The sequence below is a fragment of the Nonomuraea sp. H19 genome (assembly GCF_052068215.1).
Classification (GTDB): domain Bacteria; phylum Actinomycetota; class Actinomycetes; order Streptosporangiales; family Streptosporangiaceae; genus Nonomuraea.
Genome location: NZ_JBQHCV010000018.1, coordinates 111,642 through 168,355, shown reverse-complemented (window position 1 = coordinate 168,355; position 56,714 = coordinate 111,642). Strand labels below are relative to the sequence as shown.

The 56,714-nt window shown below is 70.2% G+C and carries 49 protein-coding genes and 1 pseudogene (2 of these 50 cut by a window edge); 21 read left to right on the top strand and 29 right to left on the bottom strand.

The window, feature by feature from the left end; translation table 11 throughout:
- On the bottom strand, positions 1-259 hold the start of the coding sequence (locus tag ACTMTI_RS34835; protein WP_441124919.1) for a glycoside hydrolase family 97 catalytic domain-containing protein. It extends 1,496 nt beyond the left edge of the window; 259 of the gene's 1,755 nt are visible here — the first part of the coding sequence; it begins with the start codon at positions 257-259; its stop codon lies off the left edge, out of view.
- Positions 260-438: 179 nt separating this feature from the next.
- Here ACTMTI_RS34835 and ACTMTI_RS34830 point away from each other — a divergent pair, with 179 nt between their 5' ends.
- The 7 genes from ACTMTI_RS34830 to ACTMTI_RS34800 are packed head-to-tail and all read left to right on the top strand — an operon-like array spanning position 439 to position 7,137.
- The gene (locus ACTMTI_RS34830; protein WP_441124918.1) at positions 439-1,746 is read left to right on the top strand and encodes an alpha-L-fucosidase; all 1,308 of its coding nucleotides are present in this window, start codon (positions 439-441) and stop codon (positions 1,744-1,746) included.
- Positions 1,747-1,765: 19 nt separating this feature from the next.
- Positions 1,766-3,187, top strand: a complete 1,422-nt coding sequence (locus ACTMTI_RS34825; protein ID WP_441124917.1) for an ABC transporter substrate-binding protein — start codon at positions 1,766-1,768, stop codon at positions 3,185-3,187.
- Positions 3,184-4,083 (top strand): carbohydrate ABC transporter permease, encoded by a 900-nt coding sequence (locus ACTMTI_RS34820; RefSeq protein ID WP_441124916.1) that lies wholly within the window; start codon positions 3,184-3,186, stop codon positions 4,081-4,083. The genes ACTMTI_RS34825 and ACTMTI_RS34820 overlap by 4 nt, the downstream gene beginning before the upstream one ends.
- 9 nt (positions 4,084-4,092) lie before the next feature.
- Positions 4,093-4,995, top strand: a complete 903-nt coding sequence (locus tag ACTMTI_RS34815; RefSeq protein WP_441124915.1) for a carbohydrate ABC transporter permease — start codon at positions 4,093-4,095, stop codon at positions 4,993-4,995.
- A 3-nt stretch (positions 4,996-4,998) separates the two neighbouring features.
- Positions 4,999-5,973 (top strand): aldo/keto reductase, encoded by a 975-nt coding sequence (locus ACTMTI_RS34810; protein WP_441124914.1) that lies wholly within the window; start codon positions 4,999-5,001, stop codon positions 5,971-5,973.
- Positions 5,966-6,262 carry an AraC family ligand binding domain-containing protein gene (locus tag ACTMTI_RS34805; protein ID WP_441124913.1) on the top strand — a complete coding sequence of 99 codons (297 nt, stop codon included), beginning with the start codon at positions 5,966-5,968 and terminating at the stop codon, positions 6,260-6,262. The genes ACTMTI_RS34810 and ACTMTI_RS34805 overlap by 8 nt, the downstream gene beginning before the upstream one ends.
- Positions 6,259-7,137: an aldo/keto reductase gene (locus tag ACTMTI_RS34800; protein WP_441124912.1), complete on the top strand. Its 879-nt coding sequence runs from the start codon at positions 6,259-6,261 to the stop codon at positions 7,135-7,137. The genes ACTMTI_RS34805 and ACTMTI_RS34800 overlap by 4 nt, the downstream gene beginning before the upstream one ends.
- A gap of 72 nt (positions 7,138-7,209) precedes the next feature.
- Here ACTMTI_RS34800 and ACTMTI_RS34795 read toward each other — a convergent pair whose 3' ends face one another.
- Together ACTMTI_RS34795 and ACTMTI_RS34790 are read right to left on the bottom strand one after the other, a co-directional pair.
- Positions 7,210-8,664 (bottom strand): N-acetylmuramoyl-L-alanine amidase, encoded by a 1,455-nt coding sequence (locus tag ACTMTI_RS34795; RefSeq protein WP_441124911.1) that lies wholly within the window; start codon positions 8,662-8,664, stop codon positions 7,210-7,212.
- Between the two features lie 82 nt (positions 8,665-8,746).
- A complete protein-coding gene (locus tag ACTMTI_RS34790) occupies positions 8,747-9,763 on the bottom strand; it encodes a M23 family metallopeptidase (RefSeq protein ID WP_441124910.1) in 1,017 nt (338 codons plus the stop codon).
- A gap of 197 nt (positions 9,764-9,960) precedes the next feature.
- Between ACTMTI_RS34790 and ACTMTI_RS34785 the strand changes: the two genes are divergently transcribed.
- Entirely contained in the window at positions 9,961-12,906 is a 2,946-nt protein-coding gene (locus ACTMTI_RS34785) for an AfsR/SARP family transcriptional regulator (protein ID WP_441124909.1), read from the top strand.
- Positions 12,907-13,029: 123 nt separating this feature from the next.
- Here ACTMTI_RS34785 and ACTMTI_RS34780 read toward each other — a convergent pair whose 3' ends face one another.
- From ACTMTI_RS34780 to ACTMTI_RS34755, 6 genes are all read right to left on the bottom strand, one after another.
- Positions 13,030-14,172 carry an MFS transporter gene (locus ACTMTI_RS34780; protein WP_441124908.1) on the bottom strand — a complete coding sequence of 381 codons (1,143 nt, stop codon included), beginning with the start codon at positions 14,170-14,172 and terminating at the stop codon, positions 13,030-13,032.
- Positions 14,173-14,222: 50 nt separating this feature from the next.
- Positions 14,223-14,780 carry a Chromate resistance protein ChrB gene (locus ACTMTI_RS34775; RefSeq protein WP_441124907.1) on the bottom strand — a complete coding sequence of 186 codons (558 nt, stop codon included), beginning with the start codon at positions 14,778-14,780 and terminating at the stop codon, positions 14,223-14,225.
- A gap of 88 nt (positions 14,781-14,868) precedes the next feature.
- Positions 14,869-16,653 (bottom strand): 3-oxosteroid 1-dehydrogenase, encoded by a 1,785-nt coding sequence (gene kstD, locus ACTMTI_RS34770; protein WP_441124906.1) that lies wholly within the window; start codon positions 16,651-16,653, stop codon positions 14,869-14,871.
- Between the two features lie 166 nt (positions 16,654-16,819).
- A complete protein-coding gene (locus ACTMTI_RS34765) occupies positions 16,820-17,356 on the bottom strand; it encodes a dihydrofolate reductase family protein (RefSeq protein WP_441124905.1) in 537 nt (178 codons plus the stop codon).
- A 226-nt stretch (positions 17,357-17,582) separates the two neighbouring features.
- Entirely contained in the window at positions 17,583-18,839 is a 1,257-nt protein-coding gene (locus ACTMTI_RS34760; RefSeq protein ID WP_441124904.1) for an ABC transporter substrate-binding protein, read from the bottom strand.
- A 121-nt stretch (positions 18,840-18,960) separates the two neighbouring features.
- A complete protein-coding gene (locus ACTMTI_RS34755; RefSeq protein WP_441124903.1) occupies positions 18,961-19,830 on the bottom strand; it encodes an AraC family transcriptional regulator in 870 nt (289 codons plus the stop codon).
- 107 nt (positions 19,831-19,937) lie between these two features.
- Here ACTMTI_RS34755 and ACTMTI_RS34750 point away from each other — a divergent pair, with 107 nt between their 5' ends.
- Positions 19,938-20,717 (top strand): phytanoyl-CoA dioxygenase family protein, encoded by a 780-nt coding sequence (locus ACTMTI_RS34750; RefSeq protein ID WP_441124902.1) that lies wholly within the window; start codon positions 19,938-19,940, stop codon positions 20,715-20,717.
- A 4-nt stretch (positions 20,718-20,721) separates the two neighbouring features.
- Here ACTMTI_RS34750 and ACTMTI_RS34745 read toward each other — a convergent pair whose 3' ends face one another.
- Complete coding sequence (locus ACTMTI_RS34745; protein ID WP_441124901.1) at positions 20,722-22,005, bottom strand: serine hydrolase domain-containing protein; 1,284 nt, start codon at positions 22,003-22,005, stop codon at positions 20,722-20,724.
- A gap of 226 nt (positions 22,006-22,231) precedes the next feature.
- Between ACTMTI_RS34745 and wrbA the strand changes: the two genes are divergently transcribed.
- Positions 22,232-22,840, top strand: a complete 609-nt coding sequence (gene wrbA, locus ACTMTI_RS34740; RefSeq protein WP_441124900.1) for an NAD(P)H:quinone oxidoreductase — start codon at positions 22,232-22,234, stop codon at positions 22,838-22,840.
- A gap of 42 nt (positions 22,841-22,882) precedes the next feature.
- Here the strand turns inward: wrbA and ACTMTI_RS34735 are convergent, their stop codons facing one another.
- From ACTMTI_RS34735 to ACTMTI_RS34715, 5 genes are all read right to left on the bottom strand, one after another.
- Complete coding sequence (locus tag ACTMTI_RS34735; RefSeq protein WP_441124899.1) at positions 22,883-24,589, bottom strand: ABC transporter ATP-binding protein; 1,707 nt, start codon at positions 24,587-24,589, stop codon at positions 22,883-22,885.
- A 5-nt stretch (positions 24,590-24,594) separates the two neighbouring features.
- Positions 24,595-26,433, bottom strand: a complete 1,839-nt coding sequence (locus ACTMTI_RS34730; protein WP_441124898.1) for an ABC transporter ATP-binding protein — start codon at positions 26,431-26,433, stop codon at positions 24,595-24,597.
- Positions 26,434-26,569: 136 nt separating this feature from the next.
- Positions 26,570-26,959 (bottom strand): cupin, encoded by a 390-nt coding sequence (locus ACTMTI_RS34725; RefSeq protein WP_441124897.1) that lies wholly within the window; start codon positions 26,957-26,959, stop codon positions 26,570-26,572.
- A gap of 64 nt (positions 26,960-27,023) precedes the next feature.
- Entirely contained in the window at positions 27,024-27,323 is a 300-nt protein-coding gene (locus tag ACTMTI_RS34720; RefSeq protein ID WP_441124896.1) for a hypothetical protein, read from the bottom strand.
- A gap of 404 nt (positions 27,324-27,727) precedes the next feature.
- Positions 27,728-28,114 carry a VOC family protein gene (locus ACTMTI_RS34715; RefSeq protein ID WP_441124992.1) on the bottom strand — a complete coding sequence of 129 codons (387 nt, stop codon included), beginning with the start codon at positions 28,112-28,114 and terminating at the stop codon, positions 27,728-27,730.
- Between the two features lie 78 nt (positions 28,115-28,192).
- On the opposite strand from ACTMTI_RS34715, the gene ACTMTI_RS34710 reads away from it, so the two are divergent.
- The gene (locus tag ACTMTI_RS34710) at positions 28,193-28,837 is read left to right on the top strand and encodes a dihydrofolate reductase family protein (protein ID WP_441124895.1); all 645 of its coding nucleotides are present in this window, start codon (positions 28,193-28,195) and stop codon (positions 28,835-28,837) included.
- 117 nt (positions 28,838-28,954) lie between these two features.
- Here the strand turns inward: ACTMTI_RS34710 and ACTMTI_RS34705 are convergent, their stop codons facing one another.
- Entirely contained in the window at positions 28,955-30,142 is a 1,188-nt protein-coding gene (locus ACTMTI_RS34705; RefSeq protein ID WP_441124894.1) for a TIGR03086 family metal-binding protein, read from the bottom strand.
- Positions 30,143-30,193: 51 nt separating this feature from the next.
- Here ACTMTI_RS34705 and ACTMTI_RS34700 point away from each other — a divergent pair, with 51 nt between their 5' ends.
- The 3 genes and pseudogenes from ACTMTI_RS34700 (at position 30,194) to ACTMTI_RS34690 (ending at position 33,022) form a co-directional block, all read left to right on the top strand.
- Positions 30,194-30,661, top strand: a complete 468-nt coding sequence (locus ACTMTI_RS34700; RefSeq protein ID WP_441124893.1) for a MarR family winged helix-turn-helix transcriptional regulator — start codon at positions 30,194-30,196, stop codon at positions 30,659-30,661.
- Positions 30,662-30,936: 275 nt separating this feature from the next.
- A pseudogene (locus tag ACTMTI_RS34695) lies at positions 30,937-31,383 on the top strand (IS607 family transposase); the annotation flags it as partial.
- Positions 31,361-33,022 carry an IS200/IS605 family accessory protein TnpB-related protein gene (locus ACTMTI_RS34690; protein WP_441124892.1) on the top strand — a complete coding sequence of 554 codons (1,662 nt, stop codon included), beginning with the start codon at positions 31,361-31,363 and terminating at the stop codon, positions 33,020-33,022. The pseudogene ACTMTI_RS34695 and the gene ACTMTI_RS34690, both read left to right, overlap by 23 nt.
- Here ACTMTI_RS34690 and ACTMTI_RS34685 read toward each other — a convergent pair.
- From ACTMTI_RS34685 to ACTMTI_RS34650, 8 genes are all read right to left on the bottom strand, one after another.
- Complete coding sequence (locus ACTMTI_RS34685) at positions 33,019-33,531, bottom strand: DUF6789 family protein (RefSeq protein WP_441124891.1); 513 nt, start codon at positions 33,529-33,531, stop codon at positions 33,019-33,021. The genes ACTMTI_RS34690 and ACTMTI_RS34685 overlap by 4 nt on opposite strands.
- Before the next feature lie 52 nt (positions 33,532-33,583).
- Entirely contained in the window at positions 33,584-33,832 is a 249-nt protein-coding gene (locus tag ACTMTI_RS34680; protein ID WP_441124890.1) for a hypothetical protein, read from the bottom strand.
- Between the two features lie 72 nt (positions 33,833-33,904).
- Positions 33,905-35,602: a CBM35 domain-containing protein gene (locus tag ACTMTI_RS34675; protein WP_441124889.1), complete on the bottom strand. Its 1,698-nt coding sequence runs from the start codon at positions 35,600-35,602 to the stop codon at positions 33,905-33,907.
- Positions 35,595-37,505: a glycoside hydrolase family 127 protein gene (locus ACTMTI_RS34670; RefSeq protein WP_441124888.1), complete on the bottom strand. Its 1,911-nt coding sequence runs from the start codon at positions 37,503-37,505 to the stop codon at positions 35,595-35,597. The genes ACTMTI_RS34675 and ACTMTI_RS34670 overlap by 8 nt, the downstream gene beginning before the upstream one ends.
- Before the next feature lie 16 nt (positions 37,506-37,521).
- A complete protein-coding gene (locus tag ACTMTI_RS34665) occupies positions 37,522-38,340 on the bottom strand; it encodes a carbohydrate ABC transporter permease (protein WP_441124887.1) in 819 nt (272 codons plus the stop codon).
- Between the two features lie 361 nt (positions 38,341-38,701).
- The gene (locus ACTMTI_RS34660) at positions 38,702-39,664 is read right to left on the bottom strand and encodes a carbohydrate ABC transporter permease (RefSeq protein ID WP_441124886.1); all 963 of its coding nucleotides are present in this window, start codon (positions 39,662-39,664) and stop codon (positions 38,702-38,704) included.
- Positions 39,665-39,667: 3 nt separating this feature from the next.
- Positions 39,668-40,927 carry a sugar ABC transporter substrate-binding protein gene (locus ACTMTI_RS34655; RefSeq protein ID WP_441124885.1) on the bottom strand — a complete coding sequence of 420 codons (1,260 nt, stop codon included), beginning with the start codon at positions 40,925-40,927 and terminating at the stop codon, positions 39,668-39,670.
- A gap of 68 nt (positions 40,928-40,995) precedes the next feature.
- Complete coding sequence (locus ACTMTI_RS34650) at positions 40,996-42,027, bottom strand: LacI family DNA-binding transcriptional regulator (protein WP_441124884.1); 1,032 nt, start codon at positions 42,025-42,027, stop codon at positions 40,996-40,998.
- 432 nt (positions 42,028-42,459) lie between these two features.
- Here ACTMTI_RS34650 and ACTMTI_RS34645 point away from each other — a divergent pair, with 432 nt between their 5' ends.
- Entirely contained in the window at positions 42,460-46,104 is a 3,645-nt protein-coding gene (locus tag ACTMTI_RS34645; RefSeq protein WP_441124883.1) for a LamG-like jellyroll fold domain-containing protein, read from the top strand.
- 73 nt (positions 46,105-46,177) lie between these two features.
- On the opposite strand, the gene ACTMTI_RS34640 is transcribed toward ACTMTI_RS34645, so the two are convergent.
- Positions 46,178-46,324, bottom strand: a complete 147-nt coding sequence (locus ACTMTI_RS34640; protein ID WP_441124991.1) for a transcriptional regulator — start codon at positions 46,322-46,324, stop codon at positions 46,178-46,180.
- A 221-nt stretch (positions 46,325-46,545) separates the two neighbouring features.
- The gene (locus ACTMTI_RS34635) at positions 46,546-46,917 is read right to left on the bottom strand and encodes a winged helix-turn-helix transcriptional regulator (RefSeq protein ID WP_441124882.1); all 372 of its coding nucleotides are present in this window, start codon (positions 46,915-46,917) and stop codon (positions 46,546-46,548) included.
- A gap of 76 nt (positions 46,918-46,993) precedes the next feature.
- Here ACTMTI_RS34635 and ACTMTI_RS34630 point away from each other — a divergent pair, with 76 nt between their 5' ends.
- The 3 genes from ACTMTI_RS34630 to ACTMTI_RS34620 all read left to right on the top strand — a co-directional run bounded on the left by ACTMTI_RS34630 (position 46,994) and on the right by ACTMTI_RS34620 (position 50,926).
- On the top strand, positions 46,994-47,830 hold the full coding sequence (locus ACTMTI_RS34630; protein ID WP_441124881.1) for an SDR family oxidoreductase: 837 nt from the start codon (positions 46,994-46,996) through the stop codon (positions 47,828-47,830).
- Positions 47,831-48,107: 277 nt separating this feature from the next.
- A complete protein-coding gene (locus tag ACTMTI_RS34625; protein ID WP_441124880.1) occupies positions 48,108-49,721 on the top strand; it encodes a VanW family protein in 1,614 nt (537 codons plus the stop codon).
- An 83-nt stretch (positions 49,722-49,804) separates the two neighbouring features.
- Entirely contained in the window at positions 49,805-50,926 is a 1,122-nt protein-coding gene (locus ACTMTI_RS34620) for an acyltransferase family protein (RefSeq protein WP_441124879.1), read from the top strand.
- 7 nt (positions 50,927-50,933) lie between these two features.
- On the opposite strand, the gene ACTMTI_RS34615 is transcribed toward ACTMTI_RS34620, so the two are convergent.
- Positions 50,934-51,932: a DUF5937 family protein gene (locus ACTMTI_RS34615; protein WP_441124878.1), complete on the bottom strand. Its 999-nt coding sequence runs from the start codon at positions 51,930-51,932 to the stop codon at positions 50,934-50,936.
- Between the two features lie 70 nt (positions 51,933-52,002).
- Between ACTMTI_RS34615 and ACTMTI_RS34610 the strand changes: the two genes are divergently transcribed.
- On the top strand, positions 52,003-53,286 hold the full coding sequence (locus ACTMTI_RS34610) for an MFS transporter (RefSeq protein WP_441124877.1): 1,284 nt from the start codon (positions 52,003-52,005) through the stop codon (positions 53,284-53,286).
- Here ACTMTI_RS34610 and ACTMTI_RS34605 read toward each other — a convergent pair.
- On the bottom strand, positions 53,267-53,626 hold the full coding sequence (locus tag ACTMTI_RS34605) for an MmcQ/YjbR family DNA-binding protein (RefSeq protein WP_441124876.1): 360 nt from the start codon (positions 53,624-53,626) through the stop codon (positions 53,267-53,269). The genes ACTMTI_RS34610 and ACTMTI_RS34605 overlap by 20 nt on opposite strands.
- Positions 53,627-53,724: 98 nt before the next feature.
- Between ACTMTI_RS34605 and ACTMTI_RS34600 the strand changes: the two genes are divergently transcribed.
- Positions 53,725-54,471 carry a GntR family transcriptional regulator gene (locus ACTMTI_RS34600; protein ID WP_441124875.1) on the top strand — a complete coding sequence of 249 codons (747 nt, stop codon included), beginning with the start codon at positions 53,725-53,727 and terminating at the stop codon, positions 54,469-54,471.
- Positions 54,472-54,478: 7 nt separating this feature from the next.
- Here the strand turns inward: ACTMTI_RS34600 and hglS are convergent, their stop codons facing one another.
- Positions 54,479-55,894 (bottom strand): 2-oxoadipate dioxygenase/decarboxylase, encoded by a 1,416-nt coding sequence (gene hglS, locus ACTMTI_RS34595; protein WP_441124874.1) that lies wholly within the window; start codon positions 55,892-55,894, stop codon positions 54,479-54,481.
- Between the two features lie 81 nt (positions 55,895-55,975).
- Between hglS and ACTMTI_RS34590 the strand changes: the two genes are divergently transcribed.
- On the top strand, positions 55,976-56,714 hold the 5' end (the start) of the coding sequence (locus tag ACTMTI_RS34590) for an FAD-binding and (Fe-S)-binding domain-containing protein (RefSeq protein ID WP_441124873.1). Its footprint extends 2,039 nt past the window's final position; 739 of the gene's 2,778 nt are visible here — the first part of the coding sequence; its start codon is at positions 55,976-55,978; its stop codon lies off the right edge, out of view.

Sequence of the window (56,714 nt, the reverse complement as noted above, 5' to 3'; positions counted from 1 at the left end):
ACAGCGTCCACTCCCTGGCCACGTACCGGTGCTCGCGCCGCTTGCCGGTCACCGTCTGGTAGGACTCCTCGACCCGCCGCTCGGACAGCCCGGCGAACTCCAGTCCCTCCCCCAGGTCCTCGTGCGCGGCGCGGAGGCCGAGCCGGGACGGCTCCACCACGACCCGATCGGCGTGCCGCAGTTCCAGCGTGAGCTCTCCCGTCGCGGAGAGGGCGAGCGCCGCCTCCAGGTCCCCGTCACTGAGCGTCCAGTTCGGCACTTGGCCCTCCAGGAGTCAAGAGATAGGAGGAGTCGATCTCGGCCCGCCGGCCGGGCAGCGCCACCGGGGCGACGGCCTCTCGAGCCGCACGGCTCCCCTCACAGTGGACTAGAGCCTAGGTTGAGCCCAGTTGCAATTCAATTCTTGACGAAGTTAATTAGCGGGTCTACGGTACGGCCATGCCTCACGGACATCCGCAAGACGAGCGCAGGCACCCGGCGATTCATCCGACCTCTCCATCCAGGCTGGCGGAGTTCCGTGAGCAGCGGTTCGGGTTGTTCGTGCACTGGGGCCTGTACGCGCTCGCCGCCCGCCACGAGTGGGTCAAGCAGCGCGAACGGCTCACCGACGAGCAGTACCAGCCCTACTTCGACCACTTCGACCCGGATCTGTTCGACCCGGACGCCTGGGCCGAGGCGGCGGCTGGGGCGGGGATGCGTTATCTGGTGCTGACCACCAAGCATCACGACGGATTCTGCCTGTGGGACTCGGCGCAGACCGATTACACCGTGGCGAACACGCCGTACGGCAAGGATCTCGTCGGCCCGATCGTCGAGGCGTTCCGCGGCCGCGGGCTCGGGGTGGGGTTCTACCACTCACTGATCGATTGGCACCACCCGCACTTCCCGATCGACGGCCTGCATCCGGCGTACAGCGAGGGCGTGAGCAACGCTGACCGAAATATCGAGATATACCAGTCCTATTTGCACAGCCAGGTCGAAGAGCTGCTTACCCGCTATGGCCGAATCGACACCATGTGGTTTGACTTCTCGTACTCGAAGAGGGTCAGAAACGGCCGGCTCACGCCCGGCGCCAAGGGTGCGGCGGACTGGCGCTCGCAGGAGCTGGCGGCCCTGGTCCGCAGGCTGCAGCCGGACTGCCTGATCAACGACCGCCTGGAGATCCCCGGCGACTTCAGCACGCCCGAGCAGTTCCAGCCACCCGCCCCGCCGGCCCAGGTCTGGGAGGCGTGCCAGACGCTCAACGGAAGCTGGGGCTACGACCGCGACAACCTCGACTACAAGCCCGTCGATCTGCTCGTGCGGATGCTGGTCGACACCGTCTCCAAGGACGGCAACCTGCTGCTCAACGTCGGCCCCGACGGGCGCGGCTCATTCGATCCCCGGGCGCTGGAGACCCTGCGCGGCATCGGGGAGTGGACGCGGCTGCACGGCCGCTCCATCTACGGCGCCGGGGCGAGCGCGTACGAGGCTCCCCTGGACTGCCGCTACACCCAGCGCGGCGACCGGCTCTACGTGCACATGTTCGCCTGGCCGTTCCGGCACCTGCACCTGCCGGGGCTGGCCGGGAAGGTGCGCTACGCGCAGCTGCTCAACGACGCCTCGCAGATCCGCACGCTGGTCCCCGACCCGGCCGTGGACAGCGGCCACACCAGGCTGGGCGCGCTGCCACCCGGCACCCTGACCCTGCAGCTCCCGGTGCGGCGCCCCGACGTGGCGGTGCCGGTGATCGAGCTCTTCCTGTGAAAGGCCCACCCCCATGGAGATGAACCGTCGGCAGATGCTGGCCCTGGCGGTGGCGGCCGCGGCCGTGCCCGCGTTGGCCGCCTGCGGCGACAGCCGCCAGCAGAAGCAGGCCGCGGCCCCGGTCAAGTCGGGCGCGCAAGTGATCGACCCGAACCGGCCCAGCAGCGACGACTGGCCGTTCGAGGAGGCCGAACAGCTCAACAACTCGCTGACCTGGCCGAAGACGGACGTGCCCGACCCGGCGTCCAAGGTCGTGATCACGCTGGCGTTCACCACGGACGCCGTCACCGAGGTACGCAACGCCCAGTTCGACTTCTTCTTCAAGAAGCGCCACCCGAACATCGAGATCAAGCGCGAGTCGGCGACGTTCGACCAGTTCCTGACCAAGTACATGGCGCAGGCCGCCGGCGGCACGCTGCCCGACGTGCTCTACAACCACTACTCCTGGACGCAGAACCTCATCGCCAACAAGGTCCTGCAGCCGCTGGACGACTTCATCGCCAAGACGCCCGAGTTCGACATGGACGACATCCCGCAGCGCGGGCTCGGCTACTTCAAGCGCGACGGCGGCCTGTACGGGCTGCCCACCGACATGGCGCCCAAGCTGCTCTTCTACAACAAGGACCTGTTCGACAAGGCCGGTCTGGAGTACCCGGACGAGAGCTGGACGTGGGACAAGCTCTTCGAGACGGCCAAGAAGATGACCAGCGGGTCGGGCGTGGAGAAGATCTACGGCATCTCGCCGATGCCGAAGCCGTCGCCGGACCTGAGCTCCGTGTACCTGATGCCGTACGGCGGGCGGTTCCTGGACGCGGCCGAGTCCAAGGTGATGATCAACGAGCCGAACGCCAGGGACGTCATGTCCCGCTGGCTGGACCTGCTGGTCAAGGACAAGGCGGTGCCGAGCCTCGCCGAGCTGCAGCTGCTGGAGAAGGTCGATCCGTTCAAGTCCGGGCACGCGGCCCTGTTCGTCAACGGCGCCTGGGTCATGTTGGAGCTGGCCAAGCAGAAGGCGTTCAAGTGGGGCGCCACGCAGGTGCCCAAGGGGCCGGAGGGCCGCACCACCCCGGCCGTCGGCAGCGCGCTGGTGATGCCCGCCTCGTCGCAGAACAAGGACGCCGCCTGGATCTACATGCACGAGTACCTGTCGGCCTCCGGCTACAAGTTCCGCCGGATCTCCGCGCCGGCCCGCCAGTCCGCGTGGGAGGACAACGCCAAGGCGCTCGGCATCCCGGTGGAGACGGCGGAGCTGGTCAAGAAGATCATGGCCGACTACGCCTCCGACGACGGCGTGCTGCGGCTGCCGGCCAACAAGAAGGTCGTCGACACCGCCTTGCCGGTCTGGGAGCGGGCGCAGCTCGGCAAGATCAGCCTGGACGACGCACTGAAGGAGATCGCCGACAAGGTCACACCGGTCCTGGCCGAGAACAAGATCGCATGACTGCCGTAAGCGCCGGCAACACCCTGGCCCGCCGCGAGGCCCGGCGTTTCCACCTGTTCGTCTCACCGTGGCTGATCGGGTTCGTGCTCTTCAGCGCGGGCCCGATCCTGGCCGCGGTGGTGCTCAGCTTCATGAAGTGGAACCTGCTCCAGCCGCCGACCTGGGTGGGCCTGGCCAACTACGAGCGCATGTTCACCGATCCCGAATTCTGGGAGTCGGTCGGCAACACCGTGGAGTACGGCCTGGGCGCGGTGACGCTCGGCGTGACGTTCACGTTCCTGCTGGCGCTGCTGCTCAACCAGCCGCTGCGGTTCCAGGGCCTGTTCCGCACCGTGATGTACCTGCCGTCGGTGGTGTCGGGCCTGGCAACGGCGCTGCTGTGGCTGAACATCCTGCACCCCGACTACGGGCTGATCAACAAGATGCTGGCCTCGTTCGGCATCCAGGGCCCCGGCTGGCTGGCCTCCCAGGAGTGGGCCATCCCCGGGCTGGTGCTGATGAGCGTGTGGGGCGCGGGCAACACGATCGTCATCTACCTGGCGGGCCTGCAGGGCATCCCGAAGACGCTCTACGAGGCGGCCGAGATCGACGGCGCCGGGTGGTGGCGCCGGTTCTGGAGCGTGACGGTGCCGATGATGTCGCCGGTCATCTTCTTCAACGTGGTGACCGGCTTCATCGCCGCGCTGCAGAGCTACGTGCTCATCCTGGTCATGACCGAAGGCGGCCCCGGCAACGCCACGATGGTGCTGGGTCTCTACATCTACCGGCACGCCTTCGTCTACTTCGACATGGGGTACGCGGCGACGCTGTCATGGGCCATGTTCGTGCTGGTCATCGCCGTGACCGCGATCCAGTTCAGCCTGGCCAGGCGCTGGGTGCACTACGAGTTCAAGTGAGGTACGCCGATGCTCGTCGAGACCGCGGCCAGGCCCGCGCGCACCAGGCCGGGCACGTCCCTGTCCGCGGAGCAGGCCGAGCGGATCAGGCGGATCCGGCGCTCCGGCGCCTACGTCCTGCTGATCGTCAGCTCGGCGGTGTTCCTGCTGCCGTTCCTGTGGATGCTGACGACCTCGCTGAAGTCCGACGCCGACAACCTGGCCTTCCCGCCGCAGTGGCTGCCCGACTCCTTCCACTTCGACAACTACGTCAAGGGCTGGACGGGCTCGTTGCCGTTCACGAGGTTCCTGCTGAACACCATCGTGATCACCGCGCTGTCCATGGCCGGCAACCTGATCTCCTGCGTGCTGCCCGCCTACGCCTTCGCCAGGATGCGGGCGCGGGCGGCCGGCATCATGTTCGGGGCTCTGATGGCGACTATGATGATCCCACGTGAGATCACCTTGGTGCCGAAGTTCATCATGTTCTCGGAGCTCGGCTGGGTGGACACCTATCTGCCGCTGGTCGTGCCGGAGTTCTTCGGCGTGGCCCTCTACATCTTCCTGTTGCGGCAGTTCTTCACCACGATCCCGCAGGAGCTCATCGACGCCGCCCGCATCGACGGCGCCTCGGAGCTGCGCATCCTGTGGAGCGTCATGCTGCCGCTGGCCAAGCCGGCCATCGCGGCGATCTGCCTGTTCTCCTTCGTCGGCAACTGGAACCAGTATCTGGAGAACTCCATCTACCTCCGGTCGATGGACAAGATCACCCTGGCTCAGGGCCTGGGCATGTTCAGCGGGCAGTATGTCACCCAGTACAACCAGATGATGGCAGTGTCGATCCTGTCCATGATGCCCATCCTCATCGTCTTTTTCCTGGCACAGAAAACGTTCATCCGGGGCGTCACGCTCACCGGAATCGCTGGAAGGTAAGTCTTGGATTACGACCGTCAGCCCTACAGAAGGTGTGGCCGCAGCGGCCTGCTGCTCCCCGCCGTGTCGCTGGGTCTCTGGCACAACTTCGGCGAGGGCAAGCCGCTCGACAGCCAGCGCGCGATCCTGCACAAGGCGCTCGACCTCGGCATCACCCACTTCGACATCGCCGACCGGTACGGCCCGCCCATCGGCGCGGCCGAGGCCGCGTTCGGCAGGATCTTCCCCGCGTCGCTGCGGGACGAGGCCGTGGTCACCACCAAGGGCAGCAACCCCATGTGGGACGGGCCCTATGGCAAGGGCAACTCGCGCAAGCACCTGCTGGCCACCCTCGACCGCTCGCTGGCCCGGCTCGGCCTCGACTACGTCGACATCTTCTACCTCCACCGCGACGACGCCGAGACGCCGCTGGAGGAGCAGGTCGCCACGCTCGACCACATAGTGCGCACCGGCCGCGCCCTCTACGTCGGGGTCTCCAACTTCTCCCCCGAGCGCACCGCGGAGGCCGCCCGGCTGCTGCGTGGGCTCGGCACGCCGCTCGTGGTCCACCAGCCGCAATACTCGCTGCTCAACCGGAGCATCGAGGAGTCGCTGCTGGGCGTGCTGGAGCGGGAGGGGGTCGGCTGCGTCGTCTACTCGCCGCTGGCGCAGGGGCTGCTGACCGACCGCTACCTCGACGGCATCCCCGCCGACTCGCGGGCCGCCGAAGGCCGCTTCCTGACCGCGGACCGGGTGACGCCGGAGGTGCTGACGTTCGTGCGGACGCTGGCCGAGCTCGCCGGGTCGCGGGGGCAGACGGTCGCGCAGCTCGCGCTCGCCTGGGCGCTGCGCGATCCGCGGATCACGTCGGTGCTGGTCGGCGCGTCCAGCCCGGAGCAGCTCGAGGCGAACGTGGCGGCCGTGGACCGGCTGGACTTCACCGGCGACGAGCTGGTGGCCATCGACCAGGCCGCCAAGGAAGCGGGCATTCATGCGTAGGAGCACGCTGGCGGAGATGGGAGCCGGGGTTTCGCTGCCCGGCTTCCGGGTGGAGTCGGGCGGGGTCTCGAGGCTCCAGCCCGGCGAGATCAGCCATGCGCGGGGCCCTCACACGCACGCGGACCCGGAGGTCTTCCTGATCCTGTCGGGCGCCGGAAAAGTCCACATAAATGGGAACATTTCACTATTTTCCGGGGGTGATGTGCTCATTGTGGAGCCCGGCGAGGACCACCATCTGGAGGCGGTCTCCGAGGTGGTCACCACCTGGCTGCACCTGGAGCCCGCATGACGCTGCCGCTCCCCCGCGTGGGGCTGGGCGGCGGGCCGCTGGGCAACTACCTGCACGCGATCTCGGACGCCCGGGCCGCGGAGGTGGTGGAGGCCGCCTGGGAGTCCGGCATCCGCTACTTCGACACCGCCCCCTTCTACGGGCTCGGCCTGTCGGAGCGGCGCATGGGCCGCGCGCTGCGCGAGCGTCCGCGGTCGGAGTTCATCCTGTCGAGCAAGGTCGGCCGGCTCGTACGCCCCGGACCCGGTGACGACGGCGGGTTCGCCGTGCCGGGCGACCACCACGTCGAGTGGGACTTCAGCCGCGACGGGGTGCTGCGCAGCGTCACGGAGTCCCTGGACCGGCTGGGCCTCGACCACGTGGACATCCTGTTCATCCACGACCCGGACCGCCATTGGCCGCAGGCGCTCGACGAGGCCTACGCGGCGCTGGCGGACCTGCGTGCCCAGGGGGTCGTGCGGGCCATCGGCGTGGGCATGAACCAGTCCCCCATGCTGGTGGACTTCGTCAAGCACACCGACCTGGATCTGCTGCTGGCCGCCAACCAGGTCACGCTGCTGCGCCGGACGGCCTTCGACGAGTTGCTCCCGCTCTGCCTGGATCGCGGCATCCCGATCATCGCGGCCAGCCTGCTGCACCGCGGGTGGCTGGCCGGCTCCCAGCCGCCGCCGGACGCGCCTGCCGAGGCGCACGCGCTCGCCGCGGCGTGCGCCCGGCACGGGGTCCCGCTACCGGCGGCGGCCCTGCAGTTCCCGTTGCGCCACCCGGCCGTGCACACCGTCCTCATCGGTGCCCACGACCCGTCCCACGTGGCTGTCAACCTGCAGGCTCTGGACCATCCCATCCCCGCTGCCCTGTGGGACGAGCTCGGCTGAGCGCCCCCGAGTGCTCAGCGCGCGAAGGCCCCCGGCGGGTTGCGGGCCGGGGGCTCAGCGGTGGTGCCGGGACTAGCCGCAGTGTTCGAGGGGGCTGTTGTAGGCCGACGTGCCGACCTTTCCGCCCCACTTGACGCACTTGTCGGCCGCGGAGGCACGTACCGGCCCCGCGTAATAATCGAAGTTGCCGCTGTCGGTGACGCGGGCCTTGCCCTCCACCTCCAGATAGGCACTGGTCGCCGTGGCCTTGCCGAGCGACGTCTTCTTGATCGTGGCCACGCAGTTGCTGCCGTTGGCCGAGTTGTACAGCAGGTGAACGGTGCCCGCCGTGCCGAGCGCCGCGGAGTCGATCACCTTGTAACCGCTGCCGCACACCGACTCGGGCGTGTGCGGGTTCGTGCCCCCGCCGCCGCCGCTCCCGCCGGTTACGTACTGCATGTACTTGGTCCAGTTCCAGTGCGGGCCGGGGTCGGTGTGGTCGGCGCCGGGGACGGCGTGGTGGCCGACGATGTGGGTGCGGTCCTTCGGAATGCCGTACCGGTCGGCGATGTTGCGGGTCAGCGCGGCCGAGGCCCGGTACATCGCGTCGGTGAACCACGTCGCGTTGTTCACGAAGCCCTCGTGCTCGATGCCGACCGACCGCCGGTTGTAGGAGCCCGCGTGGAAGGCCCTGTTCTTCTCCCTGACCATCTGCGTGATGGCGCCGTCCGCTGAGCGGATGACGTAGTGGGCGGAGGTCGGGTTCGCCCGCGGCCCGTTCTGGAACCAGGAGATCGTGCCCGCGTAGGAGCCCTGTGTCACGTGGATGACGATGCGGTCGATCTTGTCGCTGGTCGGGCGGTTGGAGACCGCGTAGTTGCTGCTGTGGGCAGCCACCCACCGGGCCCCGGCGTAGTCGGTGTTCGCCGCGAACGTGCTGGGCTCGTCCAGCTCCTTCGCCTTTTCGTAGGGGCCGCGCTCGGGCTCCACGGCGCGCGGCGGCACCGTGACGTCCTCGCCGCCGGGCGTGGTGGCGCTGATGCCCTTGGCCATCAGGTCGTAGACGGTGTCGGCGTACAGGCGGGCCACGTCCGGTGAGGACGCGTTGCCGTACTTGGCGATGGCCTGGTACCACTTGCCCGCGTCCTTGCGGGCGGCGGCGCTCAGCCCCAGGCCGTCGGCGTAGTCGCGGAGCACGGCGGCACCGCCGGTGATGTTGGCCGCGTCGTCGCTCTTCAGCGCCGAGACGGGCTGCTTCGTCAGCGTGGCCGCGCGTTCGAGCGTCTTCGTGGTGGGGTTGCTGACCAGGTGCATGACACCATAGCCACCGCTCGCGCTGGGTTCGCCGGCGTGCCCGTCCAGGTGGGTCTCGGCGTAGGCGAGCGACACCAGCAGGTCGCGGGGCACCTCGTACGTGGTGGCGGCGCGGGCGAACGCGTCGGTCATGGGATCGGCGGAGGCGTTCGCGGCGGGCTGTCCCATGAGAAGCGAGAGGGGGATCAGCGCGCCGGTCAGAAGCGCGGCCGAGCGACGCAATCGGGCGTGCACAGGTTTCTCCTCAGGAAGTTCGGGGTTGGCACGAATGGAGCGGCCGCCGTACACGGAGGAAAGACGGCGGCCGCTCCCGCTTTTAGCCGCAGTGCTCGAGGGGGCTGTTGTAGGCCGACGTGCCGACCTTTCCGCCCCACTTGACGCACTTGTCGGCCGCGGAGGCACGCACCGGCCCCGCGAAGTAGGTGAAGTTGCCGCTGTCGGTGACGCGGGCCTTGCCCTCCACCTCCAGATAGGCACTGGTCGCCGTGGCCTTGCCGAGCGACGTCTTCTTGATCGTGGCCACGCAGTTGCTGCCGTTGGCCGAGTTGTACAGCAGGTGAACGGTGCCCGCCGTGCCGAGCGCCGCGGAGTCGATCACCTTGTAACCGCTGCCGCACACCGACTGGGGCGTGTGCGGGTTCGTGCCCCCGCCGCCGCCGCTGCCGCACTTGTTCCTGGAGGTCAGCGTCTGGTTCGGGTAGCCGAAGGTGGCGCCGTTGAAGGTCGCCTTGCGGATGTTGCCGGGATAGCCCTCGCCCTGGCGCACCTCGTAGTGCAGGTGCGGGCTGATGTTGTTGCCCGGCTTGCTGGTCTTGCCCAGCGTGCCGATCTTCTGGCCCTGGGAGACACGGGCGCCGGCGCTGACGGAACGCGCGTTCAGATGCGCGTAGAACGTCGTCCAGCCGCCTCCGTGGTCGATCTTGACCAGGTTCCCGTAGCCGTTCGTGGAGCCCTGGTGGGCCGAGATGACCACGGTGCCGGCCGCGGCGGCGACGACGGTGTCACCGAGGTCGGCGCTCGCCGTGCTGCCCCGGTTGAAGTCGATCTCCCATGCCCGGTGGGCACTGCTGTTGCTGGAGTTGCCCGTCCAGCTCTGGCCGCAGGGGAAGGGCAGCTGGAAGCTCGGGGCCGCGAGGGTCGTCGCCAGCGGGACGTCGACGGTGTTGGGCGGGTCGTTGTTGTCCCCGGTCGGACTCGACGTGGGAGCAGGCGTCGGCGTGGCCGCCGTGGCCGCGGGCTGTGCGGCCACGATCGGGCCGGCCATCGCGGCCTGGCCCGACACGAGCCCGGCAAGCAGGGCGAACCCCACCGTAAGCACCCCTCTGGGTCTCATACGGATCCTTTCTGCACGCACCAAGAAACAAGCGCACGCATGGTCTGTTGGATCTCTGGAAGCGCTATTGCTGCGGACCAAGATTGGGCGTACGACCTACAAAGAACATCCAAAATCGGTATAAAGGCTCAGCCGGCTTGAACGATAAGCCTGACAAATCGCTGCAACGCCTCCACTGAGGAGTAGGTGCGTTCATAGTGGTTGACCAGCCTAATTTCGGTGTTCTTGGCCCTTTACAGGTTCGGACGCCGAACCAGACCCTGCGCATCGCCGGCAGGAAGCCCCGGCTCCTGCTGGCCTCGCTGTTACTCGAGGCCGGTCACGTGGTCAGCGCGGACCTGCTCATCGAGGTGCTGTGGCCGGCGAACCCGCCGTCGTCCGCGCTGGCCAACGTGCGCACGTACGTGAGCTCCCTGCGCGGCGCCCTGGTCGCGGCCGGGGCTCAGATCGTGGCCCAGCCCTCCGGGTACGCGGTGGAGCTGCCGGCGGAGCAGCTCGACCTGCTGCTGTTCGAGGACCTGGTGGGCAGGGCACGGGCGGCGGGACGTACCCAGGAGGGCTTCGAACTGCTGCGCAGGGCGCTGGCGTTGTGGCGCGGCGACCCCCTGAGCGACCTGCCCGCCAGCCCGCTGTGGGACGGGCGGCTGCGCTCGCTCGGCCTGGCGCGGCTCGGCGCGGCCGAGGAGCTGGTGGCGATGCGGATGGCGCGCGAGGAGTACACCGCCGCCATCGACGACCTGCGCGGGCTGATCGGCGAGCACCCCTACCGGGAGGATCTGTGGCGGCAGCTGATCGTCGCCCTGCACCGCAGCGGCAGGCGGGCCGAGGCGCTGCACGAGTACACGACGGTACGGCGGCAGCTCGTCGACGAATTGGGCATCGAGCCGGGGCAGGACCTGCGTGACGTGCACGCGGCCGTGCTGGCCGACGACGCCCCGCCGCCGCACGCCGGACCCACCCCTGCCCCGGAGGCCGGTACGCCGGCGACGGCCGCCGGGATCGTTCCAGCCCCGGGCGTGAGCGCGCCCGCGCCACACCAGTTGCCGGCCGACGTGCCCGACTTCACCGGCCGGGACGACGCGGTCGCGGCACTGACGCGGGCGCTGTCGCCGCGCGACCGGCGGCCGGACGGGCCGCCGTCGATCGCCGTGGTGGTGGGACCGCCGGGGGTGGGCAAGTCGGCGCTGGCGGTGCACTGCGCGCACGCCGTGCGGGCCGACTATCCCGAGGGGCAGCTCCACCTGTGCCTCGGCGGCACCGAGCCCTCCCCCGCCGATCCCGCCGACCTGCTGGCCGAGGCGCTGCGCGCGCTCGGGGTCGGCGAGGCGGCCCTGCCCGCCTCGGTGCACGAGCGGGCCACGCTGTACCGGTCGTTGCTGGCCGAGCGGCCCATGCTCGTCTTTCTCGACGACGCGGCCGACGCCGCGCAGGTACGGGCCCTGCTGCCCGGCAACGGTTGCGCGGTGCTCGTGACGAGCCGGCGGCGCATCACCGAGCTGCCCGGCGCGTTGCTGCTCGAACTGGACGTGCTGTCACCGGTGGAGGCCGAGGAGCTGCTGAGCCGGATCGTGGGCGCCGAGCGGCTGAGCCGGGAGCGGGAGGCCGCCCAGGCGATCCTGCATTCGTGCGGGTACCTGCCGCTGGCCATCAGGATCGCGGGAGCGCGCCTGGCCGGGCGGCCCGGCTGGTCGCTGCAGGTGCTCCAGCAGCGGCTGGCCGACGAGGCGAGCAGGCTCGACGAGCTGCGCGCCGGCGACCTCGAGGTACGCGGCTCGTTCGACCTCAGCTACCGGGGGCTGCCCGGCGACGCGGCCCGGACGTTCCGCGCGCTGGGCCTGCTCGGCCCGGCGTCCGTGCCCGGCTGGGTGGCCGACGCCGTGCTGGACCGGCATCGTGCCGACGCCGTCGTGGACACCCTGGTGGACGTCAACCTCCTGCGCCTGATCGGCACCGACCCCATCGGCCAGCCCCGCTACCTGCTGCACGACCTGATCCGCTGCACCGCCAGGGAGAAGGCCGGCGGCCCGGCGGAGCGGCATGCGCTCACGCGCGTGCTCGGAGGCTGGATGACCGCCGCCGAGCACGCCACGTCCCGGCTGCCGACCACGCTGTTCAGCACGACGTCGGAGACGGCGCCCCGGTGGAGCCTGGAGCGGGAGACGCTCGGCCGCCTGACCGCCGACCCGATGTCGTGGTTCGAGGCCGAGCGGGAGTCCCTGGTGGAGGCGGTACGGCTGGCCGCCCACACCGGGCTGACGCAGTCGGCGTGGGGGCTCGCCGCGACCCTCGTACCGTATTTCGACCTGCACTGCCGCTTCGACGAGTGGCAGCTCACCCACCGCATCGCGCTCGACAGCGCCCGCGCGGCCGGGGACCGGCGCGGCGAGGCGGCCATGCTGCGCGGTCTTGGCCAGGTGTGCCTCTACCAGGATCGCTACGCCGAGGCCGAGGAGATGATCCGGCGAGCCCGCGTGATCTTCCGCGAGCTGGGCGACACGCGGGGCGAGGCGATCTCGATCTGCGGGCTGGGGGCGGTCAACCAGTTCTCCGGCCGGCACTTCCGGGCGCTCGGGTATTTCCGGCACGCTCTGGCCATGTTCCTCGCGGTGAGCGACACGAGCGGGGAGGCGTACGCGCGGCAGGCGATCGGGCGGGTGCACCTGTCCATGCAGGACCTCGGCCAGGCCTCCAGGTGGCTCGGGGAGGCGCTGCGACTGGCCGGGGAGCTCGGCGACGCCCACCGGGAGGGATGCGTGTCCATGCAGCTGGGCCGCCTGCACGACCTGGTGGCGGACTCGGACGAGGCGATGCGCCTCCAGGGGCGGGCGCTGGAGATCTTCGAGTCGCTCGGCGACCGGCACTGCGGCGCGTACGCCATGCACAACCTGGGCGGGCTGCAGGTGGCGCGGGGCGATCGGGTGTACGGGACCGACCAGTTGCAGCGGTCTCTGGTGATCTTCCAGCAGCTCGGGGATCGCAGCGGGGCGGCGGACTCGTTCCAGACGCTCGGGGAGCTGTATCGTTCCTCCGGGCGTGCCGCTCTGGCCTCCCATTACTTCCACCGTGCGGTGGAGCTGCGGCGCGAGCTCCGCGAGAACGCGCACCCGCACGCCGCGGCCGCACCCTCCGCGAGCGTCGGCTGACCGTCTCCTCCGTCCGCGGAGCCGGAACGCGGGGCACCGATTGGCCCGTCGCGGCGCGCGCCGCCTCGGAAGCACACCGAGCCACGGCGGCGCGCATCGCCCCGGCCCGGAGACCCGTCGCGTTCAGCTCCGGAGGCGGAGGGCGAGGCGCGTGGTCAGCATGGCGGCGGGGGCGAGCATGAGCAGGAGGGCCAGGGCGGCGAAGCCGTGGGCGAGGGTGGCCGCGGTGGCGATGCCGGCGACCAGCAGCGGGCCGCCCGCGTCGCCCAGCTCGCGGCCGAGCTCGGCGGCCCCCATGGTCTGCCCGAGCCGTTCCTGGGGAGTGGCCGCGGCCAGGGCCGCGAAGCCGAGAGGGGTGATCAGGCCCGTGCCCGCCCCGATCAGCACCGCCGACGCCAGCACGCCCGCGAGCCCCGGCAGCATGGCGCAGGCCAGCCCGGCGGCGGTGACCACGAGGCCGGCAGCCAGCCCGGAAGGGGCGGTGATCCGGCCGGTGTCCAGGGCGCGTCCGGCGAACGGTTGGACGACCGCGGCGCAGGCGGCCAGGACCGACACGGCAGCACCGGTGGCGACCGGGCCCAGACCGGCTGCGGCGCCGGAAACCGGGAGGAAGCCGACACCGACCGACAGCGCGGCGGTGGCGGCGGCCAGCGCGGCGGTCGGCTGCCAGAAGGACCGTTCGGCCAGGCGGCGCGCGAGGTCCAGCACGGTCTGCCGGGTCCTGGGCAGCGGCGGCACGTGCGGCACCGCCAGCGCGGCCCACACCGCGACGGCCACCGCCAGCACCGCCATCACCGCGAACAGCAGCCGCAGCCCGCCGGCCCACACCAGCACACCACCGAGCAGCGGGCCCAGGGTGTAGCCGATGCTCTTGTAGAAGCCATAGCCGCCGAACGCGCGGCCGTGCTTCGCCGCCGGGTTGAGCCGGGCGACCAGGGCGGAGGCCGACGGGGAGAACGCGGAGGCGGCCGCTCCCTGCCCGAGGCGGGCCGCCCAGAGCCAGCCCGGGCTGTCGGCGAGCGCGTACAGGGCCGAGGCGCAGGCGAAGGCCACCAGCCCGCCGAGGAGCACGGGGCGGGCGCCGATCCGGTCGGCCAGGGTGCCGAAGAGCGGCTTGAGCAGCACTTCGGCGCCGTCGTACAGCGCCAGCAGCCCGCCCAGGACCAGGAGCGACGTGACGGCGTCCGCCGAGAGGCCGCCGAGGCTGGCCGCGACGCCGTGCGCCCCGAACGCGGTGGTGAACCCGGCCGCGTACAACGGCCACATCCGCCCCCTCGACGCCACCTGCTCAGGCCCTGGGGCGCGCGACGCGGTCATCAGGGGCCCGCCGGTGACTGGTGGAGGGCGGCGAAGACGCGTTCGGCGTAGTCCTCGCAGGCCGCCGTACATTCCGCCAGCCGTTTGGCCGCCTGCTCCGCAGACGGGGTGCCGAACACGTCGCGGGCCGTCAGCGCGCGGTGCCAGCGCCGCAGCCGCTCCAGCGACTGCTCCTCCTCTTCCAGCTCCGCCAGCGTGAACTTGGCCTGGCGGATCTCCTTGGCCAGCTCTTCCTCGTACTTGTCGCAGTCGGCGAGGAACTCCGACCAGTCGTCCTGGCGGGCGGCGGCGAACATGGCCTGCAGGCGCGCGGCGTCGGCGGGCGTGCGACCGGCCGCGTCCAGCACCACCACCTCGCCCCCTGCCGTCCCGGCCAGCTCCGCCACGCGGGACAGCCCGTCGGCGAAGACGGGGACGTCGGGCACCGTCCAGGTGCCCTGCCCCAGGGACACCGCCCCGAGCCGGCGCAACTCCCGCCACACCGCGACCCGATGACGGGAGGGACCGGCGGGCAGCCGCACGAGCAGCACCACCCACCGCACCACTTCATTCGTCACATTCGTGAATGTAGCAGTTGTTACACCCACCTGGACAGGGCGTCGGCGACGGTGCGGCCGTCCTCGTGCACGACCGCGTCGTCGCCTGTCATGGGGAGTCGGCGATGTGGTTGGCGGCGACGTACCCGAAGGTCATGGCGGGGCCGAGAGTCGAGCCGGCGCCGGCGTAGCTGTGGCCCATGACGGCGGCGCTGGCGTTGCCGGCGGCGTACAGGCCGGGGATGACCGAGCCGTCGGAGCGCAGCACGCGCGCCCGCGCGTCGGTGAGCATGCCGCCCTTGGTCCCGAGATCCCCAGGAACGATCTTGAACGCGTAGAACGGCGGCAGCCACAGGGGCGCCAGGCAGGGGTTCGGTTTGACGTACGGGTCGGCGTAGTAACGGTCGTAGGCGCTGTCGCCACGATGGAAGTCGAGGTCCTTGCCCGCGACCGCGAACTCGTTGAACCGGGTGACCGTGCCGCGCAGCGCCGCCTGGGGCACGCCGATGAGCTGTGCCAGTTGCTCGACGGTCCACGCCTTGTGCGCGGCGCCGCTGTCGTACCAGGAGGCGGGCAGCGGCAGCAGGGGGGCGACGTCCTTGAACAGATAGCGATTGCGGTACTGCTGGTCGACGATCAGCCAGGCGGGGATGTGCGGCGCGGCCGGGGTGTTGCGGTCGTACATGACGTGGACGACGTCGCTGTACGGGGCGCCCTCGTTGACGAAGCGCACGCCGTTGCCGTTGACCAGGATGCAGCCGGGCAGGGTGCGCTCGGCCAGGCAGAAGTACGGCTCGCCAGGCAGCGGGATGGCGGGCCCCCACCAGGCGTCGTCCATGAGCCCCAGGGCCGCCCCGGCGCGCTCGCCGGCCTCGATGCCGTCGCCGGTGTTCTCCCTGGCGCCGACGGTCCAGCTCGTGCCGATGGGCTGGCGCTGGAACTCGGCGCGCATGGCCGCGCTGCGCTCGAACCCGCCCGACCCGACGATGACGCCACGGGTGGCCTTGACCAGCGTCTCGGCGCCGTTCCTCGACACCACGACGCCCTTCGCGCGGCCGCCCTCCAGGTGCAGGTCGAGCAGCGGGCTCTCCAGCCACACCGGCACGCCGGCCGAGAGCAGCCCGGCGCGCAGGCCGCCGGCCAGGGCCTGGCCCATGGTCAGCGGCTTCTCGCCGCGCAGCGCGGCCTCGGTGCCCCTCAGCAGGCATGCGGCGGCGACCTCCGTCCCCTTCGGGTTGACCGCGCTGAGCGTCAGCCACTTGTAGTCGGCGCTGAAGACGACCATGCCGGCGGGGGTCGGGATGTACGCGGGGTTCAGCCTGGCCAGCTCCGCGCCGAGGACCCTGCCGTCGAGCTGGCCGGGCTCGATGGAGCGGCCGTTCGGCATCCCGCCGGGGAGCTCCGGATAGTAGTCGGCGTAGCCCTCCATGAAGCGGAACCGCAGCGGGCTGTTCCGCATCACGAACGAGAGCATGGCCGGGCCGGCGGCGAGGAAGGCCCGCTGCCGCTCGATCGGCACCGTGTCACCGACCACGCGGGCGAGGTAGGCGGCGGCCTTGGCGGGCGTGTCCGGCACGCCGGCGGCGAGGATGACCTCGTTGTTCGGGATCCAGATGCCCGCGCCGGAGCGGGCGGCCGACCCGCCGAACGTCGGCGCCTTCTCGACCACGAGGGTACGCAGCCCGCGCTTGGCCGCGGTCAGCGCCGCGGTCATCCCGGCGGCTCCGGCGCCGACCACCACGACGTCGTACTCGACCTCGGCCCGGGCGGGGACGCGGCCCAGCGCCGCGCCGGTCACCAGCGCGCCGCCGGCGACGGCGGCCCCGCGCAGCAGCGCGCGCCTACTGCGCCCTTCGGCGGTCAGACTGTCCCGGTTCTGCGTCGCATCGGCCATGGCGCGTGCATCCCTTCAGGTTGTGGGGCGTGCGGGGCGGCGATGCGGTCCATGAGGCGCTGGACGCGGGCCGTGATCGCCAATCGCAGAATCACACCACACCATGATCGAAACAAGCGCTTGGGTAAAGAATGTCATCGCCCCGCTCCGGCACGCGATGCCGATGTCACTTCAGGCCATACGTGTTGACGACGATGCCGGACTTGAACCGGGTCGTTTCGAGCAGGTCCAGGTGGGTGAGGTCCAGGCCGTCGAGGAGCCGGTCGCCGCCGCCGGCGACGCAGGGGAACGTCCAGAAGTGGAACTCGTCGATCAGCCGGTTACTGATCAGCGTGCGGTCGAGCTCCCCGGTCCCGAACTTCAGGATGGCCTCGCCCGGCTGCCGCTTGAGCTCGGCCACCGCGGTGGCGACGTCCCCCTGGAGCAGGGTGCCGTTCCAGGCGCCGGCCTCCTTCAGCGTGGTGGAGGCGACGTATTTCGGCATGCTGTTGATCCGGTCGGTGTAGGCGTCGCCCGACCGCGTGGGCCAGACCTCGGCGAAGCTCTGGTAGGTCACGCGCCCCAGAAGCAGCGCGTCGGAAGAGACCAGCAGCTTGCCGGCGTAGTCGCTGTGCTCCGCGTCCCAGTACGGCGAGCACCACTCCTGCGGAGAGCTGATGACGCCGTCCACGGTGACGAACGTCGACTCGATGATCTTTCTCATGGCCGGGTCCCCTCAGGTCGCTTGCGCTTTTCCGACTTGCAGGCTCAGCCTGGCCGAGCGCGCTTACCGATTTCTGCTCATGCGCTTAAGGTCGCGCCGTCAGGGCGTCCCGGCAGGTCCAGCAGAGCGCGCGCACATCCGATCACCGGCCCGCGGTGAGTCCAGCGGCGCCGCTCCCTGACCGCGGGCGGCGGAAGGGGCGGCGCGCCGCGCCGCCCTCCGCTGATCAGTTGTGGGTGCTCCAATATTCGTCGGCGGCGGCCTGGATGTCCTCGAGGACCTTCTGGTACGTGTCCGGTTTGACGACGAAGGCGCTGAAGCCGTCCAGCGCAGCGGTGAGCACGGGCGGCGGCGTGGCCTCGAAATAGCGGTTGACCAGGCGATACTCCCCGCTGCCCGCCGCCTTGCCGACCTCCGCTATCGCCGGGTCGGGGATGGCGACCTTCGGGTTGGCCGACACGTCTCCCCTGGCCGTGGCCCACTTCTCCTGGGCGCCGGGCGTCACCCACCACTTGAGGTATTTCATGCTGGCCGCGGGATCGGGCGCCTTGGTGAGCGAGCAGAGCGGGCCGCTCTCGAAGATCATGGAGGTCTTGGGCAGAGCGGCGTTCACGTTGGGGATCACGAAGAAGCCGTAGTCGGTGCCGGGCTTCAGCTCGCGCTGGGTCATGCTCGTGTTGAACCACGTGCCGAACGACACCATCGCCGTCTTGCCGGTCTTGAGCACGTCGCCGGGGTCGGTCTTGTCGCCGGGGTTGTTGAAGTACCCGGCGTCGATCATGGATTTCCAGCGCTTCATCACCTCGACCACACCCGGATCGGTGTACTTGGCCTGGCCGGTCGAGAGGCGGTCGTACAGGTCGGGGTCGGTGCCGGCGAGGAGCTGCTCGAACCAGACGAAGGAGAACAGCACGGAGGTGTGGTAGAAGGGCGTCACGCCGTTCTTCTTCAGCGTGTCGGCGACCTTGATCAGCTCGTCCCACGTGGCCGGCGGCTTCAGCCCGTGCTTGTCGAAGATCTTCTTGTTGAAGAACATGCCCCAGTAGGCGGCGTTCAGCGGGACGCAATACTGCTTGCCGTCCACCGTGTAGTACTTCGCCAGATCGGCCGAGAGGTCGCCGTTCTTGATGGCCTCCTGCCAGAGCGCGGTCGTCTCCGCCACCTGCTTCTGGGCGACGATCTCCGCCAGCCGCCCGCCCGTCGTCCAGGTGAACAGGTCCGGCTTCACGTCGGTGCGGAAGGACGCCTTGATGAAGGCCTGGTACGTCGGCTCGTCGGTGTAGCCGACCGACGTCATCGACAGCCCGATCTGCTGCTTGGACAACCGGCCCATCTCGTCGAAGTACTTGCTCCAGGCCCCTTTGTCGTTGTAGAGCTTCAGCTCGGTCTTGGCGGCCTGCTTCGCCGGCTCGCCGGCGGAGCCGCAGCCGGCGAGGGCGAGCGAGGCGATGGCGGCGATAAGCAGTGGACGCGACCGGATCATGCCCGGCCTCCTGTTCGCTCGTGGGGGGCGCCGCTCCCGCGAGTGCACCCTCAGGAACGGCCTCGTGCTCACTGTGGACGGGGATTCGTTGTGAGTTCAGGGTCGGGTGCGAGTCATCTAATCACTTGATGTCTGGAGTGTCCAGGGCCGCCGGGACCACCGCGCGGCGGGTCGCCTGCCGGTAGTCGCGGGGCGCCATGCCGTACTTCTCCTGGAAGAGCCGGCCGAAGTACGACTGCCCGGAGAAACCGCAGCGCTGGGCGATCCGGCCGATGCCGTCCGTCGTCGTGGTCAGCAGCAGGGCCGCGTGCTCGAGCCGGCGCCGGGCCACGAAGGCGACCGGCGTACAGCCGTAGTGCCTGCGCATGGAGCGGGCCAGATGTCCCGGGCTGACGGCGGCCATCGCCAGCAGCCGGGGCAGCCCTTCGCGGAGGTTCTCCTCGCGGCTCATCGCGACGCACGCCGACACCAGCCAGGCGGGCCGCTGGTCCAGGGCCGCGCCGTCGGCGCGCTCCAGGATCGGGACGACCGCCGTCCAGAGCCTGACCAGGTCCAGCACCCGTGGCCCGCCGGAGTAGGCGGCCAGCACGCGGGCGAACTCCTGCGCGATCGGCCCGTCCAGAGCGGCGCGCGCCGACAGGGGAAGGTCGCGCCGATCCCACTCCGCCGTGCCCGCCAGCCCGGCGAGATCGGCGAAGGCGCGCCAGCGCTCGCTCGGGAAGGCGATGTTGACGAAGCTCATCGCGCCCGCGAACTCGTGCCGGTCCTGCGGCCTGACCAGCACCACGTCACCGGCCCGCAGCGGCAGCTCCGTCTCGCCGGCCCCCCAGACCACTTGCTTGCCGGCCCCGGCGGTCACGAAGACGAGCTCGTGGAAGTCGGCGTGGCTGTGCGGCTCGGGCCGATCGCGGCGGCTGCCCGTGACCGGCACCAGCGCCGCGTGGTACGGCAGGCCGGCGGCGAATTCCACCCAGCGCAGAACTGTCGCCACACAGCCGATCATGTCAGGAAATTAATAGTTATGGAGTGGTGAGTACTAGTAACTCGCGGCGCGGAGACCGAAGAATGCGGATCGACGCCCACCCCGCAGAGGAGCACATGGTGATCACGGAAGTCGACCGGATCCTCAAGGACTACGACCGCGACGGCTACACGATCTTCCGCAACGTCATCGACCCCGGCCTGATCGCCGAGGCGAGCGACCATGTGGCCTGGCTTCAGGCCAGGCATCCCGACCGGCTCGGCGAGGATCTGGGCACCGAACTGGTCGCCGGCGACCCGTTCTGGGTGCGGCTGGTCAGCGACGACCGGCTGCTGGACCTCGCGCAGCTGTTCGTGGGCCCGGACATCGCGCTGTTCGCATCGCACTACATCAGCAAGCCTCCGTTTTCCGGCAAGCCGGTGCTGTGGCATCAGGACGGCGCCTATTGGCCGCTGGAGCCGATGCGCGTCGTCACGCTGTGGCTGGCCGTCGACGAGTCCACGCCGGAGAACGGCTGCATGCGCGTGATCCCCGGCTCGCACAAGGAGGACCTGCACGAGCTGCGCCAGCGCGACGACATCGACAACGTGCTCGGCTCGGAGAGCGCGGTGACGGTGGACGAGTCCAAGGCCGTGGACCTGGTGCTGGCGCCCGGCGACGTGGAGGTGCACCACCCGAACATCCTGCACGCCTCCACCGCCAACACCTCCCCCAAGCGCCGCTGCGGCCTGACCATCCGCTACATCCCGACCTCGACCCGGATCACGAGCGAGGAGCAGCCGTTCGTCTCCGCGCTGCTGTTTCGCGGCGACCCGGGCGTGAACGTCTACCAGCCGTTCCCGAAGTACGTGGAAGGCGAGCACATGCCCTTCGCCGGCGCCGGCGAGCGCGCGTGACGGCTCAGCCGATCGCCTGGTAGGCGGTGGTCCAGAAGTCGCGGTGCAGGCGGGGCGTGGCGGCCGAGTCCATCGCGGCCTGGGTCAGCAGGATGCCGACGAGCCCCTCGGCCGGGTCGGCGTACCCGGTGGTGCCCAGGCCGCCGTCCCAGCCGAACTGGCCGGGGGAGGCGAGGTCGCGGCGGTGCGTACGGACCGCCATGCCGAAGCCGAACCCGCCGTGCCGGCCGAAGTGGTCGCCGAAGGCGTCCTTCTCGGCCTTCTGCTCCGGCGTCAGGTGGTCCATCGTCATCAGCTCGACCGTGGCCCGCGACAGGATGCGCTCGCCGTTGTGGACGCCCTTGTTCAGCAGCATCCGGAAGAACGCGTGATAGTCGTCCACGGTCGAGACCAGCCCGTCGCCACCGGCCTGGAACGGCTGGGGACTGCTGTACTTGCCACCGGCGGCTTCGTCCCACACCGTCAGCTCGCCGGTCGCCGGGTCGTGGGCGTAGCTGGTGGGGAACCGGTGGATCTTGTCCTCGGGCACGTGGAAGCCGGTGTCGTCCATCCCTAGCGGGGCGAACAGCCGCTCGCGCAGGAAAGCCTCCAGCGACTGCCCGGTGACCCGGCCGACGAGCACGCCGAGCACGTCGGAGCCGGTGTGGTACTGCCACAGCTCGCCCGGCTGGCGCATCAGCGGCAGCTCGCCCAGCCGGCGGATCCACTCCTCCGGCCCGAACTCCGGCGAGGTGGTGTCCAGGCCCAGCTCGCGGATGGCGACCTGGATCGGATAGGCGTCCGGCGGTGCCAGCACGGCGCCGAATCCGAAGGTGAAGGTCAGCAGGTCGCGTACGGTGATCGGGCGCGCCGCCGGGACCGTGTCGTCCAGCGGGCCGTCGATCCGCGCTAGCACCCGGCGGTCGGCCAGCTCGGGCAGCCACTCGTCGACCGGCTCGTCCAGCCGCAGCCGGCACTCCTCGACGAGGGTCATCACGCCGGCGGCCGTGACGGGCTTGGTCAGCGACGCCATCCGGAAGATCGTGTCCCGGCCCATGGGGGCGCCACCGCCCGCGTGCAACGTGCCCATCGCCTCGACGTGCGTCTCCTCACCGCGCCCGACGAGGGCGACCAGCCCGGGAACCGCCCCGGACGCCACATGCCCGCCCAGCACCTCCCGCATCCTGCGCAGCCCCGGCTGCGACAGGCCAGGGCCCCGACCGTCCTGCTCTTCCCACCGGCCCTTGGCACCCCAGGCACCTCTGCTGTCCCAAGTGCCCTGCATGTCCCAGCTCGTGGTCTTCGTCATGAAAGCCCTTCCCTGCTGCGTACGTAGTTCGCGTTATGCGAACACTGTACGCCATGACGTCGGGCGTACGCAACGCAGTACCCCGCCGTGGCCCTCTGCGGGCAGCATCTCGGTCGGACTGCCGGAGGGCACCTCGCATCGAACTGTGAGGTCGGCGCGTCGCCTCACATTGCGCAGGGTTGTGTCGTCGTACCGGTGAACCGAACGCGAAGGAAGGAAACCGATCATGCAACCCGTGAAGGTCGCGATCATTTACTACAGCGCCACAGGGACCGTCCACGCCTTGGCGCAAGCCGCCGCCGAGGGCGCGGAAAAGGCCGGCGCACACGTGCGGCTGCGCAAGGTTGCCGAACTGGCCCCACCGGAGGCGATCAGCGCCAGGCCGGAGTGGGCCCGGCACCTCCAGGACACCGCCGACGTCGCCGAGGCCGGCCTCGGCGACCTGGAGTGGGCCGACGCGGTGCTGTTCGGCACCCCCACCCGTTTCGGCAACCCGGCCAGCCAGCTCAGAGCGTTCATCGACACCACCGGTCCCCTTTGGTTCCAGGGCAAGCTCGCGGACAAGGTGTACTCGGCTTTCACCGCCTCCAACACCGCCCACGGCGGACAGGAATCCACCCTTCTGGCGCTGGGGAACACGTTCTACCACTGGGGCGGCATCATCGTGCCGCCCGGCTACACCGATCCCGTCCAGTTCCAGTCAGGCAACCCCTACGGCACCTCCCACGTGGCCGGCGATGGCCCGCCCGGTGAGGTGGCCCTGCAGGCGGCCCGCTACCAGGCCCGCCGCGTCGTCGACACCGCGGCCTCACTCAAGGCCGGCCGCGCCGCCTGATCCACGGTGCGCCTCCGTGCCCGGACAAGGCGCCATACCGGCTCATTCACTCGCTGCCGGTGTCAGGGAAATGTTCCAGAAGTCAGCGTAGCGGCCATTGCGGCGTAGCAGCTCCTCGTGGCTGCCTTCCTCCACGATCCGGCCGCCGTCCAGGAAGACGATGCGATCGGCGCGTCGGACGGTCCGCATCCGATGCGCCACCATCACCACCGTCCGGCCCGCCATCAGGCGCTCGATACCCTCGTGGACGGCCGCCTCGTTCACCGGGTCCAGCGCGGAGGTCACCTCGTCCAGCAGCACGATGGGCGCGTTCTTCAGCAGCGCTCGCGCGATCGAGACACGCTGTCGTTCACCACCCGACAGCAGTGCGCCGCCCTCGCCGACGTTCGCCGCCCATCCGCCGGGCAGCCGCTCGATCACCTCGTCCAGCCGCGCGGCGGTCGCCGCCGCCCGCACCTCGGCTTCTTCGGCGTCGGGGCGGCCGAGACGCACGTTCTCCTCGATCGTGCCGTCGAAGAGATAGACCTCCTGGAAGACGACGGCGATCTGCGCCATCAACACCTCGGAGCTGATCGCGCGCACGTCCACGCCTCCCACGCGCACCGCGCCCGCGTCCACGTCGTAGAACCGCGCGAGCAACTGCAGCAAGGTGCTCTTGCCCGCACCCGACGGCCCGACGACGGCGAGCCGCTGCCCCTCCGGCACGGACAGCGACACGTCGTCGATCACCGTGCGATCGCCATGCCGGAAGGCGGCGGAGTCGAACTCCAGGTCATGGCCTGCCGGCTGGATCGGCTCGCGAGCTTCCGGCAGCGGCTCGGTACGCAACACCGTGTCGAGTCTCGCCAGCTCGGAACGCGCGCCGCGTACCTTGCCGCCGATGTCCGACAGCGACAGCAGCGGATCGGCGCAGCGGGCGGCGAGCACCAGGATCGCCAATACCTCTGCCGTACCGATGCTCCCGCCGAGTGCGAGGTAGGCGCCCAGGACCAGCAACACGCTGAACATCGCCTGCACCACGAGCGTCAAGCCCACCGCACCGGACAGCGCCGACAGCACGATACGGCGGGACGCGCGCTGGAGTTCATGCAGCGAGTCGTCGAGCAACCGGAAGCGTTCCGCGGTCCGGCCGCCGGCTCGCAGCACCGGCTGGGCCTGGAGATATTCGATGACTCGCCCCGTGGCGTCATGGCCGCGTTCGGCGCGCTCCGCATCGCCGGCGGCCATCGAGCGTCCCGTCCAGATCTGGATCGCCGCCACGACCGGGGCGGCGACCAACGCGGCCAGCCCCATCTGCCAGTTGACGGCGAGCATCACGGCAACGATCGTCAGGGGAGTCACGCCGGCGGAGATGAACGGCGCCAGCAGATGCGCGATCACGCTCATCGCCTGCAGGACGCCCTCGCTGGCCAGGACCGACACCTCCCCGACGCGACGGGCGCTGTACCAGCCGATGGGCAGCCGGGCCAGATGGCCGCCGAGCCGGTGATACATACCACGCAACAGCGCAATCCCGACACGAAAACCGGACAAATCGCTGTAATAGCGCAGCGCCGCGTAGGCCGCGACCGCGGCCCCGAACGCGATCAGCCAGGGCCAGGCGTCCCCTGGCGTGCTCCCGAACAGTGCCCGCAGCACGGGAATCAGCAGTGCGTAGGACAAACCTTCGGCTATCGCGGTCGTCGTCATCAGGGCCACGGTGCGACGCACCGGCTGGGCGTACTCGTGTCCGAGCACGCGCAGCAGCATTCGAATCATCGGGGCTCGTCTCCTTGCAGTACGCCACGGTGGGTTTCGGTCTCGTCGGCGATCGCCGGTCGGTGGGATTGCCAGAACGCGGCGAACCTTCCGTTCTGTGCCAGCAGCTCGGCCGGTCTGCCGCGCTCGACGATCGACCCGTTCTCCAGCACCACGACGGTGTCGGCGTCGGCGACCGTCTCCAGGCGATGGGCGATGACCAGGATCGTCCGATCGCCCTCCAGCGTCGCCAGGGCCCGGCGCACCGCCTGTTCGGTCTGCGGGTCGGCGAAGGAGGTCGCCTCGTCGAGCACCAGAACGGGCGTGGCGGCGAGCAGTGCGCGGGCGAGCGAGATCCGCTGCGCCTCGCCACCCGACAGTCCGGCGTCTTCCCCGATCACCGTTTCGTATCCGCGCGGCAGCTCGAGGATCCGATCATGAATGTTCGCCAGCCGGGCGGCGCGAATCACGTCCTCGCGGTCGGCATGCGGCACCGCCAGCGCGATGTTGTCCGCGACCGACGTGCGCAGCAGGCGAACGTCCTGGAAGACGAAGGAGACCATCCGGTAGAGCTCCCGGCTGCCGATCTCGCGCAGATCGACACCGCCCAGGACGACCGAACCGTGGGTCGGGTCGAAGAACCGCGGCAGCAGCTGGACCAGCGTGGATTTCCCGCTTCCCGACGGCCCGACGACCGCGGTGACCGTCCCCGGCTCGAGCACCAGGTCGATTCCGCGCAGCACCTCGTGACCGGCTTCGTAACCGAATCGGACGCCGCGCAACTCCACCCGGTGACCCTGCGGTGCGACCGGGTGCGCAGGCTCCGCCAGCGACCGCACCCCGAGCACGTCCCGGATCCGGCCGACCGCGCGCCCGGCGGCCTGCATCTCGTCGAAACCGTGGCCGAGGGCCGCCACCGGAGCGGTCAGGCCCAGTCCGAGCAGCAGGAAGGGCAGCAGGTCGGCCGGGGCCAGGCCACCGGACGCGATCAGGACCGTACCGCCGATCAGCACGACCAGCAGCACGAACGGCGGCGACAACGCCACCTGCATCCCCGCACCGATCCCGGAGATGCCGTACACCAACCGGGAGAAGATGCCGACGAAATCGTCCACGGCCGTAAGGAATCGGCGGTGGGCGCGACCGGATCCGCCGAACGCCTTGACCACCGAGATCCCCTGGACGAACTCGACGACGGAACTCGAAATCCGTCCCATGGCCCGGTCGAACTCCTTCTGCTCGCGCAGCCGGGTCGGGGTCATCATCAGGGGGATCAGCGCCACTGCCAGCACCACCGGGATCAGTGTGATCAGCGTGAGCCGCCAGTCGACGGCGAACAGGTAGATCAGCGACACCAGCGGCACCACGAATGCGGAGACGAGTTCGCCGGGGGTGTGGGCGATGAACGGGTGCACGGCACTCACGTCCTCCCCCACCACCTTGGCCAGCTCGCCGGTCCGGCGCCGGGAGAACCAGCCGATCGGTACACGCCCCAGCCGCGCGGCCAGTTGCCGGCGGAACGACAGCTGCACCCGGCCGTCGACAAGATGCCCGAGTCCGGACGACGCGGCCGTGAACAGCAGCCGGACGAACAAGCCGACCGCACCCGCGATCACGACGGTCCAGACGTGACCGTGATCGATGGGGCCGGGCGCCAACAGCGTACGACCCAGTTCGACGACCGCCAGCAGCGGCGCCAGACCCGCGACAGCGCCGATCACCTGCAGGATCACCACGGCGGCGAAACTCCAGAGGTAAGGGCGCAGCAGCCCTGCCATGCCCCGCCCCGCCCCGGAATCGGCATCCGGTGGTGGTGCGGACCGCTCCCTCGCCTCGGCAAGGTCGGTGGCGTTCATCGCTCTCCCGTCTTCGTCAATGTCGTCGCGACACGGCCGACGCGCGAGCCCTCCGCCCGTCCGGAGAACACCGGCGTCGGAGAACCGCCCATGGCCGAGCCGATGGTGGATGAGGGCAGGGTTCGAGGGGCCCGGCCTAGGCTTCGGTCCGTTTCTCCAGCCGGCTGCCACGCGGCAGGGTGACGGCCATGATGTTGCTGGGGATGTCCAGCTCGATGCGGTGCCATCGCCCGCGCGGGACGATGGCCGCGGTGCCGGCCACCAGCCTGATCTCTTCCTCCTCTTGTCCCGGCCGCTCCGGACGGAGGTAGAGGCGGATCTTCCCGATGAGGCAGGACACGACCTCCTCGGCCTCGGGGTGGACCTCCCAGTGGTCGGCGTGGACGTCGGCGTCGGTCTTCGCGTGGAAGGCCATCAGCTGCCAGCCGTCCTGGTCGGAGTCCATTGCTCTTTTCCCGGCGTGAATCTCGCCGCCTTGGTGCAGGCGGAGAAACGACGCGAAGAGATCGATCGGGGTAACAGTCATGCCGAAACGACCTTCCTGGGATGATCTTTGAACTGGTGGGTTGCGGCATGGGGTGGATTGCCGGTCAATCCCGGACGGCGAGCGAAGCGCGGTCATCGGTCTGCTCCGCCCGTGCTGGTGGGCTCGTCCGGCGCAGGACGGTGAGGGCCATGAGGCAGAGCCCGAAGCCGACGCTGGCGACGATCGAGGGTCCTAGGACGTCGGTGGTGAAAGCGCCGTCCGGGCTGATCAGGCCGAACCAGGCGAACCCGGTCGCGGTCAGCAGTCCACCGATGACCAGAAGCGTCCGCGGCGCGAGACGGTAGCCGAGTTCGACGGCGAGCACGGAGCCGGCGACCACGCCGAGGGCGAACGGCAGGACCATGAGCCGGTCAGCGCCGGCCCCGTTCCGAGCACTCGTTGGAGGCAGAGGGACACGAAGGAGAAGGCCACCGCCATGGCCGCCTCGCCGCAGTGGCCGTCGTGCGAGTGAGGGGTGATGGCCGGCAGCTCTCCGGGCTCACGTAGCGGAACTCGCCCTGGACTCGGATCGTGTGCATGACCGACATCGTGGTATTCGGACCGGTCACCGGTCATCATGCCCACGGAGACTCCTCCGCCTGGCACCTGGGAAGCAGGATCGGCCCTACTACATCGCAGGGAGTAGAGATTTATTACGACATCCTGCGGAGGACCCCGGCGGAAAAGACCCGAACGGGCAGACCAACGCCGGATACCGGTCGAGCACGCGGCCGTTCTGCCGTTTCCCGGTGACACCCCCGCTGGGTGTCACCGTGAGTCGCGGCGCAGCGGGTGGTCGGGGGGTACCTGCACCAGGACGATGCGGTTGCCGTCGGGGTCCGCGATCCACAGCTCGATGAGCCCCCACGGCTCCATGCGGGCCTCGCGCAGCACGCTGACGCCCGCCTGGCGAAGGCGTTCCGCCTCCCCCGCCACGTCGCGGACCTGCAGCCAGAGCGACATCCCCGGTCCGGCCTCGGCATCCGAGTGCCCGGAGACCTCGAGGAAGCCCTGACCCAGGAAGAAGACCACGCCCGGCTGGTCGGCCGGGCCGAACTCGCGGTAGACGGCCAGGCCGAGCATGTCCGCGTAGAAGCGGCGGCTGCGGGCCGGATCTTTCGGACGCAGCAGGACGCGGCTGCTCAGGACCTCCATGCCGAACCTCTTCCCCTGTCGATTTCGGCCCATGTCGTTTGTCGTAGTGAGTGAGGGCCACCACCGACGCCCTCACTCATGTACGAAGGGATCGACATGCGCAAGCTGATGGTGACCATGTTCGTCTCACTGGACGGCGTCATGCAGGGGCCCGGCGGGCCCGACGAGGACCGCGACGGCGGGTTCGAGCACGGCGGCTGGGTCGTGCCGCACCTCGACCCGCATCTCTTCCAGCTGATGGCCGCGCTGACTGACAGGGGCGGCGCGCTGCTGCTCGGGCGCAAGACGTACGACATCTTCGCCGCCGCCTGGCCGCTGGCCAAGGCCGGCGACCCGGTCGGGGCGAAGCTGAACAGCATGCCCAAGTACGTCGCGTCGCGGACGCTGGACACCGTGACCTGGCAGAACTCCACGCTGCTCAAGGGCGACGCCGCCGCGGCGGTCGCCGAGCTGAAGCAGGAAGAGGGCGGCGAGATCCAGGTCCACGGCAGCGGCACGCTCGTCCAGACGCTCATCGAGCACGACCTCGTCGACGAGTTCCACCTGCTGGTCTGCCCGGTGCTCATCGGCTCCGGCAAGCGGCTCTTCGCCGAGGGGACCGTCCCGGCCGGGCTCGAGCTCGTCAGCAGCATGACCTCGCGCACGGGTGTCGTGGTCAGCACGTACGAGCGGGCGGGCAAGCTCGGCTACGGCGCGATCGGCCCGGAGACCGGCAACTGGTGACCGAGCCCGGACCGATGGCGCGACACCGGCCTGCTGCCGCCCGACGGCACCATCGTCGCTCCGCACAGGGTGCCCGTCGCGGCCTGCCCGGTCTGTCAGGGCCGGACGGCAGATTGGCTACGGCCGGCTGCCGGTGAGCTGAGCGTGATCAGCCGATCGCCGGAACTCGCGGGCCAGGATCGCGTAGACGTACTCGCTGCCCCAGCGCTCGCCGTCGACGTCGTTCTCGACGAGATGCGCCTCGCGGCGCATGCCGAGCCGCTCGCACAGCCGGGCGGACCCGGTGTTCTCCGCGTCGAGGCGGGCGAAGAGCCGGTGGACGCCGAGTTGCTCGAAGGCGGCGGTGGCCAGTGCCCTGGCCGCCTCGGTGGCGAATCCGTGGCCCTCGTGCGCGGGGTGGAGCAGCCAGCCGATCTCGGCCTGGCGGGCCCGGTCGTCTGCGAGGGTGAGCGACACCTGGCCGATGACGCCCGGCTCGGTGTGCCGGCACACGGCGAGCGTCACCGCGTCACCGGCGGCGGCCCAGGCGGTCGCGGTGGAGACCCTGGCGATGATGCCCGCGCACTCCTCTCGGGTGCGGGGCGGCCGGTAGAGGTACCGGGCGACGCTGGCCAGGCCCTGGTAGCCGACCATGTCGTCCAGGTCGTCGGCGGTGAACAGGCGCAACAGCAGCCGGGGTGTGGTGATCGGCAGCGTGAGAAGCCGCCCGGGGTTCCAGTCCGGCGCCCGCCCCAGGGCGGCCAGGACCCGCTCCAGTGGACCAGCCTCATCCGCGACCGGGAGCGCCGGCCGGAACGCGCTGCCCGGCGCCAGCCGCCGCTCGCCGTCCGGCACCGCGAGCGCCACCGGGAGGGCCGCCGCGAGCAGGTCCGGTTCGGGGTCGTACGTCGCGCCGAGCGCGGCGGCCACATCCCAGGCGTGGACGACGTAGTCGATGAAGTGGAAGGCGACCGCGGTGGCCGCCGGGAACGGCTGCGCCATGCTGATCTCGGGCAGCGCGAACTGGGATCGGGGGGAGTCCGCGAAAGCAGCGATCACCGCTTCGGCCGCCCGCAGGTAGTCGGCGACCGGGTCGTCGCCGGGCGGATCCACCACCCAGTGGGCCAGGTCGGGGCCGGCACCGGCGGCGGCCGCCGCGAAACCCCGGTGCTGTGCCGTCATGTGAGCGAGCAGGTCACCCAGGGTCCAGCCGGCGCACGGCGTCGGCCGGTCCAGGTCCGTCCGGCGCACCTGGCGGACCAGGTCGGCGCTGTGCTGAACGGCTCGGGCGTCCAGGGCCGCGATCGAGGCCAAATCCGTATGCATGCGCTTATCGTCTACGGTTGCTTATGATCTGTCAACGAGTATCTTTTCTCTATGGACCGGACGGAGCCCGAGACAGCGAGCCGCCCCGACCTCGCCGCGATGATCGTCCCGCTGGGCCGCGCGCTGACCGCCGCCGAGCGGCCCATCCTGCGTGACCACGGTCTGTCCATGTGGGCCTACATGGTGCTGCTGCACCTCGACGAACAGCCGATCCGCACCCAGGCGGCGCTCGCCGACACGGTCGGCGCGGACAAGACCCGCATCATCGCGGTGCTGGACGATCTGGCCGCACGCGGGCTCATCCACCGCCAGCCCGACCCCGCCGACCGCCGGGCCCGCCTGCTGTCGATCACCGAGGCCGGCCGCCGGACACGCGACGCGGCCCAGACCGCCATTCAGCAACAGGAGGAGCGACTGCTGGGCCGGCTGCCCCCGGCCCAGCGGCGCGGCTTTCTCGACGCCCTGCAGACCTTGTACCAGGATCTCGCCGGCCCATCCCACCCCAACCCGCCGCGGTAGTCGTCTGGCGGCGCAGCAGCAGGCCTGGCCCTGCCGCATGCCGTGCGGGAGGTCCTGTCCCGAACGGCATGCAAGAGAAGGTGTACGCGATCCGCTGAGCCAATAAAGGACTTATGCGTACTTTGGCACAGTATGCGCGCTATGTGTCGATTGACCTATTAGATGGCGCGCGGATGCCCTTTGATGGTCACGGCAGCCGATGAAGCTTTCCGCCCTGCGGCAGAGACCCATCGGAAACTTCCATCATAGAGGAGACGCACCATGCGTATCACCAAGCACCTGACCCACCGTCTGTGACTGGTGGTGTGGGCCTGTACGCCCGTGTCTCCTCCCACGATCAGAAGGCCGATCTGGAGCGGCAGATCGCACGCCTGTCAGCGTGGGCGGCGAAAGCCGGTCACAAGGTGGTTCGTGTCGAGTCGGAGATCGCCTCGGGAATGAATGGCTGCCGTACGAAAGCCCGTCGGCTGCTGGCCGGCCCGAAGGTGACCACCGTGGTGGTGGAGCACAAGGACCGGCTCGGCCGTATGAACGTCGAACTCGTCGAAGCTGCCCTGACTGCCGCCGGTCGTCGGCTCGTTGTTCTCGATGATGGCGAGGTCGATGACGACCTGGTGCGCGACATGGTGGAGGTCCTGACCTCGTTCTGCGCCCGATTGTACGGCCGCCGCTCGGCGAAGAACCGAGCCGAGAAAGCCCTTGAGGCGGCTGCCGGTGAGTGATCCCAAGAAGAAGCAGCTGCGCACCATCGACGACCCGTTCGTTGCTCTCGGCCCGTCCGGCGTGGCGATACGCGACCGCCTCAAGCACCTCACGCCCGAGGACGACAAGGTGTTGCGCCTGGTCGGCGAACACCTAGGTCGCCTCGCGTCGCTGGACCTCAAGACCCGGTGCGCCGATGGCCTGAAGCACAACTCGGATACGTGGGCGGCCCGCAAGCAGGGCCTGACCGCCCCCTCCTCCTCCCGCTGGGCAGGGTCGATCACCAAAGCCACCCACGACCAGTGGGCACTGTCGCGCCGCTGCCAGCTCGCCCACATCCACAACCTCGAAGCGGGTGTGCGCACGCTGATGCACCGCCTGTCGTTGCCGATCGGAGAGAAGGGCACCAAGCGGACCCCGGGCGGATACCGCTCCAAGGGCGAGTGGTTCCACAAGTCCCGCCGCCTGGCCGTCCTCACTCGCCGCCTCGATACGGCCCGCGCCGAGCGTGAGGCCGGTGTCGTGCATGTTGTGCGCGGCGGCCGGCGCCTGCTGGGCAACCGTCACAACCTCGCCGCCGCGCAGCTCACCGAGGCCGAATGGCGGCAGCGTTGGGAAGCCGAGCGCTGGTTCCTCGCCGCCGACGGCGAGTCGGGCAAGCGGTTCGGCAACGAGACGATCCGCATCACGCCCGAGGGCGAGGTGAGCATCAAGCTCCCGTCCCCGCTGGCGCACCTGGCCAATGCCAGGCACGGCCGGTACGTGCTGGCAGCGAAGGTGCAGTTCCAGCACCGGGGCGCCGAGTGGCGAGAGCGCATCGAGCACAACCGTGCCGTGGCCTACCGCATCCACCTCGACGTGCAGCGGGACCGCTGGTACCTGACGGGCTCGTGGACCAGGCCGACGGTGAAGACGATCCCGCTGGCCACCGCCCGCGCTGAAGGCATGGTCGGTGTCGACACCAACGCCGACCACTTCGCCGCCTACCAGCTCGACGTCCATGGCAACCCGATCGGCGACCCGAAACGGTTCCACTACGACCTCAGCGGGTCGGCTGAGCACCGCGATGCCCAGGTCCGGCATGCCATCAGTCAGTTGCTGCACTGGGCGAACCGATGCGGCGTCAAGGCCATCGGCATTGAGAACCTGGATTTCGGGCAGGAGAAGACGCGCGAGAAGCACGGCCGCAGGAAGCGGTTCCGGCAGCTGATCTCCGCAATCCCGACGGGCAAGCTCCGCGCCCGCCTAGTGTCGATGGCCGCCGAGCAGGACCTCGCCATCGTTGCTGTTGACCCGGCGTATACCTCGATGTGGGGCGACCAGCACTGGCGCAAGCCACTGACCAGCAGCAAAAAGAAGATGTCCCGCCACGATGCCGCTGGTATCGCGATCGGGCGACGCGCCCTCGGGCACCCGATCCGGCGACGGACGGCACCGCCCCACGACGACCAGAGCGATCGTCGTGGGCATCGGACCATCCAGGCCGACCGTGGTGTCCGAGGGCGTGAGGAACCCCGCCACCCTGTCACGGAACGTGCACACGATGCACATCGCCGGACGGAGGGAACGAGAACGCGGGAGACCAGCGCATCCAAAACCGTTCGGGATGCGCGCAGTCCCGGGACGTGGCATCAGATGTCACTCCCGGATACTGTTTAGGAACGGTTACTACGCCCACTTCCAGCGGGAACGCGTCGCGTTCCGGGTCGAGGGACCGCGGGCGCATCAGCGTCTTTCACGGGGTGCTGGGTGTTGAGCCGGTTCAGGGTCAGGGTGAGCACCGTCCCGTACACCACGTGTCCGGCGGCCATCACGATCGGGCGCCCCGGCTGGTCGCGTGAGATCGGCGGAAGGATGTCCAGACTCGGAATCCAGCCCTCGTAGCTGGAAATCCAGATGGTCAGCGCGTATCCGAGGCCGAGCGCCGCCGGGGTTCTGCGGCCTTTGGCGATCAGGCCGTACAAGGCTCCCGCGGTGATTCCGAAGCCCAGATGAGCCAGCGCTCCCAGTACGCCTTCGCCGGGCTTCGGCCGGTGTTTGTGACCGGGTAGCGCCGCTCGGGTGATGTGTTTGGGCGGTTGCTCGCGCATCAAGCCCGCCCGGCTTCCGGCGATCATCACGACGCTCATCGCGGCGGTGGCGGCGGCGCCGCCCAGGGCGCCTCGCATGGCATTGCGAACCATGACCGTCCGTTGCCCTCGACGCCGGGCGGGAAACGCGTCACCTCGGGACGAGCGGGCGGACCTGCTCGGCTGCGAAACGGACGAAGCCTTCCGGGTCGGGCTCGTCGGCCGTGGGTTGGAGAACGACGGTGTCGGCGCCGGCGGCGGCCAGCCGGTCGACCGCCGCCGCCACGGTCTCCGCGTCCCCCGCCACGCTCAGGTCCGGCCCGTCGGCGACGCCGAAGCTCGGCTGCGCGGACCACGCCGCGCAGCCGTTCGGGCGGCAGTTGAGGACGGAACACAACACCCAGCGCAGTCATGGGATCATTTCTACCGCTGTCTCAGAGCATCGTGGAGGCTCCCGCCCGCCGCCTTCGGATCAGGTGAGCTGGATGTAGTCCAGTTCGGCGTACCCGGTGCCACCCGCGAAGTACGGCGAGCCCTTGGCCAGGCGGATCACGTTGTAGCCGGCCCTGAGCGTGACGGTGGTGCTGATCGTGGCGCCGAACTCGCCCCAGGCCGGGGTGGGCGGGTAGCTGACCGTGCTCCAGGCCCCGCCGTTGTACGCCAGGCCCTGGGTCGCGGTGGCGCCGGTGCCGTTGGCGTAGCCGATGGTCATCGTGTACGCGCGGGCGGTGGGCACGTTCACCACGAAGTCGACGTAGCTGTCGGTACGCGGCGTTCCCGAGTTGTCGATCCGGCCCACGTAGCCGCCGCCCGACGCGCTGGAGGCGCTCAGCCGCTGGGCGCGGAACACCGAGGCGTTCTCCGCCTCATACCGCTGCTGGTAGGCGGGCACGCCGCTGACGGGTTCGACGATGAGCTGGTAGGCGCTGGTGGCGACCATGTTGGGCACCGACACGCTGAGCTGCCCGCCGCTGATCGTCCGGGTCGTCGTGGAGATCGTGGCAGGCGCGGTGACCGCGGTGAACCGGCCGCTGGACGGGGTGGACAGCAGCGTGACGCGGACGCTGGAGCCCAGCGCGCCGATGCCGGTGAGGTTGACGGTGTTGGTGCCGGACTCGTTGCCGAAGACCACGTTGACGATCTTGCGGGTGCCGTCGTAGGAGGCGAACCCGTCCAGGCCGGTCTGCGTGGCCGGCGTCGTCGCGACCATGGTGCCGGCCATGTCGCCGTACCACTTGTACAGCCACCAGGTGCCGGTGGGCTGGTTGTTGTTGACGACCAGGCCGTTCATGGTGCCGTACTCGTACCAGAAGGCGCGGTGCGCGGACTCGACGCCGCCCCGCTCGAACTTGGCCACGTAGCTGGCCACCCGGCCGGGCACGTCCACCTCGGCGGGCGCGGCGTACTCGTTGATGGAGATGCGGCGCGCGCTGATGCCCAGCGACGCCTCCAGGTTGCGGTAGTCGGCGATGTCGGCGGCGACCCGGCCTGGGTTCTCCAGCTCGTGCCAGCAGATGATGTCGGGCAGCGTGCCGGTGTCCCTGGCTCGGGTCAGGAACGACTGCATCCAGGAGCGGTTGTACGTGGCGGTGCTGGGACCGACGATCGGCGTCAGCGGGTCGAGCGCGCGCACCGCCCGGTACGTACGCACCCAGCCGTCGTTGAAGGCGCCCGCGGCGGAGGTGTTCCAGGTCCAGTCGGGCTCGTTCCAGAGTTCCCAGCCGGTCACGTTCGTGACCGTCGTGGCCGAGAGCCTGGCGTTGACCATGGTGTTCACCTTGGCCAGCCAGTCGTCCCAGCTCACCCACTTATAGGGGAAGTCGGGATAGATGTCGGGCATCCGGATGAACTGGCCCGCGCCGACGCGGGTGGCCTGTGGGGCCACCAGCAGGGAGTCGCCGCCGGGCGGCTGGCCGTTGGGGCGCTGGCCCACGCCGGGCGCGGGTTGGGTGAGCGAGTTCACCTTGATCGGCAGCAGGGTGGAGTCGGCCGGCCTGCCGTTCTCCGCGAGGCCGTACAGGCCTCCGGAGGCGGCGTGGGTCACCGGCCGGAACGGCTGCGCGACGTTGACGGTCAGCGTCGCGCCCGCCGCCGCGGCCGGGGGCGCGGTGATCATCAGGCTCGCGGCCGCGGTGATCAGGGCTAAGGCGGCGATGGGGGGTTTACGCACGTTGCTCTCCTTTGGGGGGAATGGATACGGGCAACCAGATGCGCATGCTGGAGGGCCCTCGATGAGCCCATGAGTGGTAGGGGCGGAGCGGGACGTCGAACCATTCGGCGTCGTCGGCGGGAGCGGTGGCGGAGGGGTAGGGCCATGGCCCGTCGGCGTACGCGGGCAGCCGGCCGTGGACCCGGACACCGCCGGGGTCAGCCTGCGGGCCGGACAGCGGGTCGATCACCAGGGCGTCGAGCCCGTCAGGGTGCGGGAGGTCGCGGGACTCGACGCACAGGACCTCCGGGCCGCGCTCGACGGCGACGCAGCCGCGCACGGCGTCGATGCGCGGATCCGGCCACGTGAAGCGCGGCGCCATCGGCAGTTCGAGAGTGATGACCTCGCCCGCGCGGAAGACCCGCCGCACCTCGGCCATGCCGGGATCGACGGGCCGTGCTTCCCCGTCCGAGATGAGCGTGGCCCCGGCCGCCCACGTGGGGACCCGCAGTGCCAGCGTCCAGGGCGAGGGCTCGTCCGCCGCTATCCGGACGCGGATGGTCCCGGTCTCCGGATAGCCGGTCTCGACCTCCACGGCCACCTGCCTGCCGTCCGGCAGTTCGGTACGGATGGCGCAGGGCGTGTACTGGTGGATCTGGAGGCCGTCGTCGTCGGCGGTGGCGAGATAGCCGCCGAGACTCGCCAGCGTCCGCGCGACGTTGGTGGGGCAACAGGAGACGTCGAACCAGGCGGCCCGGGTGCCCCCTTCGGCGCGCGGGCTGACCTCGGTCTCATCGGCCGGCTTGCCCGGCGCCCGCTGGTGGAGGGGGTTGGCGTAGAAGAACGCCCGGCCGTCGGGGCTCGGGGAGGTCGCGATGATGTTGTAGAGGGTCCGCTCGATCAGGTCGGTGTAGCGGACGTCGGCGGTGGCCAGGTAGAGCCGCCACGAGACCATGATCGAGGCGACCCCCGCGCAGGTCTCGCAGTACGCCCGGTCCGGCGGCAGCTCCCAGTCCTCGCCGAAGCCCTCGTCCTGGTGGCGCGAGCCCATGCCTCCCGTGATGTACGTCCGGCGCGCGACCGAGCGCTCCCACTGCCGTTCCACCGCGCGCAGCAGCTCGTCGTCGCCGCGCTCTACGGCGACGTCCACCGCCGCGGCGGTGAGGTAGAGCGCGCGGACGGCGTGCCCGCGCCACACGCCGGCCTCCCGGATCGGGACGTCGTCCTGGAAGTAGGCGCGTCCCAGGGGGATGTCCCGGAGCGTGCCGTGCCCGCGGCGGTCGAGGAACAGGCGGGCCTGCTCGACGTAGCGGTCCTCGCCCAGGGCCCGGCCGAACTCCGCCAGGCCGACCTCGATCTCCGGGTGCCCGCAGATCTTGGCCAGGCCGGCCGCGCCGAAGGTCCGGCACACGTGGTCCGCGGCCCGCCGCGCGACCCGTACCAGGTCGTCCTCGCCGGACGTGCGCAGCCGCGCCACCGCCGCCTGGAGAAGGTGACCGATGTTGTAGAGCTCGTGCCCGCCTTCGAGGTCGCTGTAGCGCGGCGGCTGCTCGCCGTGCCCGAAGCAGGTGCTGAGGTACCCGTCCGGGTCCTGCGCCCGGGCGATGCGCACGGTGAGGCGCTTGATCGCGGCTTCCGCCTCCGAGTCGCCGGTCCGGCCGGTCTCCCAGGCCAGGGCCTCCAGAAGCTTGTAGACCTCCGAGTCGGAGAACGGCCAGCCGGGCCGGTCGGGCGAGGTGTTCCCGTCGGCGACCCGATCGAAGTTCGCGAGCCAGCCGAGGCGCTCCATCCACGACTCGCAGTGGGCCAGCGTCGCCGCGGAGTTGACGGCCTGGCGGACGCCCCAGAAGCCGCCGGTGACGGAGACCTGCGCGAGCGGGCGTACCCGGCCGCGGGACGGCAGCACGGGACAGCAGCCGGTCATGTGGTGAGCCTTTCGTTCAGTCTTTCACGGCGCCCGCGGTGACCCCGGCGGCGATGTAGCGCTGCGCGAGGACCAGCAGGAACGCCGCGGGGATGGACGCGATCACGGCGGTCGCCATGATCGAGTTCCACTGCGTGGTGTTGTTGCCGATGTAGCGGAAGATGCCGAGGGTGACCGGGATCGTGTCGCTGTTGCGGTTGAGGGTCGAGGCGAAGATGAAGTCCGACCACGCCCACAGGAAGGCGAAGAGCGAGACCGTGATCACCGAGTTCCGGCTCAGCGGCAGGATGATGGACCTGAAGGTGCGCCAGGTGCTCGCCCCGTCGATCTGGGCCGCGGCCATGAGCTCGGCGGGGATGCTCGCCATGAACGCCCGGAAGAGCAGCACCCCGAACGGCACGGCCAGCGTCGAATCGGCGATGATCAGCCCTCCGACGGTGTTGAGCATCCCGAGCCTGATGTAGATCGCGTAGAAGCCCATCGCCATGACGACGGCGGGGATCATCTGCGCCACGAGGAGCAGGAAGTCCATCCCGCGGGCGCCGCGCGGCCGCAGCTTGGCCAGCGAGTAACCCGCGGGCAGGGACACGAGCAGCGTGAGCGCGACGGTGCCGAGTCCGATGAAGAGGCTGGTGGCCAGGGCGGGCAGCTGCTGGCCGAGAGCCGAGGTGTAGCCCTCGAACGTGGGGTTCCACGGGAACCAGTGGGGCGGATCGACCCGCATGTCGCTGGTCTTGGTGAGCGAGACGTTGAACATCCAGTAGACCGGGAAGAGCATCACCCCCACGAGCACGCTCCCCAGCACGGTCTTCCACCAGGTCCTGGGGGTGCTCATGGCCGCACTCCGTTCCGCCGCACTCCCACTGTGTTCATGGCCTCCACTCCGTGAGGCGGGCTCGGTCGCCCGACGCCGCCGCCTTCCCCCGCTCTGGTCGCTCCGCTCCCGCCGCTCCTCCAGACGACGGCACTCCCACCTGCACATGGCCTCACTCCGTGAGGCGGGCTCGGTCGCCCGACGCCGCCGCCTTCCCCCGCTCTGGTCGCTCCGCTCCCGCCGCTCCTCCAGACGACGGCACTCCCACCTGCACATGGCCTCACTCCGTGAGGCGGGCTCGGTCGCCCGACGCCGCCGCCTTCCCCCGCTCTGGTCGCTCCGCTCCCGCCGCTCCTCCAGGCGACGGCACTCCCTCGCCGGGTCATGAGCGTTCCTCCTTGCGCTGCAGGTGCACGTGCGCGAGCCCGGCGGCGAACGCGATGAGAATGAGCAGGTTGCCGACCGCCGCCGCCGGGGAGAAGTCGGGCTGGCCGGTGCCGAACGCCTCGCGGTACGACCAGATGGCCAGCGTCGTGGACGCGTCCGCGGGCCCGCCCTTCGTCATGATCCAGATGATGTCGACGACCTTGAGCGTGTAGATCAGGCCGAGCAGCAGCGTGATCGCCGACACCGAGCGCAGCAGGGGGAAGGTGATGCGCCAGAACCGCTGCCACGCGTTCGCCCCGTCCAGGCCCGCGGCCTCGTACAGGTCGGCCGGGATGTTCTGCAGCCCGGCGTAGAGGATCACCAGGTTGAACGGGATCCCGAGCCAGATGTTGGCGACGGTGACGGACAGCAGCGAGGTGTCCGGCGACGTCAGCCAGTTGATCTGGCCGATCCCGAACGCCTGGAGGACCGAGTTGACGATGCCGTTTTCGCTGTTGAGCATCCACGACCAGGTCGAGGCGGAGACGATCAGCGGCAGCAGCCACGGCACCAGGAACATCGCGCGCAGCATCACGGACAGGCGGAAGTTGCGGTGGAAGAAGACCGCGAGCGCCAGTCCGAGGGCGTACTGGGCCGCGATGGACACCAGGGTGAACAGGGCCGTGTTGCGCAGGGCCGTCAGGAAGGTGTCGTCGGAGACGATGTTCAGATAGTTGTCCAGCCCGGTGAATTCCGGATTGCCCTGCACGAACGCGCGTGGCGTGTAGTCGTGCACGCTGAGCTCGATGTTGCGGTAGAGCGGGTAGGCGTAGAAGACGATCAGGTAGACGACGAGCGGCGCGAGGTAGGCGAAGGCGGTCCACTGCCCCGAGCGGCGCCGGGCGGTGGCGCCTGCCGCCGCCCTCGCCGCGCCGTCGCCGGAGGCCGCCGCCGCCTCGGTACGAGTCCTCGTGAGCACGACTCAGTCGCCGATCGCCTGCTTGGCCTGGGCTTGTGCTTCCTTCAGCGCGTCAGCCGGGCTCGCCGCGCCGCTCAGCGCCTTCTGCACCGCGGTCCACAAGGCCTCGGAGATCTTCGGGTATTTGGTGCCGAGGTTGTCGCTCGTACGGCCCTTGGCCGACTTCACGGCCTCGACCCACGGCTGCAGGCTGGGCTCCTTCGCGAGGATCGCCTTCTGCCCGTCGGCGGTGGAGGGGATGTAGTACGCGAACGTCGTACCGGTTTCCACCAGGCCCTCGGGCGTCGTCATGCACTCGAGGATCTTCTTGGTCGTGTTGTAGCGCTGGGTGTCCTTCTGCACCGGGACCGTGATGAACTCACCGCCCGTGGGCGTGGGGGCGACCCCGCCGTCCTTGCCGGGGATCTGCACGATGCCGGTGGGGAAGCCCGCCTTCGCGGCGCTGTTGATCTGCCAGGTGCCGTTCTCGGCGAAGGCGAACTCGCCGGTCAGGAACTCCTCCCAGGTGGTGTTCTGGGAGTTGCTGATGACCGAGTTCGGGGCGGTGCCGTCCTTGACCCACGTGTTCCACAGGTCGAGCGCCTCGACGGCCTGCGGCGAGTCGAGCTGGGTGAGCTGCGCCCCCGCGCCCCAGAACCACGGCAGGAACTGGAACGAGCCCTCCTCCGTGCCGATGGCCGAGAACGTGATCGGCTTCTTGCCCGCGGCCTTGACCTTCTTCAGCGCCGCGTTGAGCGAGGCCCAGTCCTTGATCGAGTCCGGGTCGACGCCGGCGGCGTCGAGGATCTTCTTGTTGTAGTACAGCGCGAGGGTGTTCGCGCCGATGGGGATGCCGTACGTCTTGCCGTCCAGTTCTCCGGCGGCGATGAGGTTCTTGTCGAACCTCGTCGTGTCGAGGCCGAACTCGTCCATCGAGCTGAGCATCCCCGCGTCCGCGAGGGTCGAGACGGCGGGGTTGTCGAGCAGGATGACGTCGGGCGCGTTGCCCTCCTGGCCCGCGAGCAGGGCCTGGTTGGTCAGCGCGGTCGTGTCGTACGCGGTGCGCTCGATGGTGACGCCGGCCTGCTGGCCGCAGGTGTTCACCCGCTTGGCCCACGCGGAGGACGGGTCGTGCTGCGGGTACGGGTCCCACCACGTGTAGGCGCCGGCGGCGGATGCGCTGGTCGTGGCGGCTCCGCCCTGGGGAGCGGACGAGCAGGCCGCCAGCGCGGACAAAGCCAGGACGGCGGCTCCGACCTGGGCGGACTTCGATGGACGGGGCATTGGATGCCTCCAATGTTAACGCTCACATTGCTGTGGCCGGGGCGGTCTTGGGGGGCTGCGGCCCGCGCTCAGCGGACGTGCGGGGCTTTCGGGGGTGCGGTGCTTCCCCGGGACACGAGTTCGGGGGAGATGAAGCGCACGACGAAGGGCTCGGTCCGGGCCGCCGCCGATTCGACGCGGCGTACGAGCTGGCGTACCGCCATGGCGCCTAAACGGTCGGGTGCGCTCTCGATGAAGGAATAGGGCAGGGAGAAGGTCGCGGCGAACTCGGCCGAGTAGCGCCCGATGACCGACAGGTCCTCGGGCACCCGCAGGCCGCGTTCGTAGGTGACGGAGGGCAGCGCCGCGGCGGCCGCCTCATTGTTGATCAGCAGGCCCGTCGCCGAGGGGTGCGCGTCGAGCAGGGCGTTGAGCAGGCGGCCGACGGCCGGCTGCCGGGACTCGCCGTACGCGGCGTGCAGGGTGACGCCGAGCTGCCGCGCCCGTTCCAGCGCGGCGTCCCGCAGGCGCCACACGTACGCGCCGCCACGCTCGACGACGTGTTCCGGATGCGAGACCAGGATGAGCTCGCGGTGGCCGAGCCGGTGGAGGTGGTCCACCATGACCCTTCCGGCCTCCTCGAAGTCGAGGTCGAACACGTCGAGCCCGGAGCAGTCGCCCGGCAGGCCGACCAGGGCACCGGGCTGCGGCGCCGCACGCAGGATGGGCAGCCTGGCGTCGGCCTGCGCGATGTTCATCAGGACGACGCCGTCCACCATGCGGGAATCGGTGATGCGGCGCAGCGCTCGCGCACCGTCGGCCTCGGTGACCAGGAGCGTGTCGTAGCCCAGGTCACGGGCGGTGTCGGTGACGCCCAGGATGTACTGCATCATCGCGGGCGCGAACTCGTCTTCGTGAAACTGCGCGAGCAGACCGAGGACCTTGGTCTGGGATGTGGCCAGCGCGCGAGCTCCCGCGTTCGGCGTGTACGCCAGCGCCTCGGCCGCCGCCAGCACGCGCCGGCGGACCTCCTCCGAGATGGGCCGCTTGCCCGACAGCGCGTACGACGCCGTGCTGCGGCTCACCCCGGCCTCCCGGGCCACGTCTCCGATCGTCGCCACTCCCACCTCCTTGCCGTCGAACCGGTTCGACGATGACGTTGCGAACTCCCTGACATCGATGGCCGGACCGCCGGATGATGGGCACCATTTCCTGGGGTTATTCATGCTTACGCGACCCCGCGACGCGGCACCGTCCGGGGGGCGTCCGCCTGCGATCCTCGGGATCAAGCGAACCGGTTCAACGATGTGGCTCGACTGTCACGCACGAGGCGGCGCACGTCAAGAGCGCGATATTGAATCGTGACATGTCGGAAACAGCGGATCCGGATTGCGGCCAGTGCATTGACGAGTGACTGCGCGGCTACGTAACCTACGCGAAACCCTCGATGCGTTGCGGATCGACTCCCTGAGACTTGTTAGCGCTCACATTTCTGGTGAAGCGGGACCGGCACTCCCCCTCCAGCACCCCTGATCCTTTTGAGGGAAGTCGTGATGACATTGACGAGCATCACCAAGGCCTTGCGTGCCGGGCTCCTTCCGGCCGCGCTCACGATCACGTTGACGGCGGGCGTCCCGACGGCCGCCGCAGCAGCCGACCCGCCCGCTCCCGAGCTCGTCTACGAGTTCGACACCGACGACATCACCACCGGCTCCATCACCGACTCCTCCGGCAACGGCCTGAACGGGACGCTGGTCAACGGCTCCACGGCGGCACTGGTGGCCGGCGCGGGCGAGGGCCACGCCCTGAGCCTGCCCGGCGGCGCCCCGAACTCCGACGGCGCCTACGTACGGCTGCCCCTGGACGTGATCAAGGGCAAGACCGACCTGACGGTGTCGGCGCGGGTCAAGTGGGACGGCACCACCGCTCCCTGGCAGTGGATCTACGCGCTGGGCAAGGACACCTCCCGCTACCTGTTCACCACGCCGTACAACGGCGACGGCCGGCTGCGCACGGCGGTCACCAGCTCGTTCGCGGGAGGCGAGGCGCAGGTCACGGGGTCGGCCGCGCTGCCGGTCAACGCCTGGAAGACGCTGACGGTCACCCTGGACACGGCCGCCAAGCGCGTCACCACCTACCTCGACGGCGCCGCCGTGGCCTCCGCCGCCACGAACGTGACCGCCGCGCAGCTGATCGACGCCGCCACGACGTCCGCCGGGTTCATCGGCCGCTCGTTCTATCCGGACCCGCTGTTCGACGGCGCGATCGACGACTTCCGCGTCTACGGCGCCGCGCTGTCGGCCGAGCAGGTCGCCGCCCTCGCCGGCGGCCAGGTCCCCACCCCGACGGGCCTGGCCCAGGACACCTTCGCGGTGCGGACGTTCCTCGGCACCGCGCCGTCCCTGCCGGCCGCGGTCCGCGCCACCTTCTCCGACGGCTACGACCGCGACCTGCCCATCACCTGGCCGCAGGTGAACCCCGAGGACTACGCCAAGGCCGGGACCTTCACCGTGAAGGGCACGGCCGGCGGCCGGGCCGTCACCGCCGACGTCACGGTGATCCGCGAGGGCCAGCTCGTCATCGACCTCGCCAAGGAAACCGGCGCCTTCCACGGCGGCGCGTCCGGCACGCTCTACGGCCTGTATGGGCCCGGGGTCCCGACGAACAATCTGATCGAGGGCATGCGCCTGCGCACGGTCTCGACCAAGGCCCAGGACGGGCCGCAGCACCCAGGCGCGGACGCGCTCGAGGTGGTCAAGCCGCTCGCCGACAGCACCGACGGCGACGTGTACATCTACATGACGGACATCCACCGGGGCTTCCCGTACCAGTGGCCGGGCAGCACGCCGCAGGAGAAGCTCGACCTGTTCAAGCAGAAGATCGCCAAGCAGGTCGATCAGGTCCGCCAGCTTGACGCCAAATATCAGGACAACATCGTCTTCGTGCCGTTCAACGAGCCCGAGGGCAACATGTTCGGCACCGGCGAGTGGAGCTACAACCGCAAGAGCTGGCTCAACGACCCGACGGACTACTTCAAGGCGTGGGACGAGGTCTACGCGCTCATCAAGGGCAAGATGCCGGAGGCCCGGATCGCCGGCCCCAACACCAGCGTGCTGTACGCCCAGGTGAAGGGCTTCCTGCAGCACGTCGTCAAGGCGGACACCGTCCCCGAGGTGATGACCTGGCACGAGCTCAGCCACCCCGAGCAGGTGCGGCAGAGCGTCAAGCGCTACCGCGGATGGGAGGCCGAGGTCTTCGCCGGCACGAAGTACGCCGGGAAGAAGCTGCCGATCAACGTCAACGAGTACGCCTTCAACTACCACACCTCGGTGCCCGGCCAGATGATCCAGTGGGTGTCGGCCATCGAGGAGTCGAAGATCGACGCCGACATCGCGTACTGGAACATCGACGGCAACCTGTCCGACTCCGCCGTCCAGGCCAACCGCGCCAACGGCCAGTGGTGGCTGCTCAACGCCTACGGCAGCATGAGCGGGCAGACCGTGCAGGTCACGCCGCCGTTCCCGGGGCAGAACTACACCCTGCAGGGCGTCGCCACGCTCGACCCGGCCAGGAAGCAGGCTCGGGCGATCTTCGGCGGCGCGAGCAGCGCCGGCCACATCCGCTTCGAGAACGTCCCCGCCGGCGTCCTCGGCACGACCGTGCACGCCTGGATCCGCGAGATCCCGTGGACCGGGCAGATCGGCGACTCGGCGCAGCCCGAGATCATCGCCGAGCGCGACGTCAAGGTCGAGGACGGCACCGTGGCGTTCGACTTCGGCAGCGGCGACCTGCCGCGGCTCAAGGAGTCGTCCGCGTACGAGATCGTGCTCAGCCCCGAGGGCACGGGCACGGTGACGGCGACCGCGCCCAAGCTGTGGGAGCAGTCGTACGAGGCCGAGGACGCCAAGTACACCGGCAGCGGCTACAGCCGCAACGGCCCTGAGGGCTCGCCCTCGGACGTGTCGAAGTTCTACACCTCCGGCCGCTTCAACGTCGGCGGGCTGCGGACCGGCTCCGACGGGGTGCTCGACTTCACCGTCGAGGTCCCGCAGGACGGCCGCTACGACCTGAGCGTCTTCGCCAACTCGCTCAACACCTTCGACCGGGTGCGCGAGCAGGGGCCCACGAACGTCTTCGTCCGCGTGGACGGCGCCGCCGAGCAGGAGCTGTTCCTGCCCCTCGGCTACAAGTGGGTGGTGTGGGACCACGCCGACACCACCGTGGAGCTCAAGGCGGGCAAGCACGTGATCTCCCTGGCCGCGCGGAGCCTCGACGGCGCCAAGGCGACCAAGGGCGACGCGATCGTGGACCGGATCCGGCTGTCGCTGGCCGGCCCGGCGGCGGCGACCTCGATCTACGAGGCCGAGCTGGCCGACCTGAGCGGGGCCCGCGCAGCGTACGACGTCGAGGGCGCCGGCATCGGCGGCTCGGGTGTCGTGGCGGCCGACCGCGGGAAGTCGGTGACGTTCTGGGTCTACTCCGCCCGGGACGCCGCGGCCACCCTCGACCTCAAGCTGCTCGGCTCCGGCCAGGCGCGGATATCGGTCAACGGCGTCGAGGTGATGGAGGACGCCCGGCGCGACGGCTCCACCAGGACGGTTTCGCTGTCCGGCGGCATCAACAAGGTCACGGTCACCGGCACGTCCGGCACGGCGCTCATCGACCGGCTGGAGGTGCGCCCGGACGCCGACGCGCTGCCGGGCACCGCCTACGAGGCGGAGGCCGCCGAGCTCGCCGGGACCGCGAAGGCGTCGCAGCTCTCCCTGGCCGGCGGCAAGGCCGCGGTCACCGAGGTCGGCGGCGCGCCGGGGAACGCCAACACGCTCACCTTCAAGGTTCAGGCGGCCGGGCCGGGCACGTACGCCATGCGCGTCCGCTACTCCAACCCCGAGCAGTCGCCCGCAACCCACTACAACCCGGACCCGCTCGCCAGGCACGCCGACATCTCGGTGAACGGCGCCGCCCCGCAGCGCGTCCTTTTCCCGCACAGCTTCCACGCGAACAACTTCTGGGAGCTCACCGTCCCGGTGAAACTGAACAAGGGAGAGAACACGGTGAAGTTCTCCGCCGCGGAACTGCCGAACTTCGACGGCACGACCTACGCATCGCAGACCTTCCCCGGAGTGCTCCTCCGCTCGCAGTACGCCCCGGTGATCGACAAGATCACGGTCGCCCCGTTCAGCGGTAACCGCGGCTAACCAGCCGATTCCGCCCGTGCCTCGACCGCTTCGAGGCACGGGCTTCGGCTACGGCCGGAAAGCGGGGCCGCCCTCAAAGGTTCCGCGGCTCCGTCACCGTGACCTCGGCGATCTCTCTGAGCGCGCGCAGGTGCCGCTCGAAGGCGAGCCGGCCGGGCGCGGTGAGCGGCCGCTTGCCCACGAACGTCTTGCTGACCTTCACATATCCGGCGGCCTCCAGCGTGCCCTTTGCGCGGATGGATCACGACCCCCACTTCGAGGACCGCGCCGCCGACCCCGCAGAGCGTGTAGAGGGTGCGATGGTGCCTGGGCACCACCGGCCTGGTCGCGGAGTAGATGACGAGCAACATCAGCGGCGCGACGGCCACGCCGGTGACGGCGTAACTGGCGGGTGGCGGCAAAACCACGCCGAAGAAGCCGCCGAGTGGGGCCGGGCAGCCGTTAACGCCCCTGATAGCCCTCGCGGGCGGCCGCGACCTCGGGCATGCGGTCTTCCAGCCAGGCGATGAGGGGGATCAGGAACTCGGCGGCTTCGCGGCCGAGCGGGGTGAGGCTGTATTCGACCCGCGGCGGGATCGTGTGCTCGGCCATGCGCAGCACCATGCCGTCGCGTTCGAGGGCCTGGAGGGTTTGGGACAGCATCTTCTCGCTCACCCCGTCGACGCGGCGGCGCAGCGCGTTGAAGCGGTAGGGCCCCTCGTGCAGGGCGGTGAGCGCCAGGATCGCCCAGCGACCGGTGATGGTCTCCAGCACGGTGCGCGACGTGCACTTGCGCGAGAAGACGTCGGCCACCAGGTTCTCGAACTCCTCCATACGTGCTAGCTTACTCCCCATACGGCACTTTCGATTAGAAAGTACTAACAAACCACCAAGTACTGTGGGAGCAATCATGATCGTTGTGACCGGAGCCAGCGGACATCTCGGCCGGCTGGTGATCGAGGAGCTCAAGGAGCGGGTCCCCGCCGCGCAGATCGCCGCCGCCGCGCGCACCCCCGAAAAGGCCGCCGACCTCGGCGTCGAGGTCCGCGAAGCCGACTACGACCGGCCCGAGACGCTCAAGAGCGCCCTGCAGGGCGCCACCAAGGTGCTGCTCATCTCGGGCGTCGACGCCAACCGGGTGCAGCAGCACGCGTCGATCGTGGACGCGGCCAAGGAGGCCGGAGCCACGCTCCTCTACACCAGCGCGGCGAAGGCGGACACCACCGAGGCCGAACTCGCCGCCGACCACAAGGCGACCGAGGAGTACATCAAGGCGTCCGGCGTGACGTACACGATCCTGCGCAACAACTGGTACAACGAGAACTACGAGCAGTCGATCGCCATGGCTCCCCAGCTCGGCGCCGTCTACGGCGCCGCCGGCGACGGCCGGATCGCCGCGGCCTCCCGCGCGGACTACGCCGCCGGCGCGGCCGCCGTGCTGGCCGGCGAGGGCCACGACGGCAAGGTCTACGAGCTGGGCGGCGACACCGCCTGGACCCTCGCCGAGCTGGCCGCCGAGATCTCCGAGGTCACCGGCAAGGAGATCGGCTACCAGAACCTGCCGAAGGACGACTACGCGGGCGTCCTGGCCGGCGCCGGCCTTCCGGCTCCGTACGCGGCGGTCCTGGCCGACGTGGACGTCAACATCTCACGCGGCTGGCTCGCCGACACCCCTGGCACGCTGCGCGAGCTCATCGGCCGCCCGACCCAGACGATCGGCGAGTACGTCCGCTCCCTGCTCGGCTAGTCACGACGCTGGGCGTCGATGACGCCCGGCACGTCGATTTCGCAGCGCGCGGAAAAGAGCGTTACGCCTGTGACAGCCAGACGCCGGACGGTAAAGTCAAGCCTCGACGGAGGGCATGACCTGGACATCTGGCGCCTAGGAGGAAGTCATCGACCTGGCTGCGAGCGCCGCCGAGCCGGACCGTCCCGCTCGCCGGCCTGACCGTCGCCCTCCGCGCCGCGGCGCCACGAGCGTCCTGCGCTCCCGGCGCACGCTCATCCTGGCCGGTGTCGTCCTGGTGGCGCTGCTCGCCTACGCCGTGCCCGCGATCGCGCTCGCCGGGAAGGTTCCGCCGGGCACGCGGGTGGACGGCGTGGACATCGGCGGACTGCCGCCCGAGGCCGCTCGCTCCCGGCTCGAAAAGGAGCTGAGCAGGCGGTTGGCGCAGCCGCTGACGTTGATCGCAGCCGGCAAGCGGAAGCAGGTCACGCCCGCGGCCCTCGGGCTCGGCTTCGACGCGCGGGCGACGGTCGAGGCCGCGATGGCCGGCGCCACCACCCCGACGGGCATCGCCCGCTCGCTGTTCGGCAGCCGGCAGATCCCGCCCAAGGTCACCATGAACGAGCAGCGGCTCACCGCCGGACTCGCCGGCCTGGCCAAGAGCGTGCGCACCAAGCCTGTGGAGGGCGGCATCCGTTACCAGGGCCTGGAGCCGAAGGCCGTGCTTCCGAAGCCCGGCCGCACCCTCGACACCGGCGGCGCGGCACAAGCCGTGCGGGCCGCCTTCGAGGCCGGGCGCACCTCCGTCGAGCTGGGCGTTCAGGTGACCTCTCCCGCGCTTACCGCCGCGGCCGTCCGGAAGGTCGCCACGACCACCGCGCGCACGGCGGTCGCCGCTCCTCTCACGCTCGTCAGCGGCGGCAAGCAGGCCACGGTGTCCCAGGAGCGGCTGGCCGCCGGCCTGCGCTTCGTCTCCGACGGTAAGGGCGGTCTGCGTGCGTCCTACAACGCCTCCGGGATCGCTCCGGAGGTGGCCAAGACGCTGGTGTCGACCGCGCCGAAGGACGCGTCCTTCAAGATCGTCAACGGCAAGCCGCAGGTCATCCCCTCCCGGACAGGCCGTGGCGTCGACGTCAAGGCGCTCGGTCCGGCGATCTCCGAGGCGGTGGCGGCGGGCCGCCGCCGCGTCGAACTGCCCGCCACGGAGCGGCAGCCCCGCGTGACCACGGCCGAGGCGAAGAAGCTGGGCGTCAAGGAGAAGGTCAGCTCCTACACCACCAGGCACCCGTGCTGCGCCCCGCGCGTCACCAACATCCACCGCATCGCCGACATCGTCGATGGCTACGTCGTGCAGCCCGGGGAGACGTTCTCGCTCAACGGCGTGGTCGGAAAGCGGGACAAGGCGCGCGGCTTCGTCGAGGCGCCGATGATCCTCAACAACCGCTTCGTCAACGACGTCGGCGGCGGCGTCTCCCAGTTCGCCACCACCATGTTCAACGCCGTCTTCTTCGGCGGTTTCCAGGACGTCCAGCACAGGGCTCACCAGTACTACATCACCCGCTACCCCGCCGGGCGCGAGTCCACCGTCTCCTACCCCCAGCCGGACTTCCGCTGGCGCAACGACTCGCGCTACGGGGTGCTCATCAAGGCGTCGTACACCAGCACCTCCATCACCGTGGACTTCTGGAGCACCGAACGCTACGACGTCGAATCGCAGAGCTCGGCGCGCTACAACGTCAAGCCGATCACCAACCTCACGGACTCGGACCCTGAGTGCATCCCCATGGAAGGCGCGGAAGGCTTCACCATCGACGTGTGGCGCATCTTCAAGCAGAACGGCAAGGTCGTGCGCAAGCAGCGCTTCCACACCGTCTACGACCCTGAGCCGCGCCTCACCTGCGAGAAGCCCTGAAGGACCCGCATAGCGCGGGTACGGAGCGATAGCCGCGGTTCCTCACGGTCACGCAAAGTCCCTTATGGCCTAGAATCCGACAGATGTTCGCGGCCCCCGCCCGGCTGGCCTGGCTGGACGCCCTGCGGGGACCGGCAGCGCTGGCCGTCACCATGCACCACGCCGGCTGGACCTTCATCCCGGTGATCTGGGCGGAAGTGGACCGCCGGGTCGATCTCGGCACGTTAGGCGTGTTCGTGTTCTTCCTGGTCAGCGGGTACATCATCCCCGCCTCCCTGGAACGGCGCGGCGACCTGCGCGCCTTCTGGACCGGCCGGGCCTTCCGCCTGCTCCCGCTGCTGCTCGCCGCCTGCTGCCTGGCGCTCTTCCTCGCCTACGCAGGCGTGCTCCCCCTCGAACCGAGGCTCAGCGAGCGCCCTCTGCCCCTGGTCGTGCTCGGCAACCTGACGATGCTGCAGGAACTGCTCAATCTGCCCGCCGTCATCAGCGTGACGTGGACGCTCTCGTACGAGATGGCGTTCTACCTGATGAGCGTCGCGCTGTTCACGCTACGGCAGGCACACAGATCGGCAGGGATCGCCACCGTCCTGGCGTTACTGGCCGTGCCCCTGGGCCTGCTGCTGCCACGGACGGCCATCAACGGCCGCGCCGACCTGACCGCCGCGGCGCTCGGCCTGGCGGTGGTCGCGGCCATCGCGGTCACCGTGCTCGGGCACGGCAGGACGCGTACGGCGGCCGCGGCCGCGGGCGGTCTCCTCGGCCTGGCGCTGGTGGTCCTGGGCAGCCGGGGCGGCACCTGGCAGGGTGTGATCATCCTGGCGACGATGTTCGCGGGAACGGCGGTGTACCGCGCCGAACAGGGAGCGATCTCCTGGCGTACCGCCGCGGTGGCGGTGACGGCGGTGCTGGGGTGCGGGATCCCCGCCAAGGACGACCCTGCCTGGGCGCCGGCGATCGTGCTGGCGTTCGGCGTCTTCGCGCTGGGATTCGCGCTGCGCGGGCGGGCGTTCCCGCGCTGGCTGCCGTACCTCGGCATGATCAGCTTTTCCCTCTACCTCCTGCACCCGATCTTGCTGTACGTGATCCCGGGCTTGCCGCTGTACTTCCTCACCCTGATTCCGCTCAGCCTCTTGACCTACCACCTGATCGAGGCCCCGGCCCAGCGCCTCGGCAAACGCCTGATCCTCGGTGCCGCGAGGTCGTGACCCCGGCTCAGGCCTCGTCTGCCAGCGCCTCGCCCAGCGGCGTCCGTTCGTAGAACACCCGGTGTCCCTGGCGGCGCGACTTCAGCAGCCCCGCGTCGCGCAGCACGGACAGGTGTGCCGAGACGGACGACGGCGCGAGACCGTACCGGTGTGCGAGGACCGTCGTGGTCGCCGGTTCGCAGAGCCCGCGTAAGATCGCCGCGCGGTTCGCGCCAAGCAGCCGTACGAGGGCGTCCTGTGCCGCGGCGGCGGCCTCGTCGGGCCACAGTCCGCCCATGCCACGCGCTGGATAGATCACCGTGGGCTGCCAGGGCGGGGCGAAGCCGCTCACCACGTCGGGCCAGACGAAGATGCTCGGCATCAGCAGCACGCCGCGGCCGCCGAGGTCGCGCGCGTTGAGGACCGCGGGAGGAGTGTTCAGCGTCAGTGTGCCCGCGGTCCATCTCACCCCGGAATGCAGGTCGGCGAAGAGGCCCTCCAAGCCGCCTTCGACCAGTGTCCGTGACCGGTAGGCGACGTCGGCCTCCAGCAGGGCGCACAGCCGTGGCCAGTCCTCGGCGATGAGGACGTTCCAGACCTGTTCGGTGAGGTCGGCGAGCCGCTGGACGGCCCACGCGGGGTCATCGAGCATTCTGCGGCCCAGCGGGGACTGCGCGGCTCCCGGCGTGCAGGTCAGGGAACTGACCATTTCGTGGCGTGCCAGGGCCGGGTCGGTGGCCCGCAATCGCGCCAGTTCCGTCTCGAAGGAGGACGGCGAGGCGAAGGGGGCGTCCGGCGGCGGCCCGAGGAAATCCGGGATGTAGCCGCCGGGCGGCATGAACAACCACAGCTCGGACAGATCAAGCCCGGCCACGGCCGCCCGCATCCGTCGCAGCCATGGCCGGTGGTAACCGTGCCGTCCCGTGCGTCGCAGCGTGCGTACGGCCTCATGGGTCTCACACAGCGGCGAGATCGCGAACCGGCAGCGCAACAGATCGTCGCTGCCGAACCTCAGCTGCACCGGCATGGTCCCCCCAATGATTCGGCTGCAACCGAAAGATTAGAAGGCGGCGGGGCCTCCCCTGCAGGCTGCCTCCATGTCATCCCTGGACACGGTGCCGGCCGGTGGGCGCGGCACCGGATACCTGGCCGTCTTCGCGGTGCGCGAGTTCCGCGCCGTCTTCGCCGCGCACGCGCTGTCGACTCTCGGAGTCGTCGTCTCCGAGGTCGCCCTGTCCGTCCTGGTCTACCGGCTGACCGGCTCGCCACTGCTCAGCGCGCTGACCTTCGCCTTCGGCCTGCTCCCCTACGTTCTCGGCGGCACCCTGCTGTCCTCCGTGGCCGACCGTTTCCCGGCCCGCCGGGTGCTGGTCGTGTGCGACCTGCTGTGCGCGGCCTGCGCGGCCCTGATGGTGCTGCCGGGCATGCCCGTCGCCGTGCTGCTCGCCCTGCGTTGTGTGAGCGCCGCCGTCGCGCCCGTCTTCCAGGGCACGCGCGCCTCGACGCTCAGCGACATTCTCGGCGAGGGCGGTCTGTTCGTCCTGGGCCGCTCGGTCATCCGGATCGTCGGTCAGAGCGGGCAGCTCGCGGGTTTCGGCGTGGGCGGGCTGCTGCTGACCGTCGTGTCGCCGCATGCCGTGCTCATGTCGGCGGTGGCGACCTTTCTCGCCTCCGCGCTGCTGCTTCGCTTCGGGACCCGCCGCCGGCCGGCGCGGGCCGCGACGGACGGTGGCGCGCTGGTCAGCGACTCGCTCTCGGGAATGCGGCGGCTCCTGGCCGACCGGCGGATCCGGTCGCTGCTCCTGCTGTGCTGGGTGCCGCCGATGTTCGTGGTCGTGTCCGAGGCGCTCCTGACCTCGTACGCCGGCGCCCTGGCTCTCGCCCCGGCGGCGCTCGGGCTGCTCATGTGCGGGATGCCGATCGGCGCGATCCTCAGCGAAACCCTGGTGGGCTCGCTGCTCGGCCCGCGCGGCCGGGCACGGTTGACGATGCCGGTCGCCGTCCTGGCCATGCTGCCGGCTGTCGGCTACGCCTTCGAACCTTCGCTCGGCTGGGCACTGGTCTGCCAGATCCTGACGGGCTGCGGCATTGCGTACACCCTTGGCCTGGACCAGTGGTTCGTCGCCGCCGTACCGGAAGAGCTGCGCGGCCGGGCGATGACGCTGATGACCGCCGGCCTGATGACGGCCCAGGGACTGGGCATGACGCTCGCCGGCGCGGTCGCCGAATTCGTCCCCGTGCACCAGGTCATCGCGGGGGGCGGGGTGCTGGGCGTGGTGTGCGTGTCAGCGGTGCTGTGGTCGGTACGCGCCTCGCGCGGGTCGTCCGGGGACGGGCGGGGCCGACGTCAACCGCGGGCTGTCACGGCTCTCGATCCATGAGCGCGACCAGCCGCTTGGGCGCGATCAGCCGGTAGCTGTCCCTGATCAGCTCGTCGATCTCGTCCCAGTCCTGCTCGACGTGGAGGCGGGCGCCGACCCAGCCCTTGCCGCCCACGTACGCGGGCACGAAGAAGCGCTCCGGATCGGACGCCACCAGGGCCTCCTGCACGCCCGGCCCGGCCTTGAACATCATCGTCCGACCGTCTTCGCCGGTCATCAGGAACAGTTTGTCCCGGATCCGGAACGAGGGCGCGGTATGGCCGCCGAACGGCTTCTCGACCGTCTCGGGCAGGGAAAGGCAGATCTCCCGCAGCCGCGCCGCCACCTCGTCGTCGATCATGTACGCCTCCCGCCACCACCCTATGATCTCCCGGCGCCGCCCGCACGGTTGCCCGCCTGCGATGATCACGGCTCGTTCCGTGCGGGTAACATGCCACCATGCCGCCCACCCGCGAACACACCGAGCTGAAGCTGCAGCCGTTGCCGCAGGCGGGGCGGTCGCTGGCCGAGCAGGTGATCTCCGAGGTGCGCCGAGCGGTGCACACGGGCGCGATGGTCCCCGGCCGGCTCTACTCCGTCTACCAGGTCGCCGAGCAGCTCAACGTCTCCAGGAGCCCGGTGCGCGAGGCGATGCTGCGGCTGGCGGAGGCGGGGCTGGTGCAGGTCGAGCGCAATCGGGGGTTCCGGATCGTGCTGCCGCATCCCCGGGAGATCGTCGAGATCTTCGGGGTACGGCTGGCGCTGGAGCTGCCCGCGGTCCGGCGGGCTGCCAAGGGCGATGCCGCCGGCCTCGGCGAGACCCTGCGGGCGACGATGGAGGAGATGGCGGCGGCGGTCGGCGCCGCGGACGAGATGCTGTTCTTCCACCTGGACCAGGCGCTGCACGACCACATCCTGGTCGCGGCGGGCAACGGCAGGGCCCGCGCGGTCGTCGGCGGTTTGCGGGACACCATGCGCATCCTCGGCACCTCCACCGACGACCGGTCCCGCACGCTGCGGCAGGTGCACGAGGAGCACGAGCCCATCGTGGCGGCCGTCGCGGCGGCGGACACCGAGGGCGCGGTGCGCGCGATGCGGACCCACCTGACCAACACCGGTCTGATCCTGACCGGACAGGCGGCCAGAGCTCAGGGAGAGCCGGTCGACGTGGACGCGTTGTGGGCGGCCATCGTCGACGAGCAGTGATCCGAGGTCAGCGGGAGGCGGCGGCCGCGGGCAGGATGATCTCCCGGTCCAGGGCGAGCTCCGCGCGCACGCGCGCCAGCGAGGCCGCCCGGGCCGACGCGTACAGCTCGTAGGGGTCGTGCAGCGGCCGCCCGAGCACCGCGGCCAGCGCCTCGGCGCCGAAGTCCGCACCGGCCCTGGTCACGTCCTTGGCGCCGTCGGAGGTCAGGTTGGACTGGAAGATCCCGGCGGCCGAGCGCGGCAGGAAGTCCTCGTACACGATGGGGCGGGCGCTCACCCAGCCCTCGGACAGGAGGGTGGCGAGGTCGGCCGGGGGTGCGCCTCCGGGGCGGGCGTCGAGAACGTGGAAGGTGAAATAGGCGAGGTCGCCCGTGACCAGCTCGGCCTCGGCGTGGGGCACCCGGCCCTCCCAGAGCTTCGCCGCGACGGCGTTGCGCTCGCCGGCGGTGACGCGCTGCCCGGCAAGCGCCTCGTCCAGCTCCGCCGACAGGTCGTCGTAGAGCGCGCGTCCGGCGGGCGTCACCGCGATCCCGCGCGCCTCCACCTCTCCGAACCGCACCCGCAGGTCGTCCCGTACGACGCTGCCGTCGTCCTCCTGGAACAGCCGCGGCTCGGCCAGCGCGCGGAAGGAGGTCTGCCGCAGCAGCAGATCGGGGCCGTCCCAGCGGGGTGGCCCCTGGATGGCGTCGATCATGGTGATGCCGCGCTCGCTCATGCGGGCGTAGAGGGCGTCGATGTCGAGCACGCGCGGGGTCAGGTGGTTGACATGGGTGCCGGCCACGCCGCCGATGTCGGCGGCCACCGCGGAGACCCGCTCCAGCTCGGCGTACCAGCGGCGCGAGACGGGCTTCCTGGACAGCTCGAACGCCCGCGTCGCGAGGGTGAGGAACTCCTCGGCCGCCGCGTCGTCCAGGCCGCCCTCGGCCTCGGCGCGGTCGGCCAGGTCGAGCAGCCGCGGCGGGAACAGCCTGCGGGCCCCGAGGAACTCCCCGAGCCGCCGTTCCAGATCCTCGTCGAAGAAGCGGCGGTCGCCCGTGACCAGCATGGAGGTGAACACGCGGAAGGGGTTGGCGGCCAGCTCGGCCTCGTCCACCGGACGGAACGCCGTGGAGACGACCGGCACGGAACTGCTGGCCGCCTCGCGCAGGTCGTAGTAGCCGACGGGGTACATGCCCATCGCGCCGAAGATCCGTGCGACCTGCGCCATCTCGGCCGGGGTGCCCACGCGGATCGCGCCGTGCCGCTCGGCGGTGACGCGGCCGATGGAGCCGAGCCGCTCGGCGCCGGCTCCCATCCGCTCCATCACCTCGCCGTTCACTTCCTGCGCGACATCGACGAGCGTGTTGTACGCCGGGACCTCCGTGCCGTACATCGTGGACAGGCGCCGGGCGAAGGCCGCCCGGAGTGCGGTCGAGTCGACCATCGTGCCCTTCTCTCCTTGCCGCTGGACGGGTGAGTGGCATGTTACAACCCGGCAGTGAGTCTCGCATGTAACATGCTACGCATGGACCGGGCCGCTGCTCTCGCGAACGATCTCCGCCGGCGCGGAGTCACCGACGTCCTCACCGACTCCACCTCGCGATCGATCCATTCCTCCGACGCCTCGCTCTACCGGGTGCTGCCCTTGCTGGTCGCCCGGCCGAGATCCGCCGAGGACGTGGCCGCCGCGATCGAGCTGTGCGCGCGCCACGAGATCCCCTTGACCGCGCGCGGTGCCGGCACGTCCGTCGCCGGGAACGCGATCGGTCCCGGGCTCGTGCTGGACTTCAGCCGTCATATGGGCCGGGTGCTGGACGTCGACGCCGAGACCCGTACGGCGGTGGTCCAGCCCGGCGTCGTCCAGGCGGCCCTGCAGCGGGCGGCGGCCCCGTACGGGCTCAGGTTCGGCCCCGATCCCTCCACCCACACGCGGTGCACGATCGGCGGCATGATCGGGAACAACGCGTGCGGTTCCAGGACGCTCGGCTACGGCCGCACCTCCGACAACGTCGCCGGGCTCAAGGCGGTGGCCGGCGACGGCACCGCGCTGGACCTTCCCGCGCAGACCGCCCCCGCCGCGCTGCGTGATCTCGTGATGGCGAATCTGGCCACGATCAGGACCGAGTTCGGCCGGTTCGGGCGGCAGATGTCGGGATACGCGCTGGAGCACCTGCTGCCGGAGCGGGGCTTCGACGTCGCGCGCCTGCTGGTGGGCAGCGAGGGCACCCTCGCCGTGCTGACCGAGGCGACGGTGAAGCTGGTGA

What these genes read in the sequence shown, in the direction of transcription:
- ACTMTI_RS34830 (WP_441124918.1), top strand. Translation starts at nt 439, where the DNA reads ATGCCTCACGGACATCCGCAAGACGAGCGCAGGCACCCGGCGATTCAT.
- ACTMTI_RS34825 (WP_441124917.1), top strand. Translation starts at nt 1,766, where the DNA reads ATGAACCGTCGGCAGATGCTGGCCCTGGCGGTGGCGGCCGCGGCCGTG.
- ACTMTI_RS34820 (WP_441124916.1), top strand. Translation starts at nt 3,184, where the DNA reads ATGACTGCCGTAAGCGCCGGCAACACCCTGGCCCGCCGCGAGGCCCGG.
- ACTMTI_RS34815 (WP_441124915.1), top strand. Translation starts at nt 4,093, where the DNA reads ATGCTCGTCGAGACCGCGGCCAGGCCCGCGCGCACCAGGCCGGGCACG.
- ACTMTI_RS34805 (WP_441124913.1), top strand. Translation starts at nt 5,966, where the DNA reads ATGCGTAGGAGCACGCTGGCGGAGATGGGAGCCGGGGTTTCGCTGCCC.
- ACTMTI_RS34800 (WP_441124912.1), top strand. Translation starts at nt 6,259, where the DNA reads ATGACGCTGCCGCTCCCCCGCGTGGGGCTGGGCGGCGGGCCGCTGGGC.
- ACTMTI_RS34790 (WP_441124910.1), bottom strand. Translation starts at nt 9,763, where the DNA reads ATGAGACCCAGAGGGGTGCTTACGGTGGGGTTCGCCCTGCTTGCCGGG.
- ACTMTI_RS34780 (WP_441124908.1), bottom strand. Translation starts at nt 14,172, where the DNA reads ATGTGGCCGTTGTACGCGGCCGGGTTCACCACCGCGTTCGGGGCGCAC.
- kstD (WP_441124906.1), bottom strand. Translation starts at nt 16,653, where the DNA reads ATGGCCGATGCGACGCAGAACCGGGACAGTCTGACCGCCGAAGGGCGC.
- ACTMTI_RS34765 (WP_441124905.1), bottom strand. Translation starts at nt 17,356, where the DNA reads ATGAGAAAGATCATCGAGTCGACGTTCGTCACCGTGGACGGCGTCATC.
- ACTMTI_RS34760 (WP_441124904.1), bottom strand. Translation starts at nt 18,839, where the DNA reads ATGATCCGGTCGCGTCCACTGCTTATCGCCGCCATCGCCTCGCTCGCC.
- ACTMTI_RS34750 (WP_441124902.1), top strand. Translation starts at nt 19,938, where the DNA reads ATGGTGATCACGGAAGTCGACCGGATCCTCAAGGACTACGACCGCGAC.
- ACTMTI_RS34745 (WP_441124901.1), bottom strand. Translation starts at nt 22,005, where the DNA reads ATGACGAAGACCACGAGCTGGGACATGCAGGGCACTTGGGACAGCAGA.
- wrbA (WP_441124900.1), top strand. Translation starts at nt 22,232, where the DNA reads ATGCAACCCGTGAAGGTCGCGATCATTTACTACAGCGCCACAGGGACC.
- ACTMTI_RS34735 (WP_441124899.1), bottom strand. Translation starts at nt 24,589, where the DNA reads ATGCTGCTGCGCGTGCTCGGACACGAGTACGCCCAGCCGGTGCGTCGC.
- ACTMTI_RS34730 (WP_441124898.1), bottom strand. Translation starts at nt 26,433, where the DNA reads ATGAACGCCACCGACCTTGCCGAGGCGAGGGAGCGGTCCGCACCACCA.
- ACTMTI_RS34725 (WP_441124897.1), bottom strand. Translation starts at nt 26,959, where the DNA reads ATGACTGTTACCCCGATCGATCTCTTCGCGTCGTTTCTCCGCCTGCAC.
- ACTMTI_RS34720 (WP_441124896.1), bottom strand. Translation starts at nt 27,323, where the DNA reads ATGGTCCTGCCGTTCGCCCTCGGCGTGGTCGCCGGCTCCGTGCTCGCC.
- ACTMTI_RS34715 (WP_441124992.1), bottom strand. Translation starts at nt 28,114, where the DNA reads ATGGAGGTCCTGAGCAGCCGCGTCCTGCTGCGTCCGAAAGATCCGGCC.
- ACTMTI_RS34710 (WP_441124895.1), top strand. Translation starts at nt 28,193, where the DNA reads ATGTACGAAGGGATCGACATGCGCAAGCTGATGGTGACCATGTTCGTC.
- ACTMTI_RS34705 (WP_441124894.1), bottom strand. Translation starts at nt 30,142, where the DNA reads ATGCATACGGATTTGGCCTCGATCGCGGCCCTGGACGCCCGAGCCGTT.
- ACTMTI_RS34700 (WP_441124893.1), top strand. Translation starts at nt 30,194, where the DNA reads ATGGACCGGACGGAGCCCGAGACAGCGAGCCGCCCCGACCTCGCCGCG.
- ACTMTI_RS34685 (WP_441124891.1), bottom strand. Translation starts at nt 33,531, where the DNA reads ATGCGAGGCGCCCTGGGCGGCGCCGCCGCCACCGCCGCGATGAGCGTC.
- ACTMTI_RS34670 (WP_441124888.1), bottom strand. Translation starts at nt 37,505, where the DNA reads ATGACCGGCTGCTGTCCCGTGCTGCCGTCCCGCGGCCGGGTACGCCCG.
- ACTMTI_RS34665 (WP_441124887.1), bottom strand. Translation starts at nt 38,340, where the DNA reads ATGAGCACCCCCAGGACCTGGTGGAAGACCGTGCTGGGGAGCGTGCTC.
- ACTMTI_RS34655 (WP_441124885.1), bottom strand. Translation starts at nt 40,927, where the DNA reads ATGCCCCGTCCATCGAAGTCCGCCCAGGTCGGAGCCGCCGTCCTGGCT.
- ACTMTI_RS34645 (WP_441124883.1), top strand. Translation starts at nt 42,460, where the DNA reads ATGACATTGACGAGCATCACCAAGGCCTTGCGTGCCGGGCTCCTTCCG.
- ACTMTI_RS34635 (WP_441124882.1), bottom strand. Translation starts at nt 46,917, where the DNA reads ATGGAGGAGTTCGAGAACCTGGTGGCCGACGTCTTCTCGCGCAAGTGC.
- ACTMTI_RS34630 (WP_441124881.1), top strand. Translation starts at nt 46,994, where the DNA reads ATGATCGTTGTGACCGGAGCCAGCGGACATCTCGGCCGGCTGGTGATC.
- ACTMTI_RS34620 (WP_441124879.1), top strand. Translation starts at nt 49,805, where the DNA reads ATGTTCGCGGCCCCCGCCCGGCTGGCCTGGCTGGACGCCCTGCGGGGA.
- ACTMTI_RS34615 (WP_441124878.1), bottom strand. Translation starts at nt 51,932, where the DNA reads ATGCCGGTGCAGCTGAGGTTCGGCAGCGACGATCTGTTGCGCTGCCGG.
- ACTMTI_RS34610 (WP_441124877.1), top strand. Translation starts at nt 52,003, where the DNA reads ATGTCATCCCTGGACACGGTGCCGGCCGGTGGGCGCGGCACCGGATAC.
- ACTMTI_RS34605 (WP_441124876.1), bottom strand. Translation starts at nt 53,626, where the DNA reads ATGATCGACGACGAGGTGGCGGCGCGGCTGCGGGAGATCTGCCTTTCC.
- ACTMTI_RS34600 (WP_441124875.1), top strand. Translation starts at nt 53,725, where the DNA reads ATGCCGCCCACCCGCGAACACACCGAGCTGAAGCTGCAGCCGTTGCCG.
- hglS (WP_441124874.1), bottom strand. Translation starts at nt 55,894, where the DNA reads ATGGTCGACTCGACCGCACTCCGGGCGGCCTTCGCCCGGCGCCTGTCC.